This is a genomic window from Bradyrhizobium valentinum, from assembly GCF_001440405.1.
GTDB classification, from domain to species: Bacteria; Pseudomonadota; Alphaproteobacteria; order Rhizobiales; family Xanthobacteraceae; genus Bradyrhizobium; species Bradyrhizobium valentinum.
Window position 1 is genome coordinate 24,277 of sequence record NZ_LLXX01000126.1, and the last position, 45,275, is coordinate 69,551.

Genomic DNA, 45,275 nt, shown 5'->3' on the forward strand with positions numbered 1-45,275 from the left:
TCTTAGGGCCGCAGATTCGGCGGCATCCCGCGGATCGACGATCGCCTGTGCGCTATCCGGTGGCTCGACCAGCAACACACGCCTCCTATCCTGCCCCCAAATGAACCTTTCTGATCAAAGGGGGTTCCTCGAGGTTTTGAAGGAGGCATTAGGAGACGAAGCTATCGGCCTGATCCCAGAACTAGACAACGCCACTGTTTGGCAGTGGGCCCGAAGAGCGGGCGCTGCTGAAGCTATCGCCCCGTTTGGTCAACCGGCAGTGCGGTGGCGCCCGCCGCGCCTTCCCGTGGCCGGTTTCGCTGCGCCGCTCCGGCGGGTAGGCTTTGCCGGGCGCTCGGCGGCGACGCTTCGCCGGAGCGCGTCCATGAGATTGACGACGTTCTCACGTGACGGCTTGACTGCAGGGGCCTGGACGGGACGTTTTGCCTGTTTCCTGCGCAGGATGCGCACGAGCGCGCGGCGATAGTGATCCTCCAGCATAGCAGGATCGAACTCGGCCGACTTCGTCCGGATGATGTGCTGCGCGAGCTTCATCATTTCGGGCGGCAGCTTCATCTCCGGAATCTCGCCGAAATATTCCGATTCATTTCGGACCTCGTGCGCGAAGCGCAGCGTTACGCCGCGGAGGCCGCGGCACGTCGGCTCGAGCAGAAACGGCCGCTCGCGTGAGGACAGCACCACGCGCGCAAGGCCTACAACGGCCTCTCGGCTCATCGCATCTCGGATCACCGCAAACGGTTCCTGGCTGATCTTGTCGCGGGGCATGATGTAGTACGGCTTCTCGAAATATCGCGAGTCGATCTGTCCGGCGGGAAGGAAGCGCTCGATTTGGATTGTGCGCGTGTTCTGCGGCCGCGGGAAAGTGACGACTTCCTCCTGCTCCCCGTCTTCCTCATCAGAGTCGGCGGCGCCCTCTTTGGCGGCCTCGTCGTGAAGGCCGGCGGGAACGGTTGGGGGGCTTTCACGGAGGGGCGGGGCGGCAAGCTCCACCTCACCAGGCGCCGGGCGCTCGCGTCGCGCCCGCTCAAGGTCGCGGTCCTCGACCAGCAGAAATTCGTTCTCGCCGACCTCATAGCCGCGCGCCTTGTCGGCTGCGTCTATGGCTTGGCCGGTAACGGAGTCGATGAGTTTCTGTTTGAGGCGATGGCCTGTTCGCCGGTTGACCTGCCGGAAGGAGATCCGCTCGGCCGCCGAAATTGCGGGATAGAGCGCGACAGGACACGAGACAAAGGACAGCTTTAGATAGCCCTTCCAATAGGGTCGGGACGCCGGCACCGGAAACTCCAACGCAACAGTGGTACAAAAGCCAAGCCGGGGAGCTATGGTGCGGAGTCAACGGACATAAGGGACGGAAGTTTCAGGGCAACCTGTGTTCCACATCTCTTGCAGGATGTTCCGAACGGCCCTGCTGATGCAGCGACGACCAAGCTTCTTCCCGGCTAAGATGCCTCCCGTATTCGAGCTTATGCCGTTCGTTGAAGTCAGAATATGGGACAGCTGGTCGAGCGAGCGCGGGCCGGATCGTCGGCCCGCAGTCCGCTCAGGGTCAGTCGCGACAGTATGGCGATGTCCCGACTTCCGCGCTCGCCCTGAAAGCCGACATCCATACCAAGCTTCGGCATGTCTCAAAGGTGCCAGAACTGGAAGTCGTAAACCGTCTTCGAACACTCTCGACAGCAGGTGAGGACCTCCGTGGAGCCCGCGAGCGCGCTTGCCCCTCTTAAGGTTGGCGCCACCGTGGTTATGGTAAAAGAGCTTTCACACGCTATTCGGGGGCAGTCGCTAGACTCTTAAGGGGGGCCGTCAGGCGGCAAATGAGCCCGGTTGATCCATACGACACTTCGACGGAGCCGCTGAAATCGTCTTGTAGTACTCGAGAAATGAGGCGCGAGCCAAAGCCCACACTGGCGGGTTCCCACGCAGGTGGGCCACCAAACTCCCGCCAGACGAAAACAAACTTGGGCTCACCCTCCTGATCTTCGGATGTCCATGTAATCGCCACGTGGCCGCTCGCCACAGTCAGCGCGCCATACTTCAAAGCGTTGGTCGCAAGCTCGTGGATTGCCAAGGACAGAGCGAGGGCCTGTCGAGATTTGACGATAAGTGGAGGACCCGAGACCGTAAACCGGCCTTCATCTGTCCTATAAGGGATTAGGGCGGTGCTGATCACATCTTGGAGGGGCGCTGCAGCCCAATTTGCTGCGATAAGTAAGTCGTGCGCTCGTCCGAACGCTGCAAGCCGTCCTTGATACTTTTCGAGATCGGCTTTGCTCGATATGTCGCGAAATGTCTGAGTGGCCACGGCACTAAGTACTGTTAGAGTGTTCTTGACGCGATGCTTTAGCTCCTCATTGATGAGTTTCAGCGCTTCCCTTGCCATGTGCTCGGACGTGACATCTTTGCAGACGACAAGCACGCCGCCCACTTTGCCTTCGAAATCGATTGGACCGAAGCTATACGTCCACCAGACATCCTCGCGACGACCGTGACGCGTTACCGGTACCAGTTGGTCCTCATGCCAGGTCGCCCCTTTACCTGCCATGACGTACTCGATCTGGGGGCCAATGATGTCCCATATCTCATCCCAGCAATCGCGGCCCCGTGCTCCCAAAGCGCTTGGATGCCTTTCGGGCCCCATCGTCTCACGGTATGCATCGTTATAGAACTGGATGAGTTCCGGTCCCCACCAGATGAACATTGGGTGACGCGAGGTGAGAACGAGCCGCACGGTAACCCGAAGGCTTTGCGGCCATGTTTCTGGAGAACCGATCGACGTTTTTGACCAGTTAAATCCCCGCGTCAAAGCGCCCATCTCGCCGCCCCCCGCCAAGAAGTCGCTGACTATTTCCCCGTCCATACGCGCAACCTCACTCAGATGCTCGTGTAAAAGCTATTTCGCTGGCTTCAATCTGGGCGGCGATATCCAGTTATTGATTTGCGCCGCCGCTTCGCTTTCGCGCGCCGATCGAAGCAGCATTGCTCGTTCCTTTCCGGGGGGTAGTTTGCGCGCTGTGTCCCGCGCTTTCCGTGAAGCTTCGAGCAGACGCTCCTCAAGAGTGAGTGCGTGCTTAACGCGATTTCTTTTGATGGTCGGCTGCTCGTTCATTGATCTACCGTCCTTGTCGTAATCGCTCAGGTGCCTTCAAAGCGGCGCCGGGCTTCCGCAGTGTCCAGTCGGAGACTGGCCCAGCCTGAAACTCCCGTATCGCACGGGCCAGCTCGAGATCGCTCATGGGCTGGCTGGTAGCTTGAGCCGTCCGCTTTTGAATCCATCCTCAATGCTTTTGAAATGAGGCTCCGCCCCGGATCGGAGCTTTTGAATGCGGGTCAGCAACGGGCGGTAAGGCATAGAATGGCTTCCGTTTCGAAGACCTGCGGAGGGCTTACAGCCGCGCCGGGCCGGGATTGTCGAGGCTTGCCGCATTGCAAACGATAGAAACCCGGCAAGGGGTTCCCCGTTGTATTCCGTGGCGGTCATCCGCGCCGGATCATTTGATACGAAACAGTGAGTTTTATCGTGGAGCTTACGCACCGAATATTAGCTCGAAACCTGCGAGAACATTCCAAGCTGGTCCAAGAGGATGTCGAACAGATTGCGAAGCTGTCATATGTAGTGCGGCAATATGAACCGAACGGTGATTTGATCCGCCAAGGCGACAGACCAAACGCCGCAGCTCTCGTGCTCTCCGGAATGGTCGGGCGATACCACCTGCGGGGCAGCGGACGTCGTCAATATCTGTCCTTTCACATCATCGGCGACATGCCGGACGCACAGGGCTTATTTATCGATCAAATGGACCACACAGTATGCGCAATGGGTAGCGCCGTCGTTGCCTTCATTCCGCACGGTGACATGGTGAAGGCATTCAAGGCGCGACCTCAGCTCAGTTTCGCTGTGTGGCGAGAAACCTTGATAGATGCAGCCATTTTCCGTGAGGCCATCACAAACAACAGCTCACGACCAGTGCAGATGCGAATGGCGCATCTGTTCTGCGAACTGTTCTATCGGGCCCGTGCCTCTGGAGCGGCCGAGCAGAACCGACTCAATCTACCGCTTAACCTTATTCAACTAGGCGAGACGCTGGGAATGGCGATTGCCACGGTCAATCGCACCCTCCAACAACTGCGCACCACCGGAAGCGTGGACTTTCGCGATGGCGTGCTCACGATCAAGAACTGGGACGAGCTGGTCAAGATTGGAACGTTTGACCCTCGCTATCTTCATCTTAAAAAGGTATCGCCGCTGTAAGTGCGAGGCGCTGGTGTTCTCGCGCCATGAAGCTGTACTTGGCGGTTCCCGCAGCTTCTAAACAAACGTCACGATAATATTGAGCGGGCTCGATGGCTGCTTTGAAAGGATCAGGCAGGTTCATTTCCAACCTTGATATCCAAGCCTATCTGGCCAAACAACGTAACCTGCCGGGGCTCCAGTTCCACGAACTTATTTCCCCTTGAGCAGATGGGCCAAGTCCATCTCCAATATTCGCTGCGTCCGCTCGACGCATTCAAGAAGGTCGATTGAGGACGGCCACTTAGGACATTCGGGGGCAAATACGGATAGTACCTGGCGGCGCATGGGCACCGAACGGTATGAGCCTCCATGTCTGCTGAGGGGGTCACTTTCGGACTTCGGCGGGCGCTTTGCGAAGTCTGCTTTGCCGCGATGAACTGCCATAGTCAGGCCGCTTCGGAAGGTCCGTTAAGTGCCGATAGTGTTGCAAAAGTCCCAAAAGGCGCTGCGGCTAATTTTCCGCCAAAGAACGAAACAAGCGATAGTCGCCGATCAATGCGGCCTCGAACCCGCCACCGGAATCGCCTGTGAGTTTGGCGCATGGAGGCGTGGTCCCCCACATCATTTTTCATCGCCGCGCCTGCGGCTCGGAGAATTTGAGTCCCATCCCGCAAAAAGACTTTTGCAACAGTATCTGCCAACAGCGGACATGCTGCCATCCACTAGGAAGCGGCTGAAGCAAGGAACAAGGTTCTTCTTCACGCGGGCCCATCAGCGAAAGCTGCGCATTGTAGCCCCAGGGAAAAGCGGACGCGAACAGCTATCGCGCGCTCCGCGTTGACCCCCAAAAGTCGACGCATCACAGTTTGGGCTGACGAGTTCTTATTGAACGGGCCTCACCTCTTCAAAGCTCTGGCTGTCCTCCGCCATCCTCACGTGTCTTTGAAAGCAGCACCTGAGTTCTTTTTTAAAATCGGCTTTGACAGCGTTTCCGATCGGGCATCGAATGCTCGATGCCGCCCGCGTCTCGTGGACGGTCAACAAACCAAGTCGGGAGGAAACTATGGGTGAAATCAACCGGCGATCTGCTCTTATGCTCGGCGTCGCGACAGCGGGAACTGCTGTTGTTGCAGCCGATCCAACGGTGGCTCAGCCTTACCGGACCGATGAAGGCAAGGAGATCGCCCCGGGTGTCCGGGTAGTGGAGGTAAGCGAGCGCGAAGCGATGCACGGACGCGACTCGGTACTCCCAACCTATAAGCGAATTAAGGTCGTTGACGTGGTCTCACAACCGAAAGCAACGGAAAAGAGTGACGCCATGCAAAACGACATGATTTGCCTATGCCTCGACGGTGAAATGCGGATAGATCATCGGGATGGCCACGCGTTCACGGTCAAAAAAAACGACGTATGGACCTGTGTCAAAGGTGAGCCAGAAGACACTGAAAACATAGGCAATAGCGCCGCTATCATGCGAGTCATTAATCTGATACCTGCCTGAGGAGATTGCGAGACGGAATTTCTCCTCCACCTCGCACCCATAACGGCTCCGGCTCCAACAAACGCTCTGCTGTCCCAATCACCGGGAAGGGTCAGCTTTGGGGTCGAAAGCGACGGTTTGGCAGTCGCCAATCACTTCCGGTCTACCCCTATCAACAGACACTCTCGGATGCCGACGGCATGTTTCAAAGGTGCCACTAGCGGACTCATGCACCACAGCAATGACCGGCTTCGCGGTAAGGACGCCACACGCATCGCGTTGCGAACTTCAGCGCTTCATGGCCCCCCGATCTAGATCAGGCTGTTGACTTACGAGTGCGCAGATAAGCGAGCCGATCTCTCGGAGGACTGCTCTTCCTTTTTGCCGGTCCTGGTGTAGGCTCGGATGTGTCGGGAGGACCTGTCAGATGGATCGACGTGTCGCTGATATCCGCCGCAGTGCGTTTGAGTTCGTTCAAGACATCGAGCGTCTTTCCACCACGGGAGAGATTATGGATGCGATGGGCGCGCCTCTGAAAAAACACGGATTCGAATACCATTGCGTCAGCTTCCTTGCCACTGCGACAGAGTCTCTTGAAGATGTCCTGCTTTCCAACCGGCTACCGGAAGAGTGGCTTAAGCTCTACATCGAAAGAGACTATGTGCGCGATGATCCTGCTTTCCGCTACGCCAAGACGGTGGTTCGACCGTTCCGATGGTTCAAGGAATCTCCCTACGATCCCGAGCGAGAACCTCGCGCCGCTGAAGTGGTGCAGCGTGCGAGGGATTTTGGCATCTTGGATGGTTTCCTAATCCCGGTCGCTTCAACTGCAGGCAGGATGGGTCAAATATGGTTCGGAGGTCGGACGCTCGATCTGCCGGAGCACCAATTGTCAGCCCTGCACCTCATGGCGATCTATGCGTTTGACCGAATCCTCAAACTTCATGGCTCGCCTGCGCGGCACAAAGCAAGCCTGACGCCGCGTGAACGGGAAATCTTGACATTGGTCGCCAACGGCAAGTCAACGTGGGAGATTGGCGAGGCGCTTCACATCAGCAGCCGAACAGTCAAAGAACACATCAAGCATCTTTGTCGAAGGCTTGGTGCAGTGACCCGCACTCAAGCTGTGATGATCGCCGTTCGCGACAAGATCATTCAACCATGAAGCTGCCACGCGGAGCTGAGCATATGCGTCCGCCTTGGGTCATTTGCGTCGGTTTGGCCGGACCACGGCGACTTCCGGTCTACCCCGGTGAACGCACATTGTCAGAATAGACGGGCTTGTCTCAAAGGTGCCAAGCGCCGAACTTCACTGCTTGGGCGGTGGGCGCAATGACGAGTGATGATGGGCTATGACCCAATCATTGCCCTCTTTGACAAGAACCATTGTGAAGCGTGCGGGCTCTGGCACGAGTTTGCCCTCGCGGTTGCGCATGAAATCGTTGAAGCCGACTGCCAGTATGGTTGTGGGATTGATCACCCTCAGCTGCTTCTCCACGAACTCGACCTTGTTGCCGGTGCCGACTACCACGGTAAAGTATTGCGTGATTGCCTCGCGCCCCAACGTTAGATCTCTGCTCCTGGTGCCATGGAGGATCGCGTCATTCGCATACAGCTTAGCGACGGCAACATTATCGTTGGCGTCGTAAGCAGCTTTCCAGCGGGCAAACAAAGCATCCGTCTCCTCCTCGGGACCTGCGAACACCTGAGTTGGAGCCATCGCCAACAACGCCACCAACAAGACTCGTCCGAGTACGGTCATGGCCTCCTCCTGATACTATCAGAACGGGTTGGCTTCCGATTGAAAACTGCATTGTGTCAGTACGCAGCGTCGTAAGCAACATCGCCGGGCGACTTCCGAGGTGGGTCATTCGCGTCGGTTTGGCCGGACCACAGCGACTTCCGGTATACTCCGGTGAACGGACATTCTCAGGATAGGAGGGCATGTCTCAATGGTGCCATAACTCATCAATCTTCTCGTCGGTGCGCGGAGGGTCGTGGGAAGAGCGAGGCGATGGTGCGGCATTAGATTCGGAAGTGGCCACCCGAGCCGGCGCAAGAACCTTCTCGCCGATCACCCACACAAGTGGGATGATCCGGACTGAGCAAACAATAACGCCTGGTTGTTTTTGTGCCGCCCATTGCTCATACTGTCGACGAGCTCGCGCTCGCCATCAGCGACGATTTTGCTGGTTGCCTCCAGGTCTTCAACGTTGTGATTGCTCCCGAGTGCTTAGAAAAAATGAGCCGCTGGCCAACGAGGTTCAGCGGTTCACGCCTGAGGAGGAAACCCGGCCCGTGAGATAGGGCATCTCATACCCGCCAACGGGCAGAACCTCGCGAGGGCATGCTAGGCGAGATGATGCGAGGACGGCCCGCTGCGCGGGACGCGCCGTTTATCGTAAGACCGATATTTGATCTATGCGTTGGCTTGAATCAAAATCTCACCGCCCAGGACGGCAAGAGCGGCTGACAGCAGCCGCTCTTTTTCAAAGTCGAAACCTGTACGCCGGGTTAGGCGGTGCGCCGGATCTCTTCCATACCTTGCTTGATCTGCTTTCCGGCGTCGTCGGCCATTTTGAGCGACATGTCGGCTATCCGACGGCTGCTCTCCAGGGCGGTTTCCACGGTCTCTCGCATCATGTCACTTTGTACGGCTGCAAAGTCCTGCGGAGTTCGGCAGGTCCACAACTCGTTCATGTGGTCCATGTTCTTCTCGACTTGATGCCGAACCATCTGGAAGTACTCTCGAGACATTCCACCCATCACTTTGGCAGCAGCGGCGCCAGTGTAAAGCAGCGTTTGCGCATTGCGTGCCGACCGTTCCGTTGCCTCCGTTGCCTGTTGCACTCCTTCTCCTGACACGCCGAGCGTGCGACCAAATTGCTCAGTAGACCGTCCCATTGCCGAGGTCGCCGCTTCCAGGCCGAAGCGCCATGCGTTCTGCAACGTCTCGACGTTTTGCTTGAGCAGGTTCGCACTTGCTCGAGCCACTTCCTCCCCGGCTTCAGCCGCAGCTTGCCCGACAAGCGCCGTCTGATCGGCTGCAGCTTGTCCGATACGGGTGGTCTGCTCAGCAGCCCTCTCGGCGGCGCGGCGGGCTGCCTCTTCCATGCCTTGCGTAGCCTTGTCCTCCTGGCGTGGATTTGCCATCTTTGTTCTCCGCTGATTGCAGGTTGATGACTTGCCCCAGCTCCTTGCCGAGAACGCGATCTGGGTGAGACCGTTCCTAAGCCCGCCAGTCTTTTCCGCGATCCTCGATGTCGCTTAGGAACGACCGCTACATGTTCCGGTTATGCTGCAGAGTGGCTCTTCGGCTTGCGGAAAATCGGCTGGCTACTCACGTCGCGAGGCCCAGCAAATGCTCTCTGCTGAAATTGTCTTCGTCATCGTTGTTGGCATTTTTGTTCTAGTGATCGGGAACATCGTGTTCTCGTTCATGGCTGAACGGAACAACCCGCCCATTGGCAGTTTCATCGAGTGCGAAGGCGTGCGACTTCATTACCTCGAGCGTGGTGATCCGGTAGCGCCGAGCGTGGTCCTGCTCCATGGCAACGGCTCGATGATCCAGGATTTCGTCATCAGCGGACTCGTGGATCATCTAGCCCGCCGCAACCGGGTTCTATGCTTTGATCGGCCAGGCTTCGGATATAGCCAACGGCCACGCGCGCGCATCTGGACTGCGACATCCCAGGCGGCATTGGTCGTGAAGGCTCTTAATCAACTCGGGGTGCGCGATCCTATCGTGCTAGGCCACTCATGGGGTGCGCTGGTCGCTGTCGCCATCGGATATCAAAATGACTACCCGATCCGTGGCCTGGTGCTTGCTTCCGGTTATTACTTTCCGACTTGGCGGTGGGATTTCTGGATGATGTCAGGTCCCGCGGTACCGGTATTGGGCGATCTGGCTCGCTACACGGTAGCGCCAATTATCTCATGGGCAATTCTGCCGGCATTATTTCGCAAGCTTTTTGCGCCCCGCTCCGTTCCAGAGGACTTCAAGGATCACTTTCCAGCCTCCCTGACGCTCCGGCCGAAGCAATTGAGGGCGGCCGCGGAGGAAAGTGCGTTTCTCATTCCGGAAGCGGCGCGACTGCAGTCTCGCTATTCAAGCATTCGGTGCCCGGTCCATATTTTCCACGGAACAGGGGACCAGATTATCGAACCCGAACAGGCCAGACGTCTACACAATGTGCTCAGCCGCTCCGACCTCCACCTCGTGAATGATGCCGGGCACATGGTGACCTATGCCGATGGTGGCACCATAGCGCAGGCAGTCGACAACCTGAATGTTTGCCTCGAGCAGCCGTTCCGAATCATCTCGTCGCGGGAGGAGGACCGCAGCTAGGAGAGAGTGAAATCGTCCGCGTCTGCGAAATACTCAGGCTGTCGCGCGGTGTCCGACGAGCCGGCTGGCGCGGATCAATGGTGTGCTGTCGAACCCGATGCGTTCACCGATCAACCGAAGCTCGTCGGGCGTCTTGCGCGAGTGCTGGCCGCGGTCGCCGCAGACACGGAGGCCAAGTTCATTTTCCATCGGCTTCAGGCCGCGCTTCAGCGCACCGATGACGCTGGTCGTGATGGCCGACGAATGCCAGTCCATTCCCATCACGGCGCCGAACGACTGGAACCAGAACGGATGCGACAGCCGTCTCAAAAACTCGTCGCGGCCATAGTGATGCACGATGGCTTGCGTGATGATAGCGCCGAGCGAAGACATGCGCGTCACCAGCCATGGCGGGACGCGCCCGCCATGCAGGGGTAGGTCGGCGCTGCCGGTACGTCTTAGCATTCGATCCTAATGAGCCTGAACAGAGCGCCAGTCTATCAGAGCTGAAAGTCGGCGTTGCTAGGTCTTTCGATCAGCCATCGTGCGAAAGGTGATGGAGTGACGCGGCGCCTCCACGGCGGGAATGCTGTGTTCCCAAACGCGTCGGGATTCGCCCGATATCATGTAGAGCGAGCGCGGCGCGGCCTCAAGCGTATAGCGCTGCCATTTTTCGCCGACGGCGCGCCGAAAACGGAACTTGCACGGCGATCCAAGCGACAGGCCGAATATCCGGTCGAAATGCGGCTTGTCGCGGTGCCAGCCGATCCCGACGCCGGCGTCATATTCGGTGCAGAGCACCTGCGCGATCCGCGTCGAGGGTCCGCCATGGGCCTCAACCTTTTCGATCAGTGGGCCAAGCCAAAGGGGGATCGGCTCGGCCGGCTGCAACCGCTGCAGCGTATAATCATAGCGGAACCCGAACGACGCCACCCGGCGCTTGCCTTCAAAGGCGCCGAACTGAAACGGTTGCAGTGGCAGGGCCGAGACATGGCCGATGAGCTCGTGCTCAAGCGCCGGCGAAATAAATTCCGGCACATACTGAAGCCCGTCCGGCACGGCCGTAGCTTGCGGGAAAAGGGCGAGCTGCTCGGTCAAGCCAGCGTCCTCAAATGGGGGGTTGCGCATAGCCCGAATATGGGGACCGAAGCGACCAGATCAAACGACAACAGAGGCACGAGACGGCACTCGCAGCTCCGCCGGTTACCACTTTTCCCTGCCAACGGGAGGAACTTTGCTAGTTGCGGCCGATTGTCGATTGAGAAAAGGGGGCGGGACGTAAGGAGGAAGCCATGCACGGTCTTATCTATCTTGTTGGCTTGATTGTTGTGATTCTGGCGATTCTGTCCTTCTTCGGCCTTCGTTAACGTCAAGGAGATGTCGATGGAAAACGTCACGACGACGGCGCGAAGCGATATCGCGCCGCGCTTCCTGCAATGGTCGCCGATCGTGCTCGGCGCGTTTGCGGCAACTGCGCTCTCCTCGGTGTTGCTGACATTTGCGGTCACGATCGGCCTCGGCGTTACGTCGACGGCGCCAACATGGCGCGATGCGTCTGCGGCGCTTGCGATCCTGTCGGGTCTCTATTTGATCATCCAGGCCGTGGTTAGCTTTGGCCTTGGTGGCTACATCGCCGGACATACCCGTACCTCGACCGGCCCGGCTGCCGTGGAGGAAACAGAATACGTTGACGGCGCCCATGGCCTGGGCACTTGGGCGCTCGCCGTGGTCATGGGGGCCATCCTCGCCGCCCTGATCGGCGCGGCCACCACCAATCGCACGTCATCAATGCGCGGTCCGGCGCAGGCCAGCGCGGCCGAGCCGGTGCTGAGCTATGAACTCGACCGGCTGTTTCGGGCCGGCCGCCGTGCACCCAATGTCGACTTCAGCGCCGAGCGCGCCGAAGCTGGCCGTATCCTTCTCACCACCTCAAGTCATAGCGGCTTGAGCGCGGACGACCGCACCTATCTCATTCAGCAGGTCGGCGCGCTCACGGGACTTGCCGCGCCCGATGCCGAGCGAAGGGTCGACAGTGTCATTGCCAACGCCAAGACAGCCATTGCACGGTCGCGGCGCAGCACCGTCATCCTCGCTTTTTCGGTCGCGACCGCGATCCTGCTCGGCGCCGTAGCCGCCTGGGCCGCCGCGTGCGCCGGCGGACGGCATCGCGACGGCGCGCCCCTGCCGGAGTGGATGGAGCGGTCGAAGGCGCTCGATCGACGGCGGCAGACGGTGCTGCCGTAGCGCCGTCTCTTCTCCCTCTCCCCGCTCTTGCGAGGAGAGGGCGAGGTGAGGGGCGGCTTCTGCAGACTCAAATGGCAGTCGAAGTCACGCCCCAAGGCGCATGAAAGACAGCGATAGCATTGACGTTAGGTGGTCGCGGTGTTTGCTGGCGGCAAAGTTTCAGGGTGTTTTCATCTCGCCGAATACTGAATTTTCAACGAAGCGGGTGCGAGTCCGTTACGGGTCTTGGTTGCGTAAAAACGTCCTAGCGGAAGCATGGACGCGTCGCGAGTTTGGCGCCATGGCGGGCGCAATCATTTTGCCGAGTTTGGTGGCTTTTTCGATTAGGCCGCGCGCCTAATGCGGATATGAGCGTCTTGGGCGGTTCTTCGCGGGCAGACGAATGCATATCTGCGACGATTATGCCCTCATCGCCGCCATGAGCGGTTTGATACCGATGATATTCATGACGCGCGTGAGATTGTAAGCCAGCACATGAAGCGCCATCTCGGCTGCAACCCGTGGCAGCGTCTTCATCAAGAAGTGAGTTGCTCCCATCCGGGCCTTGATGGTGCCGAAGGGATGCTCGACCGTCTCGCGCCACTGACGCATCTTCTCCGGATGCTCGTCGAGTCGACGCTGAACGGTTTCGAGAAGGTGTTCATGCTCCCATCGGGTGATTCTCCGCTCCTTGCCGGTGGTGCAGCTCTGCTTGATGGCGCAGCGCTGGCAGGCGTTGGTCGAGTAGCGACGCAGGACCAATTCGTTTTCTTCGGTCGTGAAGGAGTAGGCGAGCCGCTCTCCCGCCGGACAAATGTAAACATCCTCCTCGAGGATGTAGCGGAAGTCCTGCTTGCCGAAGCGCAGTTCTGTCTTTGAGTTCGAAGTCATCGGCTTTGGCCGCGTGACCGTGATGCCAGCTTCCTCGCACGCCAAGATTTGTCCGCTGCTGTAGTAGCCGCGATCGGCGACGACATCGAGGCTCGTGGCTGCCAGCGTCGTTTTCGTCTCTTTGGCCACGTTGGCGAGTTGCGACCGGTCGGTGCCGACGTTGGTCACCTCATGCGTGACGATTAGATGATGCTTGGTGTCCACGGCGACCTGGACGTTGTAGCCTACGACGCCAGAGCCTCGGCCGCTCGTCGCCATCGAGCGGGAGTCAGGATCGGTCAGCGATATCTGCTGGTCGGGCGAGGTGAGTATCTGTTTCTCGATCGCTGCGAGGCGCTGCATTCACTTTCGAGTTTCGCGAGCTTCTCCTTGAGCCGCGCCGTCTTGAGCGCGAGCGTCTCGGATGGCTCCTGTCGATCGGCCGTATCGAGTTGATCGAGATACCGCGCAACGCTCTCTTCAAGCTGGGCCCGGCGCCGCTCCACCTTCGCGCGGGTGAAGTTCCGATCGCGGTTGTTCACGGCTTTAAATTTGCTGCCGTCGATGGCCACGCTGGCTCTCGTCAGCAGGCCCATCTCGCGGCAGAGCTCGACGAAGCGTGCACACACCTTGCGGATCGCACGGCCATTGTCCTTGCGGAAATCCGCAATCGTCTTGTGATCGGGGAACGAGCCGGCCCGTAAGCCACATCACCTCAACGTTGCGCTCGGCGTCACGCTCGAGCCGACGGCTTGACTGAACCCGGTTGAGATGGGCGTAGATATAGAGCTTTAACAGCGCCGAGGGATGATACGAAGGCCGACCGGTCCTCCCGGGATCGACCCCATTGAACCCTAGCTCGGCAAGGTCGAGTGGATCGACAAAGATGTCGATCACCCGAACGGGATTATCCTTGCCAATCCAGTCTTCCAAGCATTCGGGGAACAGCGTGCTCTGCCCGCGATCCAGCCCCTCAATGAAGCGCTTCATCCGATCCCCCCGCAAATCGCGTAGGAATCATACTCCGAAAATCACTTCAATCCGCGCGTTTTCACACAGCCAGGGTCATTTGCGTCAGTTTGGCCGGACCACGGCGACTTCCGGTCTAGCCCGTTGAACGGACATTCTCAGCACGGGCGGGCATGTCTCAAAGGTGCCAGGACCGGACATCGCGATTGTCTTTCCGCATCGCCGAGCCGCATCCTATGTAATTTCCAAGGTGCATATGAGGGTTCGATTCCCTTCGCCCGTCCCACTTTTTTTCCGCAATTATAGGGCATTCAGCGTCGCGCCGTTCTGATCCAGGACGACCGGAGGGCGTACCTGTTGCGCATAGATTAGGGGTGGCCGGCGAACGGTCTGGAAGCTTATTATGCGGCCCGATGGGTCGGCGGGCTAATCCGGGAGGTATTGTGTCTCAAGAGAGGCCAGAGCAGGCCAAGCAGCCGGCAGGGCAGCTCAAAGCGGCTTTAGGCAGAACGCTCGACACACCTGACTTACGGTCCATGCTCTCCACGGCTGAGTTGCGTCGGCGGCCGTCGCGTGCTCCCGACCATGAAGCCGAGAGCAACGCCTTAATCGCCTTGGCGCAGTCGATGGCCTCGTCGCCTCAAGGTATCTTGCAGAAGCTCGCGGATACCGCCCTTACCCTGTGCCGTGCGCACTCCGCCGGGCTCAGCCTGTTGGAGGACGGCGACCAGAAGAGCAATTTTCACTGGCGCGCTATCGCCGGACAGTGGGCTTCTCACATAGACGGAGGAACACCGCGCGATTTCGGCCCGTGCGGCACGGTCCTTGACCAAAACGTCGCGATGGTATGCTCACATCCCGAACTCGACTTCCCCTATTGGACATCCATCAAGCCTGTCCTTGAGGAAGGATTGCTGATTCCCTTCTACATCAAGGGTGAGGCAGTCGGCACAATCTGGGTCGTCGCACACGACACGAGTCGTCGCTTCGACTCAGAAGACCTACGCGTGATGACCAGCCTAGGCACCTTCGCAGCGGCCGCTTATCAGACGTTGCTGTCCCAAGACGCGACGCAGCGAATTGCCTCCATCGTCGAGTCCTCCGACGATGCCATCGTTAGCAAAGATCTCAACGGCGTAATTGTTACTTGGAACAAGGGCGCGGAACGCATCTTCGGCTACACAGCCGAGGAAGTAATAGGCAAACCGATCACGATTCTAATTCCGCCGGATCGGCATGAGGAGGAGCCCGCGATTCTCGAACGTATCCGACGTGGTGAGCGCGTCGAGCACTATGAAACAGTTCGTATGCGCAAGCATGGAAGCCCGGTCCATATTTCGCTGACCATTTCGCCTATCAAGAATGCGGAAGGCAAAATCGTTGGCGCGTCGAAAATCGCCCGCGATATTACCGAGCGCAAGCGCAGCGAGGCGCAAATCACCGTTCTCGCTCGCGAAGCCGAACACCGAGCCAAGAACGTGTTGGCGACTGTGCAGGCGATCGTGAATCTTTCCGACTCCGACACACCCGAAGGTCTCAAGCACATAATAACGGGTCGCATCCAGGCGCTAGCGAACGTCCACACGTTGTTCGTGGAATCTCGCTGGACCGGAGCCGAGCTTCACAGTCTGGTCAAGGAGGAGCTTGCCGCCTACCGTCGAGACGGGAAGGGTCGCGCGCGCGTTGATGGTCCTAACGTAGTTATGCGGCCGGACATCGCTCAGACAGTTGCGGTTGCCCTGCACGAGCTTGCGACCAACGCGGCCAAATACGGGGCTCTGTCAGTAGCCGAAGGAAATGTTCAGGTCGAGTGGTGGTGCGCGTCAGATGGACGCCTCGTTCTTCGCTGGACCGAGGCGGGTGGCCCGCCGGTCAAGCCACCGATGCGTCATGGCTTCGGCACGCGCGTGATGGACAGCATGATCCGAGGCCAACTGAAGGGTGAGATGCGCTTCGACTGGCGCGCCGAAGGACTCGTGTGCGAAATCGCTCTTCCGACGTGAGGCAGAGCACCCAGCTCCTCTGTCCTCGCCGACGGACGAGCGAGCGGAGCCACGCGATGCCGACTTATCCGGGATGATAGGCCATAAGTTTCGTTGATGAAGCTCCGGCAGCCTGATGACCGGTCATTTCCGGAACTAAGTGGGCGGGCACGCTATGTCCGCTTTACCCCCCATGAGCCGACATCTTCGGATCGGGCGCTTACGTCCGCACGGGATCAAACCCAGAGTTCTGGCGCACCGATCAAAGGGGCCGCTCTAGCGGCCCGCGACGAGTGCACGCGCGTGGTAATGTTGCTTGCGGTGGCCGCAGGGGGCCAGTGTCTTATCAACCAGCTCATCTAGGTGCCGCTGAGGTAGGGGCGGCTACATGATCATGCAGACCGACACGTGCGAGGTCATGCCTTTTAGGTACAAGCTTTCCGACGAAAGTGGCTGAGCAAGGTGGCGCTGGCACCAATCCCTCATTGATCTGCTGATCGACCTCTAGGTGGTGTGGGCTCTAGGGATTCTCTTTTAATACCACCAGAAGCGGCTCCCGTCCTTGCGGACGCGCCATCCTTCCTCGCCGCCGCCCGTGCCGTGGGCAATCGCATCTTCCATTTTCCGGCTCAAACGCGCTTGCCCGTCGCCATCGGCAAAGATGCGGCCCAGTGACTTGCCGAGCATCTCGGGTTCGCTCCAGCCCAAAATGCAGCCTGCCCCGCTGTTCCAGCTGGTGACGATGCCTCGTTGGTCTGTGCTGATGACCGCCGTGTCAGTCGCGCCGTTGACGATCTGACGTCACTGGGCGGCGGTGATTTCACCGGGCGCGCTCGCAAGTCGTCAACTTCGATCATCGATGCTCCTGACATCTGCGGATGCTCACCCCGAACGGCAAAGACGCCGACCACCGATGCTCTGGACGAACTCGACCCGATCAAGGCCGGCGTCGATTGCTCGACGTTATTTGACGGCCCCCGACGGCTATAGAATTAACCCTTTGCCAACGCAGCGCGCCCGCGCCGAGTTCCCCTCGCAGTGGGCGGGATCATCTCAACCATCTCCTGCCAGTGGCGCGGATGGTCAAGGGAACAAGCAACGCTCCGTGTTTCAGCCGGTGCTGTTTGGGGCATTTGGGATTATCTCGATCTCGCAACTCATCGCAGGGTCCTACACGGTCGAGACCTCAAATTGTACGGTCCCGCACTGCCGTTCATGATTGCCGGCATATGGATCGGCTTCAAACTCTACGGAACGATCAACGACGAAATGTTTCGCAAGGGTTGACGGCCGGCGGAAGGTCGAGCGGCTCTGTGACGCCCAGCAGCGACTCCGGGTGTGCCTTAGGACATTAGGCTGTGGAGATCCGCGGCCAAACTGCAGCAATCCGGGTGCGGCCTAGCGCGGGCCGAAGGGACGGCGCAGGAACGTCTTTGCATTCTACTCGTTGGCCTCGGGTCGGCACCGACGTAAGCAGGACGACGTCCGCCGAACAAATGGAGCTTGATTGTGTCCGCAGTGCGTGATGCTTTCACCTGTGGACGGGGCCATTTCGGTGGCCCCGCACGCCCCGGGATTGGACCCACTTCGGCATTTCAGAACGGCGCAGCCTGGGTCGCTCGGGTTCTTGTCCCAGCGATCGAACAAGGCAATGCGGAGCTTGAGCCGGAGCGCGTGGCCTTCCGGCTAGACCTCAACCTTGACCCGCATTCGACAAACCACGCGCACGCCGACTTTTGGCTTGCCGAGCTCGACGGGCGGCGCGCGCAAGGCCTCCGGTACTACATCAATGTCATCGGCGGGGATTCGGTGTGGCTATACAAGCCGGGCGAGCCTGGAAGGGCATTCGGGTCGGTTGCAGAGTGCGGCGCGGACCTGGTCTGGGACCTGCTCCGCGGCGCAGCGGGAGAATTTGGAGCGCAGATCGGTCGATAGAGGGACGCTAGGTCACTCTGGACACCCCAAACACGAAGGGTGCACGAGCACTTAAGGGCTATGGAGGTAAGATCCAAAAAACCAGGACGCCTCAAGGATGCGCTCGAGCGCAGCCAGCGTGACCTCGAGGATTTCTTTGAGAACGGCGCTGTTGGGCTACACTGGGTCGCCTCGGACGGTTCCATCCTCCGTGTCAATCAGGCAGAACTCGACCTTCTCGGGTACTCACGCGAGGAATACGTCGGCCGCCATATCGCGGAATTCCACGTCGATAAGTCCGTGATCGGCGACATTCTCGCTCGCCTAGCCCGGGGTGAAAAGCTCGACAAGTATGGAGCGAGGCTCAAGGCGAAGGACGGCTCGATCAAGCACGTGCTGATCAGCTCCAACGTGCATTTCCGCGATGGCCAGTTCATCAACACCCGCTGCTTTACCCTCGACGTCACCGACCTGAAGAAAGCGGAAACCGCGCTGCGCGAAAGCGAGCAGCGCCTGCGTGCAACGCATGAGCGCGCCTTTGCGGGGATTGCTGAAGTCGATCTCCAGGGTCGGTTTCTCAGGGCTAACTCCCGGTTTTGCGAAATCACGAATTATTCAGCCGACGAGTTGCTGAACTGCAGCTTTGGCTCGATTACCCATCCCGAGGATGTTGGCCCGGATATGGACCATTTCGCAGCCCTTGTCTCCGGCCGGGCCGACACGTACCAGACCGAGAAACGATTCCTCAGAAAAGAAGGGACAACAATCTGGGTGGCCGTCTCCGCCTCGATCGTGCGGGATGATCACGGCCAGCCGCTTTACGGCATCCGCGTCGTGCAAGACATCACCGAACTCAAACGCGCGCAGGCCCGTCAGAAACTGCTGCTCGACGAATTGAACCACCGCGTGAAGAACATGCTGGCGACGGTCCAATCCGTGGCTATGCAGACCCGGCGCAGGGCAACCGATCTCAATGGCTTTTCGCAGGCGTTCGAAGGGCGGCTCATGGCACTCAATCGCGCGCATGAACTGCTGACGCGGGAAATCGGGACTGGCGTATTGTTGCGTGACCTGATCCTCGAGACCGTGGCACCCTATGAAGATGCGGCAGGAGAGCGCTTCCGCCTGAGAGGCCCTGAGATCCGGCTCGGTTCTGAGGTGGCGGTAACGCTGGCCATGGCGTTGCAGGAGCTCACCACCAACGCCGCGAAATACGGCGCACTCTGCACCCCTCAAGGATGCATCAGCATAGAGTGGCGGAGCCCCTCACCCGACTCTATGACGATTGACTGGGCGGAAACGGGTGGGCCGCCCGTCGTAAAGCCCACGCGGCGAGGGTTCGGCTCGGACCTCATCGAAAGAGGACTGGCGCGGCAGTTTGGCGGCACGGCGATCCTCGATTTCAACACGGCAGGAGTGCGCTGCCACATCGCATGCATGCTGCCGCAACGCGGCGATGGCATCCCGTGACATCGCCCTGCAGGGCACCATGCCGACGGTTGCTTCCGACGCGAGCACGCCCGAGAGTTGCCCGGTCGCTCGCTGGCACCGAGGGCTCGAGCAGTCGCGACGGGCGCGCAAGAAGATGGTGATACGGTTCAGGCACTGGGAGTGCATCCTGAGGCTCGGTCGGCTTCGACTACGCGGCCCGCAAGGCGCCCAGGACGATTTTGTTCTAACCGACAACGATCAAAATCTGCGACGACTCGCATCGCTGTCGCCCGACCACGACCTACTCACGTTCTGTGCATCGCGTACGTTGTAGTTGCGTAAGGAGCGTCCGGCGGTTCAAAGCCGGCCGCTCTTTGTGAAATGGCTAACCCTCATCGACGGCAGTCGACTTTTGCAACAAATCAACATAACCGACTTCCCCATAGTCGGCTGCCGGTGCAGCTCTCAGTGCAAGACGTCAGCGATTGAAGATCAGATTCGGGGTCATCGTTGCGGAGTTGTCATCCTGAAAGCCAATTGCAGCGCATAGCTGCCGAACAGGATGACTGCCAACAAGCAGTAGACAAGATAAGAAGGCCGTCCGGGCTTGTGACCGCTCATTTCGCTGGATCCCTATCTTGGCGACCGACCGCTCAGCTCTTTGTCGCCGTCTTTGAGAGTTCAGCTTCTACGCCCGCTGCGCAGGCTCTGGCGAATGAATAGTCCATACTCGTGGAGGCAACAGTCTTCACGTACTCGCCGATGACATTGTCCTTTGAATATGAGCCCGCCGCCTTGAACTTGGCGACGGCGCCGTCAGCCGCCGTGAACTGCGCGACGCACAATGGGACCAGGACAGACATCCGACCGCTGCTCTCTGCCATTGCGCTCATGGTTCTGGCAGTGCTGCTGGTGATCCAGCCGCCCCACATAAATCCGATCGAGATCGCCGCAACAGCGCCGAAGGCGGTACCTTGGAGGAAGCGGGTCCGTGCCTCGCCCTGCAGAATTTCAGGTATTCTCATGATGGTCTCCTTTGTTTGCGCACACAAGCGCGTTCGCGGCCGCAGACGCCGCTTGCACAGCGCTTGGCAAAAGCATCTAACCTATGAGATTACGCCTTCCGATGGCGCTCTACCTGCCGCTACGACGACGAGCCGCGCCTTCGGACGTCGCCGGTTCATGGACAGCTTCAAGGTGGCCAACTAGTGAAACGGTAGACAGTTGTCCTGATGCTGTACAGCACGTTCTTGGTCGCCGGCCAGAAGGTCGCAGTGCCATCGTCTCTGGCGGGCGATCTCAGCCGTGCTCGCAGCTATCAGCGGCGTGGTCCCGATGATGTTTAACGTCGGCTTGGCCGGGCCACGGCGACTTCCGGTCTACCCCGGCGATCGGACATTCTCACAATAGGCGGGTGCCGATTGTGTTGCAAAAGTCGTTTGCCGAAGGTGTCAAAAATTCTGAGGGCCGCAGGCGCGATTTTCGTGTAGAGATCTGAGGGACCTCATCGCCTCACGCTAAACTCATAGGCGACTTCGCTAACGCGATTGAGGTTATCCGAATCGTCGATCGCCTCGCGTTTTAAGGTTTCACCAAAAATTCGGACTGATGCAACTTTCGAGTTTTGCAACAGTATCGGCCACAAGCAGATACCGTGTTCGATAGCGGCGGAAGGCGACATCACGGATTGCTCGGGTAACGGCGAGTCGCTAGTTGGAGGACCTAGCCAGAAGCGTCTGAGCCGCCCCGCTGCACCAACTCGAGGGTGATGCCCTCGGGACCCTCGAAGAGCCGTAGCTTTCGGCTGATGTAGTCCATTTCGTCGCTCAGCATGGTTACGCCGTTGGCCACGAGGTGCGCGGTGACGGCCTCAATGTCGTCGACGCGGAACGCGAGGTGATTGAAGCCCCGTTTTCTCAGATTTGTCGGGTGCGCACCCGGATCGGTCCCTGGGATCGGCTCAAACTCAAGCAGCTGGATCTCGAAAGGATAAGCCGCTCCTTCAAGTGCGAGGGTGATATGCTGCGCTTTCATGCCCGGCATGCCCATGTACCGGGCGGGAAGGCCACCGTCGATCGTCGCGACGTGATCTTTTCTGAAGCCAAGTAGCGCGAAGAACTCGATCGCCGCGTCGGCGTCTGCCACCGCGATAGTAACATGATCCGGATTGAGTATCATATTGTTACTCCCTGTAATCCACGCGTGCGCTCGGCCGCGCGGCCATACGTCTGCGGGTGAGCTGCCAGCAACCGGCCCTCCCGCTCTTGCAAGGCTACCAGCTCGCTCCGTCGCACGGTAGGCGGGTTGGCCTGCGGCGAAGTCTGCTTCGGGTCAATCGCTACAGGTCCTTTGCCGCCGAGCCCGATGCGAAGTCCGCTTTGACCCAAAAACTGACCTGATTCTAACACCTAATCCGGTGGCGACCTGCCTGCTGCGCAAGCTCCACTACCGGCGACCCCGCTCCCAATCGATTACCTCGTGCGACAGGATGAGGCTTCATTCACCCTGGCGCTCGTCCAGAGCAGCGGCGTACCAAAGGCTATCCAATCCTTCTTCGATCGCCCAGCCGACGTTCGTCCCGCGTGATCTAAGCTTGTCGAGACGCTCGAGGTAGATCATACGCTGGGCAGGAGCTAGGCTTGATACGATTTCGAGAGACCGTTTGTACATGCGGATCAAAGCAGCAAAATAGCCTTCATCTTCCATGCTGTAGGATTCTAGAAGCCGAATGCCTCCTCGCAATAAAATATCGACAATTCCGCTATTCCATCCGAGCGCCCGACGGCTTTCTTGTAATCCGCAATCGCCTTCTTGGCTTTCGAAACCGATACCGACTGGCCTTTCATTAGGTCCGGGGATATCCATCTCGAAATACTCGCCTTGAAGGGCTGGAGTTGATCATGGCCCAAGCTCAAGCGGGCGTGCAAGAATGCCTGGTTGTCTTTGCTCGCAGTGTAGAGGTCTTGCACTAGTCCCCGAAGGCCCGCGCGATCGAAATCTAGGAGCGCGGCCTTAACGTCGCTCCAAGTTGGTGACGCATTCTCGCTACGGACCACGGCCACGAACCCTTCAAAGATGGTGAACGAGCTTCTCGGCGGCTAAAGATACACGACTTACGCAAAAGGAGCAGATTGGCCGGGTCAAGGATGCCTAACCAGTGGCACATGCTCTCTTCCTGTAACCAAGGAGTATGACCATGCAGAATCAGTGAAAGCTGCCCTGACGCCTGATAAACGGCTGCCCTGGAACAAGGGAAAGCTGACAGGGGCAAAGCCACCGCTGCGACCCAAACACGTCTGGTCAATCCGGACGAAACTCCAGATCGAAGGCCGCACTCGCGACCTCGCCATGTTCAATCTGGCGATAGACAGTAAGCTTCGCGGCTGTGATGTCGTCGCCATCCGATTCGAGGATGTCGCTGCCGCCGGGTACACGGCGGATCGCGCAACGGTCTGACAAAAAGAAAACCGGGCGACCTGTCAGATCTGAATTGAGTGAGCAGACCCGCCAGGCCGTCGATGACTATCTAAAGGCCGCCAACAAAAAAACGGGGGACTTCTTGTTCACGGGCCGTCGTGGTCCAGATCGCAACATGACAACGCGCCAATATGCGCGGCTCGTCTCCGATTGGATTGGAAGCGTCGGGCTGGACCCGAGGCTGTTTGGGACGCATTCGTTGCGACGCACAAAGGCTACCCTGATCTATCGGCGGACGGGCAATCTCAGGGCCGTCCAACTCTTGCTCGGGCATACCAAGATCGAAAGCACGGTCCGATATCTCGGCATTGAGGTGGATGACGCCCTCGGAATAGCGGAACAAGTTGACGTCTGAAATACCCGGGCAGAGTGGACGTGCTCTGCCCGGCCCTTAACCGCCGCTTTGTGCCAATAACAGAAGTGGCGGTTACCCGGAAGTCGGCTAGCCTGTATTGAGCAGTTGGGACACCGCCGTAACCAATTGCGCTGGAGCAAACGGTTTTTTCAGCAAAATGCTGTTGGGCACTCCCTGCGACGCCCAATCGTCGGCGGCAGCGCCCGTCATGTAGACGATGGGAAATGCAGGATCGATTTGCCTGACAAGGCGCGCAATCTCCCAACCTTTCATCGGCCCTTTGAGGTTGACGTCAGTTACGAGCGCCGAATACTTGACCACGCCACTTTCGATCATCGCCACGGCTTCCTGGCCGGAAGCGACCGTCGTCAGGTCGAAGCCGCCCTCCTTCAAGGCGTCATGAACGATTTCCTGCAATGATTCTTCGTCCTCGACCACGAGCGCGCAGACACAAATAAAGGCGGTTCCACGACCTAACGCGATGGGGGCGAAATGTTCAAAAGTGAACATAATGGACCGTCAGCGGCCCCAACTTCCCAGCTTGTTAAGAGCCAGCTTGGAAATCTCCGCCGGGTCTTCAATCCCCAATCGGCCAACCGCAATGATCTTCTCGGCGACAAGCTGCGTGATGGGGTCGCTGCGATCCTTTAAACCCAGCGCCCGTAAAGTCTGTTCGTAAGCCGTCACTAGACGTTCAATTTCCTCCGGCCCGAACACAGTGTTTTCTAACAGCCTGTATATAGCCATGGCTTACGACAACGCGCGGCGGCGGCATGGCGCGGTAACTTTTCTGCTGCGCGTCGAAACAATTTCTGAAATTTGCGAGGAACTTAAGCTGGTGCGACGCAACGGAAAGACGTCGCTCATCCGGCATCGCGCACTACAAACCCCTCTGTCCGCAAAGTGCCAATATCGGAAATACCGGACGCGACGTTGCGGCGTAGGCAGAAGCAGCGGAACTATTCTGGCGTTCAATCCGACAGAACGAGGAACGTATGGATGCGAGCGCACGGGATGTGAGGCAAAGGCGTTGCAGCGTTCCATGCAGACGAGGCGCTAAGTATCGCGCGGGCTTTGGCAGAGAATTCGACGAGCCAATTGCTCTGCCGAACGGGCGCGATTGCCCCCATGACTTAGGCAACGCCGCAAATGCGTTTTTGAGTTGCGCCGGCCTTAGCCACCGGACCGATGCAAAAACGGATCCACGGCTTCAGCTAACAGGGTAGCCAATTGGGCGGCGGCAGGCGTGGACTGCTTTTCGGGCGGCAGCGAGCCGACAGAATGGACCGCCACTCCAGCACCAGCGGCAACGGCAACTATCGCAATTGCAGCAAGATATTCGATCCTCATGGCGATGGTCCTCCATCAGCCCCACGGACTAACCGGACACTCTCTGAAATGGTTCCAGAGCGCATCTGATCTTGTCTGCAATCGCGGCCGTTGCTCTCCTCACTGCAGCAAGCACAATGCCGCGGTTCTAACGGCGTCACGGTCTGAAATCAGGGAACGAAAGCTCCGGTCAAGACTTTAGTAGCTCGAGACCGTCGCTCGCCGTTAACTACATGGCGCATGTCGCGGATAGCCAAAGGCTCCTACTGCAGGGCCCGCTGTTCTTAAAAACAAGCACTCGCGCAGATAGCCAAAAGCGGCGGTCTCCGGTTCCGTTCAGAATTACCGGCCGTGCTCGCAAGCGGGAGAGCTGCGGGAGGGATGGACGCCAATGCTTGCGCTTTCTTACCCGAACGAGGCTTCGTTATGCGCAACCGCATTGACATAGACTCCAAACACAGTCGAGCAATCGTTCAAGAGATCGGCGAGAGGCTACGCGCGTTCCTGCAAGAAAAGCCAATCATACCAGCGGCTGAGCGTTGGGCCAAGCGTCGCCATTAAGCCGCTTTGGACAGCACAGACGGCTCGGCTGATATGGACGAGCAATGCCATCGGTGAAGCGCCTTGCGTCAAAAATTTTGGATGAGTACGGTGCGGCGCAATCCGAATTGATCGGCAAAGCCGTCGTGCTCACCGACGGAAAGGCAGGCACGGTCGAGAACGTTTGGCTGGATGAATTGCACGGGCTTCGGATTTCCATCGAAGGTCATGAGGGAAGATGGCCGGTCTCAACGATCAAGCTTCCGGAGTCCTAGACCTCGCTTCGGCTGCGGGTTACCCAGATCGCGCGCTTCTTTCAAAGCATTCCAATCAAAATGAAAAGCCCGACCTCGGTCAAGAAAGTGACGCTGTGTCGCGCGACCGTAAGGAACACGTCGCTCGCCGAGAGAGGGTTCACGAATGACTCGCATCTTGCGAAGCCCCGGGACTAGACCGTCTAATGTCCGCTCTTCCTTGGATTTTGTTGCAAAAGTCGAAAATCGAACGACCCCGAAAATCTCGCGAAAGGTGATTTTCAGAGAGCTGTAACGTTGCGAAGCGCCATCACGCCGCTACGCGGGTGGTCGTTTTTCCGAGGAGCGACGTGGTCCCTCACGTCGCCACGTGCAACACGCGTCAGCGTCCCTGAAAGCTTTCGTTCGCCACCCCAAAAAGACTTTTGCAACAAAATCCCCTGAACAGCAGACATTTGTCGGAACGGCGATCAAGGCCGCGTGGTGCCAAGAGGCGACATCGCATGGTTTAGTCTGAATATGAAAGAGGCCGCCAACTGAGGCGGCCTTACGGCTGCACCGCTACGTTGCAGGTGTCGCAATGGAAATCTGGGGCATGCTGGGTGCTCACGACCGTAAAGCCGCTGGGGACACCCTGAACGATTGGCGTGTCGGCATCTTCGTCCTGACTAAGGCTGGCCATGCCAGTCTTGCCGCAGGCCGGACACCGTAGACTTTCGTTCCACTCGTCCTTCATCCGAAGGAGTTTACCGGGCCCCAGCTTCGTTCCAATCCAAAACAGGGCAAATGCCTATTTCGGGGAATCGTTGCTTATTCCGGCGCTCGCAACCCGGACGACGATACCCATTCGTCAACGCGGGCAGCGGTCTCGGCCTGCCGCGCCTTTCTCAAAAGCCGTTCCCGCTCTTGACCCTGCGGCAGTTTCTCGGCCTCCGAGCGCAGGCGCTCGGCTTGCTGTCGAAATCGCTTGGCTTCATCTGCTAGCCGACTAGGAAAGGTCAGTATGTTTTTGAAACGGGCGTAGTGCGAGCTGCGTAGTGCGAGCTTTGTACGCACTTTAGGATGAATTAGGAGAGTTGCTTAGACGGCATGTGAGACGACGGAGTGCTTCTGGGCAATCGTCATCGAGATACAAATTCAACCGGTCTAACTTCAGAGCCCAGCTGGACTCTCTTCGTCCCAATTTCGGCAATCGCCTTCGATCGTATTCGGACCAATGGCCATCGGACCCAGACCCACTGTTTGAAAACGAGAAGCAGTTTCACGATGCGTAAGGACTCTCCAGCGTTCCGCTTCGCCAAGCCACTTCCAACTGTGTTGAGCATCAAGCGCGGCTCGGCGCCGGCACAATAATTCCATATCACGACAGCCTGCTAGGTCTTTCATGAGCAGCTCCTTAGACTTGCTTGTCCGCACTCTACGCCGCTCGCGCGACGTGCCACATTAAATCGGTGTGACCCATTCGAGTTGGCATTGCGTTTCCTGGATGAAGCGACAGTGCGCCTGACAGATGTTTCGCGCGGTTGGAGTTGATGGCCGTACCTTCAACAATTTCGGCGGCGTCGCCATCACCAACGTCCACAACAAGACCGTGATCAACAACACGACGATCACGCGGGTGAGCTTCAACGGCGGCACCGGCGGATGTTGTGCGACGTAACAGCGACCGTTCGTCAAAAGGCGCGACTTCCGGTATGGGTCATTCACGTCGGTTGGACCGGACCACGGCGACTTCCGGTCTACGCCGGTGAACGGACGTTCTCAGGATAGGCGGGCATGTCTCAAAGGTGCCACAACGGAGTTACTGGAGCGTAGAAAACGGACGATCCAATAAGGCCCGTGCCGCCAACGAGAAGGATATGCATTGAACTAATCCTTCGCTTGCCGGGCGCGATATCGCAGACCGCGAACCAGCTCCTCAAAGTACGGCAAGACCTCGAGCAGCGCGGTCAAGGCCAGCATCGTGACAATGTACGTCAGGGGTAGCGGCGATTGCTTCAGCCTGAAGGCAAAGTCAGGTGTTCCGTAGCCGAACAATGCCGCAAATGCTGGCCAGTGAAGCGCGATGACGAGCAGCAATCCCGTCAGCGGCAGCATTTCGAGAACGCTGTGCACGTGCTGCTCGGTCGGCGAAACCTCACGCCTCGACGACGCGTAGCGGACGTCCCAGATGGCTGTGGCTTCGTGGAAAACCAGAAACACCATCATCAACAAAATCACGCCCGAAGTGATTTCGAGGAACAGCGCGGCCAGGACCGGAACGGCCATCTCGGCAAACTGGGCAAGGTGCAGAACGGACTCTTTCCAGCCGCTGGTTTTTTCGATGTGACTGGCGCGATGGCAGAGGTAGTCGGCAAAGCCGGCGGCCAGCCACAGCGGCAGGACGAAATACATCAGCATCCCACGCAGGACCTCATCGGGCCCCATCTCAGATCTCCATGGCGAACGTGCTGCCCGATAAAGCGAGATCGACCCAATCGTTCCTAGCGGCGGAACCGACGGGCTTTGCTGCAACCCGCCGTTGTCGCAAGCGTCTGACACAAGCATTTCGGCGCGATCAAATGGCGTGGAACATCTGGAAGCGCGTTGTGGTTGTGGTGGAAATCGAATTGACGTTAGGTCACCAATGAAACCACGCAATTGCTGGCTTCCACTCTCATCACAGGCAGCGTAGCCAGCGTCGTTTCGACAGTCACGCTGGCCGCCCTGGCAAAAATGGAAGGGAAGCCTGCCGCGCAACCGTTGAACTCGACCAGCCATTGGCTTCACGGTGATAATGGAGCGCGTGTTGGCGGGGTCGACGCTGCACATACCGGGATAGGGCTCGCCACCCATCATGCATCAGCCCTGTTTTGGGCGCTCCCTTTTGAGACTTGTCTGGCGGTTCGTCCACCTCAATCATCAATCGAACTACTGCGAGACGCCGCCGTCATGTCGGCGATCGCAGCGGTCGTCGACTATGGAATCACCCCTAAGCGGCTTACGCCGGGATGGGAACTGACGTTATCCAGGCAATCGATGGCAGGAGCTTTTGCGGGCTTGGCACTGGGGCTCGCTGCGGGGGCCTATGTATCGCGATGGGTGCGTCAGAACTGACGCGCTGCGACGATGCATTAGGTGCTTAGGCATCTTTCGCAATGACTTGGATCATCGAGACAGCGCCGTCGACCGCGCCGCTAAGGTGCAAACAAACCGCTGGAGATCCTCCAGCGCGTCGCTTCTATTTGCGTTCTGCGATCTGTTTCTTCAGTTCGTCGATAAACTGCTGGGCGCTCTCCTGGGTTAGCAGCTCGCCGGATTTGTCCGGCACGTCCGCCTTCAGGCAGAGCGTCTTGAGCTCATCGCGTTGGGCTTCGGTCATCATCGGCTCTTCCGGCATTGTTCCACTCCTGCCTTTCGCTCATTTCATCGATTAGCTTTGATGCTTCGGCCTTCGCTGCATGTCCGGCTACCTTACTCCTGGACGCGGACAAGCGGGCCAATGGCCGGGGCGTTGATGGGTTGTCCTTTCACATCGAAGATTGAGCCGTGGCAAGGGCAGTCCCAGCAAGTCTCAAAACTGTTCCAGTGCAAATGGCAGCCGACATGGGTGCAACTCGCCGAATTCAAATGCAGCGCTCCCTCCTTGTCGCGATAGGCGGCAATCTTCTCAAGGCCGCGCCGGATGACGGCGCCGTCGCCGCGCGTCAGCTCTTCGAGTGAAGTGAGTTCGCCTGGGGCCACATACTCAGCAAAGCTTTTGAGCGCCGTCACATTCTCGGCCATGAAATTCTTCGCGGCCTTTAGCGGAACACGACCCGGCGCGTAGATTGTCTTCCATGGATGGTCTTCGCCCGAGATCAGGCCAGCATTCAGCATCGCGCCAGCAACGCCGTGCGTGAGGCCTTGTCCGGAATCGCCCATCGCGACATAGACATTTGTGCCCCCGGGGTCGCGGCCAATGAAGCCGGAGTAATCGATGGTGTCGAGCACTTGCCCTGACCAGCGATGCGTTTCTTTGCCAAGGCCGGAGATCAAGCCGCGCGCCCATGCTTCAAGCTTTCTGAACCGATCCTCCGCGTCGTCGGCTTCTCCGCTTTTGTGGTCCTCACCACCGACAAGAACGTAATCGGTATTTGCCTGGCCAGGCTGCAGGCGGACATAATGGTAGGGATCTTCAGTATCCCAGTAGAGGGCGTCGGGCAGAGCGCCGCGCTCGATCTCAAACGTGATCACATATGTCCGGTATGGCGCCGTCTTGGTGTGAATGGCGAACCGGTCAGAGATGGACGAGTTGGTCGCGACGACCGCATGCCGGGCGCGAATGACGCCGCGCGCTGTTTTCGCGGTCACAATGCCATTCTCTTCAGTCACTTCCTCAACCGGGCTGTCACGGTAGAAAGTCACGCCGTTTTCGCGGCAAGCCTTCGCGACGCCGGCAAGATACTTGAGCGGATGAAAGGTTGCCTGCTTGGGACAGCGTAGGACGTGACGATTCTCGCAGCCGTTGAAGGGCACGCCCATGAGCCTGTGGACCGGCGCGCCGACACCGCGGACTGCCTCCAGCTCTTCATCGATGATGCCTGCCGGCATACCTTGACCTTGAAAGAGGTAACCGTCGAGGCGGCGGAAGTCACAATCGATTTTCTCTTTCTTCTGGATTTCTTCAATGCGATCGACGGCAGCCGCCTGGCTGTCGCAAAAAAGCGTCGTCGCCTCCTTGCCCCTGATCTTCGTCATCTCGCTGACGAGATCATCGCACAAGGGAGCAAGATGAGCTGAGGTCCTCGAAGTCATGCCTCCGCAGATGCGTCCGCGATCGATGACAAAAACGGATTTACCTCGCTTGCAGAGCTCATACGCGGTCGAAATCCCGGCAATGCCAGAGCCGATGACGACGACGTCGCATTCCCGGACGCCGTCCAGAACTCCCGCGTCCGGGGCAATGTCAATATCCATCCAGAGTGATGTGCTAGCCATGAAACGTCCTCCCAAACACTTGAGAACGCTTACGTTACTGGCAAGGTTCCTACGTCTGGCCTTACGCGGCCAACGATTTACGGCCTAGCTAGCCTACGGATCGGACGCTTACTGAGGTGTCCGCAAGGCCCAAACCTGTCACCGTTATCCCAGGACACGTATGCTGCATTTACCAGCTGATGTGACCCGTCCGATGGCCCGAACGATGTAGTGCTGCTCTCCGAAGCCGTTGCCGCGCTTCGTGAGTTGGTCGCACGCGCGCGAGACGCCAACGATCGGTCGTTCGACGACGGCCATTCGGTTGATGCCTGGAAAAGCGATGAACTCGGTGCCGCGATAGAACGTGCCGAAGCGGTGATCGCGAAGGCGGAAGCCGCCATTGCTGAGCTACAGAGTAGGAGCTCCCCGAGTCGGCGCATTGCCACCCGAGACAGCTAGGGTCGTCAAGACCCGACGTCATGTGCAGCCTCCGGACGCATACTTTCCAATCAAGGCACTTCCCCTAACTCGATGAATTTGACGGCAACTCAATATCCCTTCCAACAAATCGAACGTTGTCGACGGCTCGACGCACGCTACGGTTAGGGGGCTCCCTACGGAATTTGAGATAGCACTGAAAGCGGATGGGGATTGCAACGGTGAGTTAGGGAGATCGTGAATTTCCAAGGGTTTGGAACAGCGTTTGTCGCCACCAATGGCTTTCGATCTGATCGAGCACGGCGAGATCGAGCATCGGCCGCAAGGTGCTGCCTTTCGGCAGCACAATCGCATAGCTCTCGCTGCTGAAGCTGGTGTCGACAACACGAACCGAGGCTGGGAAATCCTTCCGAACGATCCAGGTCAGAAGCGGCTTATCATGGACGAAGGCATCGATCGCGCCGCGGCTCAATGCAGATAGACCGCTTTGAAGGTCTGGAAATGCTCGAAAGGGAAGCTGCTCACGACTTAGGTAGTCGGTCGTCGCAGAGTTCCCGACGGCGCCGACGCGCACGGATCGCAGGTCGTTGAAGCCGTGAACCGCGCCTTCGAGCCCTCGGCGCGTGAGGGTGGAGGTGATACCTGCAGTGAATACTGCTATGGCGATGACGGAAGCGATCATCCACCCGGTTGCGACGATTCGCCCTGGAAGAGTTGCTGGCGCATTCTGAGCGGCTCCTGCCTGTGTCATGGCAATTGTCGACCACCAGAAGCTGGAGCCGAGCCCCTTGGCTCCTCCCCCGAAGTGTTCCGTTTTCCGGCGTTCCAGCAGCCAAATGAGGAAGCCGACCGCCATCGCAAAACAAAGCAATACTACGACAGCCTGGAAGAAGCCGAAGGAAAGAAGTGCCCGCCCTATCGATACCCACGCGCTTTCATTGATCGGCACCGCAATCCCGATTCCGGTGTTGTAGAAGGGTTGAGTAAAATCGACGCTGCGTGCGCGTCCAGCGGTTACAGTTACCGCTCCGACACCGGCGTCGAGGGTGCCCTTCGCGACGTCATCCAGCAGATCCTGCACGTTCTGGTTCTCGACCAAGCGAAAGCGCAGATGCGCTCCAGCAGCGATCTTTCTCCAGAGTTCGATGCTGATACCGCCCCAGCTCCCATCCGGCTGCTTCATCGCGAAGGGCGGGGCTTCCTTGGTCGCAACTACCAATTCTCTGTCAGGGACTGTGCCTTGGGCTCGACCTGCGCTGCAGCCGAGTGCAAGCACCGCCAGCGACACAAGGGATAGTAGGAGCGGTCGAAGTGCCGAAAAGGCTGTTTCACCTTGAGAGGCCCGATCTCGCTGCTCTAAACGGCTAAGGGCTTCCGGCGTGAAATCCTGCCCGTCAGATGCGCCGCGGTGGGGAACTGCCGGAGGTTGCTCGAACGAACTCATAGGGACCTTGATACGTATTGAAATCGGTCGACCGAAGCATTGCTATTTGGCGGCATTTCGTCATCAGGCGGGCGCCGACCAGCTCGGCCCGATGCGGAACCGACGTGCCGGAACGAGGTCAAGCTTTCGAGAAGCGGTGACGTAGTGAAGATCGGTTTCAACGTTCGCTCAACCCGCTCCTCCGCCGCAGGCGCCCTTCCTCGCGACCACCTGCAAGCACGCGACAATGCTGGAAGGACACGATAGTCATTGCGTAACCTCACTCCTGATCGAGGGCGCCAAGAGACATGGAAAGTGGCACCACAACGAAGAACGACCTCGGAACTCGACACTGAAACCGTTCAGCGGCTCGTCCAAAGCCTTGATCGTTCCCTGGTCGCCAGCGGTTTCAGCCCGCTTGAGGGCGGCAGTACAGAAGTTTACAGGATCGATCTCGTGGGCTCCGATCGCAACCCGCTGGTCCTCAAGATTTATCCGGACGAGCCCGAATGGAGACCGTCGAAGGAGATCCTCGTGGCAGGCTGGCTGAAGGGGCTGACGCCGCCCGTCCCTAAGTGGCTGCGGGTCGACGAGTCGCGCACTGTCCTGCCGCTGCGCTTCGCACTGTTGACGCTATTGCCTGGCCGCTCGCTCCGCCACTGGATGGCCGAGCCAGGTATCGACCAGGCCTATCGCCAAATGGGTGAGCTTCTCAGGCGCATTCACTCGGTGCCAATGCCCGCATATGGCTACGTGCTCGGCCACGGGATCGATAAGCCGAGATCCACGAACGCGGACTATATGACAGCGGCGTTCGAAGACGTGTTTCGGCGTTTCCGCGATCTTGGCGGCGACGCCGATCTCGGGCGCCACTGCAGCACTTGGCCGAAGGAAGCGTCGATCTCCTGGCCGAAAGCGACGGTCCCGTACTCTGCCACGACGACTTCCATTAGGGCAATGTGCTCGCGTCGCATGGCGGCGTCGGCGGCCTTCAGCTAAGTGGGGTCATCGATTTCGGAAACGCACGCGCAGCGGACAAACTCTTCGACTTGGCCAAGGCCCTGTTCTGTTCTTCGCACGAAGACCCGCGCAGCCATCGGCCCATCCTTGAAGGCTACTGCCAGGTCGATCACCCGGATACCGAGCGGGTGCTTTGGCTCTACACCCTTTTCCATCGGATCAGCATGTGGTGCTGGCTCACGAAGCTGGGCGCAGATGCGACGGCTGAGGATGGCCTTGGTGGACTTGTGCGAGATCTGCGCGAGATGGCCAGCTAGGGTTGGAGCGAGCCGATTGACCGCGCCCAGGTCGGTCGCAACGCGGCTGAGCTCGGAGCCGCGCCTGACAGCGGACCGTTCGAAGGTCGGCTTCGGGGCAAAAAGCGCCGTTTCGGGAGTCGGCCGGACACTTCCGGTCTGCCCCACTAACCGGACATATTCAGTTTCAGTTGGCATGTCTCAAACGTGCCAGAAGGCGACATTCGCCATAGAACATCGAGACTGGAGGCTTGTTGGAATCGATGTCGGCGACGACAGATTAGTGGGTAGCGGTGCGAAAATGTTCTCGGAAATTAGGAACGAGGCCGTAGCGGCCGAGTTAAGGCGACAAACTCACTATTGAGGGAGGAAGCCATGGCCCGTGCGACAGCCCATCCGGATCATCAATGCATCTCAAGCGAAGACATTCATGGAACCGAGGTTTATGGGGTCGGTGGAAAGAATATCGGTGAGATTGATCACCTCATTATCGACAAGGTGTCAGGTCGCGTGGCCTATGCCGTCATGAGCTTTGGCGGATTTGTTGGGTTAGGCCACAGCCATTATCCCATACCCTGGGGCGCTCTGACATTTGACACGTCGCTTGGTGGTTTTCGAACAAACATCACCGAGCAACAGTTGAGGGACGCGCCTGAGTTCAGTGATGACTCGTGGCAGGATCGAGACTGGGAAACGCGCACCCACCAGTACTACGGGACACCTACGTACTGGGAGTCGCGAGGTGGCCAAATACGCTAGGCAGCGCATCTGAACTGGCGGCTGGAGCCAGCCGGCCCATCAAAAGGCCCGCAGTGCTGAAAACACTGCGGGCCTTTTTTGTGGCCAACTGGATATCTGCTAAGGGTCGTTCGCGACAAATTGGCGATCTCCGCCTTGCGTCTGCTTTGCATCAATGAGCGGACGTTCCATCGTGAGGTTTCGGTAGAAGCTGGAGAGCGATTACCGTCGCCGCACTTTAGGCACTCAAGAACCATCGTTCGGCTCGTCAAAAAGCGTGGCGCGGCAGACCAGCGTCAGGCGGCCCAAGCCGGCTTGGCGTGCAGAGTACCCGGCACCCCGGACTCCTACGGAGCCGTCTTCAGGTGATCGTTTACGATCAGCGACTACATTTCCCTGTATGGAGAGCGAATATGATCCCGAGAGCGAAGCGGATGCGGCTATGAAGCTCGCCGTCGCAGCTCATGGCCTGGAGCGCTAGAAATGGCTCAATCTCGCCATCGCCTGGCGAGAACTCGCCCGCGGACGGCCGGCCCGACAACCCCATAAGACCAACGTGGAGGCAGCCTAGCCGCAATCGGGCGGGCACTCCGGGCAGGTGTCGCCGACCGAGTCCAGCACGTCCTTAACCGCTAGCCTCGTCCGGAGAGACACCGAACGGAGGATCCCCACGGGCAACGGTGAGGGCGCCATCCCGGGCATGCGGATCGGCGCGGTCCTGCATCCAGCCGTGCTCTTCGCACGCGGATCGCGCCCACCTTGCAGCAGGGAGATCGCCCATCCGTGCAGCGTCCGGATCACCGGCCGCTGTTCTTTCGTCATCAGCATCGGGAAATTCCTGCCCTGGAGCGCTTTAGCCCCTCAAGACTGGGAAGCTTCCGCGCTTTGTTGAAGTGCCACTGAAACGGCGACGTTCGATTGTCAGCGCCTTGTGCTGCCCAGCTACAGGAAAACGGCGAGGGCGAGGGAATATTGCCTTCCGCGATTGTTCAGCGGTTCACGCGGAATGCCGCCGGAGAGTTCGAGCCGATGACGGCAGGCTCTACCCGGGTTGTCGCCTTACCCATCGGCATGCCGGTGTTTTCCAAGGTCGAGCGGTATCTGGGGCTGTCGGCTGACGAATGCTTTCAGCAGCAGGCAGGGGCGGTCATCGTCAGTGGCTAACCCGGTCGCGGTTTTCCTCGGCGTAAGTGTTCTTCGTTGCTTGCTCGGTGATGTGCTTCTCGGCGCGGGTCCGACTCCTGTTACGCATGATACCGTAAGCTATCACCAGACCGAGAACGGCAGCGCCGATGAACCATAATGCGACCGGAAGATGGGAGCCAGTTTCCAACGGCAATCCCTGCGCAGCGAGATCGTCTGGAAACAAGGCCAGGACGAGTAGCGCCAGAAGGATCACGGCCGTTTTCAAGGTTCCGCCAAATGATCGCTCACACTGTGAAATTGGAAGCATCTCAGTGTCCTCCCTTGTAAGTTGAGAACCAATTGCGGTGGACCGCTAACGTTCCAGACCGGACACAACAGAACTACGATCGGCACCGCCTGTAGTCCCCCATCCTCGCATCCAGCCATGAAGGATCGGCAAGGATCAAAGGCGTGCATCACATGTCCTCACGCACGCCCTTGAAGAACGGATGCCTTACTTTGCCTTCCGCTGACTTCGCCCGGTATTCGATCTCGGCGAGCAGCTCCGGCTCGGCCCGGATGCCCTTGTGCGCGATCCGCTTGGTGTAGGGCTGCGTCTTCCGGATCAGGGGCGTGAGACGCTTCCGCAGCTCGGCGGCGGATTTTCTTATCAAAGCTGTGATCAACCTTGCCGGCGTAGATCAGGTCCTCGCCCTTGCGGCGGCCGACGTAGATGCCGTCCCAGTCGTTGCCGCCGAGGGCGAACCTAGCAATGGTAAGAGTCTCGCGCTGGGCGCAGATTTTCTTGACCCGGTCGCGGCTCCGTCCAGAACCATACCGTCTATCCGCACTTTCGAGACGACACCCTCCAGACTACCTTGCAGGCGTGCGCGTACATGTCCGGCCCATCGACCTCGAAGCTCTCGCTGAACTGGATGTCGGTCCCGTCGATGATCTTCTTCAGGTGAGCCTTGCGCTTGATGAGCGGCAATTTCCGGAGGTCGTAGCCGTTCAGGTTACAGCAGGTCGAAAGCGACCATGACGATCCGCGTTGACTTGCCGGGCAGCTCGTTCTGCAGCACCGAGAAATCCGTGGTGCCATCGGCGGCGGGCGCTACCACCTCGCCGTCGGTGATCGCGCTGCCTGCGTTGATCAGGTAGGCATCGGCCGCGACTTTGCTGAAGCGCTTGCTCCAATCATTGCCGCGCCGGGTGAAAACCCTGATCACATCATTGTGGATTTGGAGCTGGACGCGGTAGCCGTCGAACTTGATCTCATGGATCCAGCGGTCGCCGGACGGCACCTTCTCGATCGATGTCGCCAGCGCGGGCTCGACGAAACCGGGAAGGGCGCCTTCACGCCGATCACCGCCGGCTTCTTGCGCTGAAACGCCACGCCAAAAACTCCAACTCAACAAAAATAGATCGTTTCAAATGCGCCGGGGTTCGGATTCGTTCCTGAATTGCTATGCTGCTCCAGCGCCCGGGAACATTCGGACAGATAGTGAACCCAGCGGCGGTTTTTGCCGGGAACCTTTTCTATTCAATCCCATCCAACCGGACGGCTACCAAGCGCCGATCAGAAGGTAGGCGGACTCGCGCAGAGCCGACAGATCCGTTTGTCACCGGTCGTTGCCGAACTAGTCCTGCTCAAAGGGGACACCTTTCGAACCATCATAGGAGGTAACCATGGCACGATCTCGTTCGACTTCCATGACAAGACGAAACATTATCACCGGGCTGGCGCTGGCCGCCGCCCCGGCGGCTTTGGCTGGAGCTGGCAACGCGTACGCGCAGACGCAGCAGACCAAGCCCGAAAAAACTCTGTATGAGCGGCTGGGCGGTGTTTTCGCCATCGCGGCAGTAGTTGATCACTTTAGCGATGCCGTCGTGAAGAATCCCATCGTTGGCCAGAAATCCAAGAACCCGCAGCTGCGGCAATGGCACACCAAGAACCTCACGAGGCTGCCCGGTCTCAAGTTCATGCGCACGTTATGGGTCTGCGACGTTTCCGGTGGGCCTTTACAGTTCAAGGCCACCAAGCCCGGGACGACACCGCTTGGCCTTGAGGAGGCCCACCGCGAGCTCCGGATCTCCCCGGCAGAATTTGACGAGGTCGCAGCCGAACTCGCTCGGACTCTGGATTTTGCCAAGGTTCCGAAGCGCGAGAAAGCCGAAGTCCTGGCAGCCTTCGCCGCCCACAAAGACGAGGTCACTGCCGGTTACCTCGCGCGCAATAAGCGGGGCTGAGGCATCCAGGTTTTTTCCACAAGCGATCCCACTCAGCCGAGGACGAGCTGGACTGTAGTTGCTTCGTAAGGTCCGCTTCGTGCCAGCAGCGCATCTCAGGTTGAGGTGCACTGTGTATCGCTATGTCTATCGAGGAACCGGCAGACGGGAAGCAACGTTTTGTTCCTGTCAACATAGGGAGATCGTTATGCGCTTCATTGTCCTCGTTCTAGTACTTTTGCTGACTGAAACTTCGCTATCTTTTGCACAGGGTCACATGGGCACGCCACAAGAGCAGCAGGCCTGCAGACGAGATGCGCAGCGCTTTTGCCGACAGCAATTGGGCGATGATGGAGCGGTTCAACAATGCTTGCAGCAGAACAGGACCAGACTGAGCAAGAGCTGCCAAAAAGTATTTGCCAGCCATGGCATGTGAGGCTCTTTGTTCTGGGGTTTAATGCCGGCTCGTTGCACGCGTTGAAAATGGGCAAGACCGTTTCCAGAACAGTAAAGCCGGGCGTCTCTGCTGATCGGCTGAGGCAAAGTTGGACGAATGAGGCGGGAGTTCGCAGTCGATCGAGCTCGCCGTCAAACGTAAACGCTGGTTTACGTTTTAAGCGTCGACCGCCCATGCATGAGTGTGACTGACGCTTGGGCTTGAACAACTCAACCTCCGCAGGATCACGCTCCTGAGAAATTCGGCGTGGTCGGCGAGGTTTTTACGACGTGGTGGTAGTCCTTGGGGGAGCCACAGGGTATCGGCGACGGGTGACAGTCTACAACAATGCGTTCTCGTCTCGTCCAGATAGAGGGCATTTCTGCGAACGTTGGGGCGACCGCGCTTCAGTAATGTCCTCCGAGGAACCCCTGCGCAACCCTATCGTTGTCCCGGTATCGCACACAGCAAAGGAACACGATCATGGATCGCGAACATGTGAAGGGCGCTGCCGACAAGGCAAAAGGCGCCATCAAAGAAGGTGCCGGTAAGCTCAGTGGTGACAAGGACATGGAAATCGAAGGCAAGATCGATAAGGCCAAGGGATCCGCCCACAACGCCGCGGGAGATGTGAAGGATGCAGCGCGGGACGCCGCTGACGCCCTCAAAAAATAAGCAAGAGGGATGACCAAGAACTAGCCGTCTCCGGGCGGCCTTTTCTTTGCCTAAGCGATGGCTGAGCGGCCGCATCGCGAATTACGGGCCGCTGGGCCGAATGGTATAGACGAAGTCTGCTTTACCCCTAAGAAACGGACTTCAGCAGGACGTGCCGCTATGTCCGTTCGGTGCACAAATTCGGAAGTCCGGGCGTTCAACTCGGCAGTCCGCTTTACACATGCCGAATGACAGTTGGCGAATCCTCCGACCAATTATGCTCGCCGAATGCACCAACTATTTTCGAAACTCAACCTATGCCCAATCCCAAAAGCATCATGCCCTAGTCTTCGTCCGGCTCGCGCACGACTGGGATTTGTCGGCGCGGTTCTCTTCCTCTTCCTGTTCGTCCTCATCCTCTTCAGCATCATCAGGATCTCTGGGCGGCACCGTGTTGCCCATGATCACGAAGGGACTCCAGTCGATCAATCTGGTAGAAAATTCCTCGCGGACGGGTCATCCTGTTGCTCCTCGGGTGTGGATCCTAGTGGGTTTTACCCCTCCGGTCTCCGCATTAGCGCCGCACCGTTTATGCCATCGGTGGTCCGCCTGCGGCGGCCTATATTCGTGTTGCGAGCTAAGAGGCGGGCATCTCGGTCACGCCGCCAAAGCCGATGACCTTCAACTCTAGTCGGAAAGGTGGGACTTCGTCTATGCGGAGCGGACGATATTCCCATCCAACGGCGGGCCATCCCCGTGAATGATCCCAAAGGCAAAGCATTTGGTGGTAGTATGGAGATAGGGAACTGGGGAACAGACCCCAATGGCTCTAGATCAGACCAAACGCAAGCTCGCGGCTATTCTCGCCGCCGATATTGCCGGCTATAGCCGGCTGATGGGTGCGGACGAAGAGGGCACGCTCGCCCGCCTCAAGGTGCTTCGCCGCGAGTTGATCGATCCGAAGAACAAGCAACATCACGGCCGCATCGTGAAAACGACCGGTGATGGAATTCTAATTGAGTTTCCAAGCGTGGTGGATGCAGTTCGCTGCGCGATCGAGGTTCAGCAGGGCATGGTCGAACGCAATGCCGACGTACCGCAGGAGAAACGAATTGAGTTTCGCGTCGGAGTTAATCTTGGGGACGTGATGATCGAAGGCCGAGACCTCTATGGCGATGGCGTCAACATCGCGGCACGACTTGAGGCGCTGGCCGAACCTGGCGGCATATGTATCTCACGTACAGTCCTCAGTCACGCGCGCGATAAGGTGTCTTTCGATGTCGAGGACGCGGGCGAACAAACGCTGAAGAATATCGCCCGGCCTGTCCACGTTTACCGTATCATCATCGATCCCAGCCAGCGGTCCGCGACGCGCAAAGCTGAGATCCCGGCGCTCGCCTTGCCCGACAAACCGTCCGTCGCCGTGCTGCCATTCACCAACATGAGCGGCGACCCCGAGCAAGAGTTCGTCTCCGACGGGATCGCCGAGGATGTGATCACGGCACTGTCGCACTATCCCTCGCTGTTCGTCATCGCCCGGAACTCGTCCTTCACCTACAAGGGTCGAGCGGTCGATGTGAAACAGGTCGGACGCGAGCTCGGCGTGCGCTATGTGCTCGAAGGTAGCGTGCGCAAGGCCGGCAATCGGATCCGCGTCACTGCGCAATTGATAGAGGCGGGAACCAGCAACCATGTGTGGGCCGAGCGCTACGACCGCGATCTCGCCGATATTTTCGCGATGCAGGACGAGCTCACCGAAGCGCTGACGACCGCCCTGGCCCCCGCCATTGCAGACGCCGAGCTGCGACGCGCCATGCGCAAGCCACCGGAGAGCCTCGATGCCTGGGCCGCCTATCAGCGCGGTCTGTGGCATCTGAGCAAAGCGACCCCAGACGACGATGCGACGGCAGAGGGTTTTTTTAAGCAGGCAATCGAGCTCGACCCGACCTTCGCCGGCGGCTACAGCGCGCTCGCCTTGTATCAGTTGCAAGCGGCCGCGATTTACCAGAAGCTGGATCTGCCGAACGCGCAACGCTCGGCCGAAGCCCTGGCCCGTCGGGCGGTCGCGCTCGATGGCGCCGATGCAGAATCCCGTTCATGCCTCGGCTGGGCCTTGCAAGCGCGCGGCGACGCCGACGGTGCGTTGGCGGAGATTGAGCGAGCTCTCTCAATGAGTCCAAATCTGGCCATCGCGCATGGCCACAGAGGCGCGACGTTGATCTTCGCAGGACGGCCAGGGGAAGGGCTCGCGGCTCTCGAAACCTGTATCAGGCTCGACCCCCGCGATCCGTATCTGGCAGTACGTTTGTTGCACGTTGCGTGTGGTCTGTATTTCTGCGGCGAATACGAGGCTTCGATTGAAGCCGCGCAACGGCTGATCCGGTCGTTTCCCGATTTTCCGATGATCTACCGCTGGCCCGCGGCGGCGCTGGGCCAACTTGGGCGCACAACGGAAGCGAAGGATGCATTGGAGAAGGCCGTCTCGTGCGCACCGGGGGCATTCGACATGTATGTCCGCAAGAGAGCTCCGTGGTTTCGGCCGGAGGACCACGCTCATCTCGTCGAGGGTCTGCGCAAGGCCGGCTGGAATGGTTGAGGCCGCATTGATGTCCGTCGGCTTACCCGATCCGGACGACCTGTGATTTACAGGCGAATGTCCGATATGCGTCCAGGCTGTGTGAAAACGCGTGAGTCTAGGACATGCATAATTGTTTTCTCAATTGTCGTCTCCCGACAGAAGTTGCCAGTGCAATTGGTTTCCGCATTGACGAAATTGAGGACAGATGCCCTACACGCAGATTGAACGACGGACTTTTCACAAGCCGGACTCTGACGGAAGATCCGGTTTTGACGGATTTTGTTGCAAAAGTCGGTTGAGAGAGGCCTCGAGGCGTGATTCCGTTATGTTGACGCGAATCGCGACGAGGTCGATCCATGATGGGCCGTCTGAAGAGACGACCAAGGTCAACTGTTCTACGAGTTTCATCTTGGCGACGCGATTCCTGAAGATCATCTGGTGCGGAGGATCGATGCTGCTCTCGATCTGTCCTGGCTTCGCAGCGAGCTTGCATTTCATTATTCGTCCATAGGTTGCCCGTCGATTGATCCGGAATTGATGATCCGGATGCTGATCGTGGGGTTCGTATTTGCGGTAGCTCGTCTTGTCGGAGCTGGCCGGAATTGTGAAGACGAGACGAGCGCTGGTTGCGTGATCGTCGTCGCGGCTTTTGAATCGCCAGCTGTCATTGCCGGTCTCGACGATGTCACAGTGATGGGTCAGGCGTCGAGCAGCGCGTCCGCGTAGCGACCCAGTCCTCGCGCCTCAAGCCACTCGCGAAGTTCTGCCATGTTGGCCCTCGCGGAGTTTCATGTACATCTTGGCTTTGTCGTGCTTCACGATACTTGCAAGCACTGCCTCGGTCAGCAGTTATTGGTCACTTCTGTCTCCAACGCATGGAGACATTTGGTCGATACACGCTGGTCGTGGGATATGTCTTTGCGATCCGCTCGGAGCGATTGATCTGTCGTGAAGTGCAGGTGAACCTCGCCTATCGCTGGTTCTGCAAGCTCGGTATCGAGGATGCTATCCCAGATCATTCGGCGTTCTCGCGCGCCCGCAATGAGCGCTTCCGCGAGGGAGAGGTTTTCCGTCGCGTGTTCGAGCGAGTTGTCGAGGCGTGTATTGCTGCCGGCCTGGCGGGTGGGGAAGGCTTTGCCGTCCATGCCAGCCTGATTGCTGCCGATGCCAACAAGCAGCGCTCGATCGGGACCGTACTGGCACAGAGATCGCGATCCCAAGAAGTCGAACCGCGCGGTGAAGGAGTATATGGCGACCCCTCAACGATACGGCGTGGGGCGCTGCCAGCGAGGTTGTGCCGAAGTTCGTCTCGCCATCCGATCCTGCGGCCCAGTGGACCGGCACTCACAAGGGGCCGGCCTTCTTCGCTTAGTCCGACAACTATCTCATCGATGTGAAGTTCGGCGTTATCGTTGACGTCGAGGCCTCCCGCTGCATTCGGCAGGCGGAGGTCGGGGCGGCAAAGACCATGATCCAGCGAACAGAGGAGCGCTTCGGCCTCAAGGCGGAGCGGCTTGTCGGGGATACGGCTTACGGTGCGGCTCCGATGCTGAACTGGCTGGTCGAGGAGAAGGGCATCGCGCCACACATCCCCGTGTTCGACAAATCGAAGCGGGATGACGGCACCTTCTCGCGCAGCGACTTTCAATATGATCGGACCAACGACGTCTACCATTGCCCCGGCGGCAAGCAGCTTGGGACAAGCGGCACCGTACATGACGGCAAGACGCTTCTGTATCGCGCCAGCAAGCTCGACTGCGATGTATGCCAACTCAAACCAAAGTGCTGTCCGAAGACCCATCGCGCAAGATCCCGCGCGACATCCATGAGCGCGCCCGGGATGTTGCCCGTTCGCTCGCCAGTACCGAGGGCTTCGAGCAGTCGCGGAAGGAGCGCAAGAAAATCGAGATGCGGTTCGCGCATTTAAAGCGCATCTTGAAGCTCGGTCGGCTTCGACTGCGTGGACCGCGAGGTGCCCAGGACGAGTTTGTCCTTGCTGCCATCGCCCAGAACCTGCGGCGGCTCGCGTCGTTGGTTGCGCGACCGCCACCCGCTCATGCGCCGTGTGTTGCGTAGCGTAAGAGTTGCGTAGAGAGCGCCGGAGAGCCGGCGGACAAAGCCGATCGCCGCTAGTGAAACGGCCAACCAACATCCATCGGTCACAGCCGACTTTTGCAACAAAATCGGCCATCTCCGGACACGACCCGCTGAGATCGCCCCAAGGGCGGTGGTCTTGGTGAAAGACTAGTCTAGCCGCATTCCTCGTAGCTGGTGAAGCGGATCGTGTCGGGATGCCGGCTCAAGAACGGCGCGAGCACTTCGGTCTCCCAAATCTTCCAGTTCGGAGGATAGTCACCGAAAGGCAGCGGGGCGTCCAAACGACCCATAGGCTTTCCCAGGGTTGACGACTCTCGAAGACCCGGACGGCGGCGTAGGCACCTCGCCGTGCGCCCTTGAAGCCCTTGAGAAAGCGGTGCTCGACGAGGCCGGGCAGGGCGAACAGGCCGCGTCGCTCGGCGTCCCGAACCGCGCGCTCGAAATCAGTATCAGTTACATCGGGCCTCAGGTCGTACTCATGAATGCTGATCACGCACGCCATGCGACACCTCCAAATCGACACTCACGCTCATGTCCGATGCTCGGCATGGAAGACGAGCTTGGCACGCTCAAGTCAACGTTGTCATAGACGTCTCCGTGCTCGATGATGAACTCGGGGAGCCCGCTGGACGAGCTCCTTGGCAATGTCCGCAAGGCAATGAACCCGGCCGGTCGTCTGCTCCTCGTCGAAATGGTGCTGCCCTCGGCCGACACACCGCATCCAGGGAAAATGGCCCGACATGACGATGCTCGTCAGTATGGGAGGTCAGGAGCGAACCGAGGTCGAAACGTTTCTTGCTGCAGTGCGCCTAAGCATGCATCGAACTAAATGATAGTTGGGGCATCGGTATTTATTCACCTTTATCGCCTGGAGAATTTCTCCAAGTGCAGGAACAGAGCATCATGAGTTTGCATTGTTCATTTGGCTTTCCATTTGTTTGTGAGGCCGTTCATGCGTGTTTTTTTTGGAATAGTCGCGATTGCGATAGCCCCGGCCTGGTTGGGCGTACATGTAAATTCTGCTGCAGCGCAGACATTCAATGATAGATGGTCCATCATTCCAAAGGCGCAAGCAGAACCGGCTCCTGAGCCGCTAGACCAGACTAGGCAAGATCCGCTAGAGCAACCTCCGACTGGAGAACCGACACTTCGTCCGGAAGGTCGCTCGGCTCCTCGATCTTCCAACCGGGTGTTTTCCGGAAAAGCCTCTTACTATTCATATCCGACAGGAAAAACAGCGAGTGGTTCCTCGTTCAATCGGGATTCGCTGACCGCTGCCCATCGCAACCTGCCGTTCGGAACAAGAGTTCGTGTAACTGATCTTGTGAGCAGCAGGTCTGTAGTAGTTCGTGTCACCGACCGGGGACCCTGGGTTCGCGGCCGCGTCCTCGATCTTTCACTCGGCGCTGCGCGCAGTTTGGGGATTACGGACCGCGGCGTGGCGCAGGTTCGCGCTGAGGTGCTTTAGCTTGTGTCTGCTAGGGGAAGTCTCGCAGCAAGGATGGAGACACAAAGTCTCAGGAGATGAGCCGCGGGTGCGTCATCCTTCGATAGCAGCCTCCACCATCGAGCGCACAGGGTCGAGCATGTCTCGTAAGGGTCCAGAAGCGGACGTGGGCCAAACCCAATGCCGTGTCCGCTATGGGGCCGATCGTGTTGAAAAAGTCGAAAATCGAAGGGCTTCGAAAATCTCGCGAATGTCGAGTGTCGATGATCTCAGCCGCTGCAAGCCTCTGCAGACTCGATGCGAGCGTCGGTGGTCGCTTTTGCGTTAACCGATGCGGTCCCTCACATAGCAGCGCGCGAGACGCACGAGCGGTCCTGAGAATTTTAGTCATCAGCCCAAAAGGACTTTTTCAACACAATCGGGCCACGAGCGGACCAATACGGCAGGTCTGCCTGCAGATAGTGAGCATGCTTCTTCACCCCAATCACGATCGCCCGCGCAGCGGCGTTATCTCGCAATTGCCGCCTTGTGGGG

At 58.7% G+C, this 45,275-nt stretch carries 39 protein-coding genes, 1 tRNA gene and 9 pseudogenes; 24 read left to right on the forward strand and 25 right to left on the reverse strand.

Annotation, left to right across the window (positions count from 1 at the left end; genetic code table 11):
- Nucleotides 1–249: 249 nt before the first annotated feature.
- The 3 genes from ku to CP49_RS46715 form a co-directional block, all read right to left on the reverse strand.
- Entirely contained in the window at nt 250–1,275 is a 1,026-nt protein-coding gene (gene ku, locus CP49_RS21750; protein WP_197423177.1) for a non-homologous end joining protein Ku, read from the reverse strand.
- Nucleotides 1,276–1,765: 490 nt separating this feature from the next.
- Nucleotides 1,766–2,857 carry a sensor histidine kinase gene (locus tag CP49_RS21755; protein WP_057852244.1) on the reverse strand — a complete coding sequence of 364 codons (1,092 nt, stop codon included), beginning with the start codon at nt 2,855–2,857 and terminating at the stop codon, nt 1,766–1,768.
- A 33-nt stretch (nt 2,858–2,890) separates the two neighbouring features.
- Entirely contained in the window at nt 2,891–3,106 is a 216-nt protein-coding gene (locus tag CP49_RS46715; protein WP_082646152.1) for a hypothetical protein, read from the reverse strand.
- Nucleotides 3,107–3,517: 411 nt separating this feature from the next.
- Here CP49_RS46715 and CP49_RS21760 point away from each other — a divergent pair, with 411 nt between their 5' ends.
- From CP49_RS21760 to CP49_RS21770, 3 genes are all read left to right on the forward strand, one after another.
- Complete coding sequence (locus CP49_RS21760; RefSeq protein WP_057852277.1) at nt 3,518–4,249, forward strand: Crp/Fnr family transcriptional regulator; 732 nt, start codon at nt 3,518–3,520, stop codon at nt 4,247–4,249.
- Nucleotides 4,250–5,294: 1,045 nt separating this feature from the next.
- Nucleotides 5,295–5,732: a hypothetical protein gene (locus tag CP49_RS21765; protein ID WP_063791738.1), complete on the forward strand. Its 438-nt coding sequence runs from the start codon at nt 5,295–5,297 to the stop codon at nt 5,730–5,732.
- A 406-nt stretch (nt 5,733–6,138) separates the two neighbouring features.
- Entirely contained in the window at nt 6,139–6,876 is a 738-nt protein-coding gene (locus CP49_RS21770; protein ID WP_057852246.1) for a LuxR family transcriptional regulator, read from the forward strand.
- 144 nt (nt 6,877–7,020) lie between these two features.
- On the opposite strand, the gene CP49_RS21775 is transcribed toward CP49_RS21770, so the two are convergent.
- Together CP49_RS21775 and phaP are read right to left on the reverse strand one after the other, a co-directional pair.
- Nucleotides 7,021–7,473, reverse strand: coding sequence for an SgcJ/EcaC family oxidoreductase (locus CP49_RS21775; protein ID WP_057852247.1), 453 nt, complete (start codon nt 7,471–7,473; stop codon nt 7,021–7,023).
- A gap of 752 nt (nt 7,474–8,225) precedes the next feature.
- Nucleotides 8,226–8,864 carry a phasin family protein gene (gene phaP, locus CP49_RS21780; RefSeq protein WP_057852248.1) on the reverse strand — a complete coding sequence of 213 codons (639 nt, stop codon included), beginning with the start codon at nt 8,862–8,864 and terminating at the stop codon, nt 8,226–8,228.
- A 208-nt stretch (nt 8,865–9,072) separates the two neighbouring features.
- Between phaP and CP49_RS21785 the strand changes: the two genes are divergently transcribed.
- Nucleotides 9,073–10,059, forward strand: a complete 987-nt coding sequence (locus CP49_RS21785) for an alpha/beta fold hydrolase (RefSeq protein WP_057852249.1) — start codon at nt 9,073–9,075, stop codon at nt 10,057–10,059.
- Between the two features lie 54 nt (nt 10,060–10,113).
- Here the strand turns inward: CP49_RS21785 and CP49_RS21790 are convergent.
- Nucleotides 10,114–10,503: pseudogene (locus tag CP49_RS21790) on the reverse strand (DUF763 domain-containing protein); the annotation flags it as partial.
- Nucleotides 10,504–10,560: 57 nt separating this feature from the next.
- A complete protein-coding gene (locus tag CP49_RS21795) occupies nt 10,561–11,136 on the reverse strand; it encodes an alpha-ketoglutarate-dependent dioxygenase AlkB (protein ID WP_245310799.1) in 576 nt (191 codons plus the stop codon).
- 279 nt (nt 11,137–11,415) lie between these two features.
- Here CP49_RS21795 and CP49_RS21800 point away from each other — a divergent pair, with 279 nt between their 5' ends.
- Entirely contained in the window at nt 11,416–12,282 is an 867-nt protein-coding gene (locus CP49_RS21800) for a hypothetical protein (protein WP_057852252.1), read from the forward strand.
- 399 nt (nt 12,283–12,681) lie between these two features.
- Here the strand turns inward: CP49_RS21800 and CP49_RS21805 are convergent.
- Nucleotides 12,682–14,121: pseudogene (locus CP49_RS21805) on the reverse strand (IS1182 family transposase).
- A 146-nt stretch (nt 14,122–14,267) separates the two neighbouring features.
- On the opposite strand from CP49_RS21805, the gene CP49_RS44915 reads away from it, so the two are divergent.
- Nucleotides 14,268–14,386, forward strand: a tRNA-OTHER gene (locus CP49_RS44915).
- 157 nt (nt 14,387–14,543) lie between these two features.
- Entirely contained in the window at nt 14,544–16,103 is a 1,560-nt protein-coding gene (locus CP49_RS21810) for a PAS domain S-box protein (protein ID WP_197423178.1), read from the forward strand.
- A gap of 513 nt (nt 16,104–16,616) precedes the next feature.
- Here CP49_RS21810 and CP49_RS43070 read toward each other — a convergent pair.
- On the reverse strand, nt 16,617–16,877 hold the full coding sequence (locus CP49_RS43070) for a PAS domain-containing protein (protein WP_276326848.1): 261 nt from the start codon (nt 16,875–16,877) through the stop codon (nt 16,617–16,619).
- A 1,200-nt stretch (nt 16,878–18,077) separates the two neighbouring features.
- Between CP49_RS43070 and CP49_RS21820 the strand changes: the two genes are divergently transcribed.
- Nucleotides 18,078–19,466 (forward strand): PAS domain S-box protein, encoded by a 1,389-nt coding sequence (locus CP49_RS21820; RefSeq protein ID WP_057852255.1) that lies wholly within the window; start codon nt 18,078–18,080, stop codon nt 19,464–19,466.
- Nucleotides 19,467–20,080: 614 nt separating this feature from the next.
- On the opposite strand, the gene CP49_RS21830 is transcribed toward CP49_RS21820, so the two are convergent.
- The 3 genes from CP49_RS21830 to CP49_RS21840 form a co-directional block, all read right to left on the reverse strand.
- Nucleotides 20,081–20,452, reverse strand: a complete 372-nt coding sequence (locus tag CP49_RS21830) for a hypothetical protein (protein ID WP_057852257.1) — start codon at nt 20,450–20,452, stop codon at nt 20,081–20,083.
- 697 nt (nt 20,453–21,149) lie between these two features.
- Nucleotides 21,150–21,605, reverse strand: a complete 456-nt coding sequence (locus tag CP49_RS21835) for a VOC family protein (RefSeq protein WP_057852258.1) — start codon at nt 21,603–21,605, stop codon at nt 21,150–21,152.
- 318 nt (nt 21,606–21,923) lie between these two features.
- Nucleotides 21,924–22,292, reverse strand: coding sequence for a hypothetical protein (locus CP49_RS21840; protein ID WP_197423179.1), 369 nt, complete (start codon nt 22,290–22,292; stop codon nt 21,924–21,926).
- A gap of 483 nt (nt 22,293–22,775) precedes the next feature.
- Between CP49_RS21840 and CP49_RS21845 the strand changes: the two are divergent.
- Nucleotides 22,776–23,259, forward strand: a pseudogene (locus CP49_RS21845) (tyrosine-type recombinase/integrase).
- 87 nt (nt 23,260–23,346) lie between these two features.
- On the opposite strand, the gene CP49_RS21850 reads toward CP49_RS21845, so the two are convergent.
- The 3 genes from CP49_RS21850 to CP49_RS44920 form a co-directional block, all read right to left on the reverse strand.
- Complete coding sequence (locus CP49_RS21850; RefSeq protein ID WP_245310800.1) at nt 23,347–23,769, reverse strand: response regulator; 423 nt, start codon at nt 23,767–23,769, stop codon at nt 23,347–23,349.
- A gap of 9 nt (nt 23,770–23,778) precedes the next feature.
- On the reverse strand, nt 23,779–23,976 hold the full coding sequence (locus CP49_RS21855) for a hypothetical protein (protein ID WP_245310801.1): 198 nt from the start codon (nt 23,974–23,976) through the stop codon (nt 23,779–23,781).
- A gap of 456 nt (nt 23,977–24,432) precedes the next feature.
- Complete coding sequence (locus tag CP49_RS44920) at nt 24,433–24,609, reverse strand: hypothetical protein (RefSeq protein ID WP_156438573.1); 177 nt, start codon at nt 24,607–24,609, stop codon at nt 24,433–24,435.
- A 584-nt stretch (nt 24,610–25,193) separates the two neighbouring features.
- On the opposite strand from CP49_RS44920, the gene CP49_RS21860 reads away from it, so the two are divergent.
- Both CP49_RS21860 and CP49_RS44925 read left to right on the forward strand, forming a co-directional pair.
- The gene (locus CP49_RS21860) at nt 25,194–25,403 is read left to right on the forward strand and encodes a PRC-barrel domain-containing protein (RefSeq protein ID WP_057852260.1); all 210 of its coding nucleotides are present in this window, start codon (nt 25,194–25,196) and stop codon (nt 25,401–25,403) included.
- A gap of 1,489 nt (nt 25,404–26,892) precedes the next feature.
- Nucleotides 26,893–27,042 (forward strand): hypothetical protein, encoded by a 150-nt coding sequence (locus tag CP49_RS44925; protein WP_156438574.1) that lies wholly within the window; start codon nt 26,893–26,895, stop codon nt 27,040–27,042.
- A gap of 209 nt (nt 27,043–27,251) precedes the next feature.
- Here CP49_RS44925 and CP49_RS47580 read toward each other — a convergent pair whose 3' ends face one another.
- From CP49_RS47580 to CP49_RS21875, 3 genes are all read right to left on the reverse strand, one after another.
- On the reverse strand, nt 27,252–28,220 hold the full coding sequence (locus CP49_RS47580; protein ID WP_245310802.1) for a hypothetical protein: 969 nt from the start codon (nt 28,218–28,220) through the stop codon (nt 27,252–27,254).
- 382 nt (nt 28,221–28,602) lie between these two features.
- On the reverse strand, nt 28,603–28,761 hold the full coding sequence (locus CP49_RS43085; RefSeq protein WP_082646154.1) for a DUF3072 domain-containing protein: 159 nt from the start codon (nt 28,759–28,761) through the stop codon (nt 28,603–28,605).
- Nucleotides 28,762–28,835: 74 nt separating this feature from the next.
- Nucleotides 28,836–30,341, reverse strand: a complete 1,506-nt coding sequence (locus CP49_RS21875; RefSeq protein WP_057852263.1) for an FAD-dependent oxidoreductase — start codon at nt 30,339–30,341, stop codon at nt 28,836–28,838.
- 210 nt (nt 30,342–30,551) lie between these two features.
- On the opposite strand from CP49_RS21875, the gene CP49_RS21880 reads away from it, so the two are divergent.
- Complete coding sequence (locus tag CP49_RS21880) at nt 30,552–30,779, forward strand: hypothetical protein (protein WP_057852264.1); 228 nt, start codon at nt 30,552–30,554, stop codon at nt 30,777–30,779.
- Between the two features lie 205 nt (nt 30,780–30,984).
- Here CP49_RS21880 and CP49_RS21885 read toward each other — a convergent pair whose 3' ends face one another.
- Entirely contained in the window at nt 30,985–32,202 is a 1,218-nt protein-coding gene (locus tag CP49_RS21885; RefSeq protein ID WP_245310803.1) for a transporter substrate-binding domain-containing protein, read from the reverse strand.
- A 249-nt stretch (nt 32,203–32,451) separates the two neighbouring features.
- Between CP49_RS21885 and CP49_RS21890 the strand changes: the two genes are divergently transcribed.
- The 3 genes from CP49_RS21890 to CP49_RS21895 all read left to right on the forward strand — a co-directional run bounded on the left by CP49_RS21890 (nt 32,452) and on the right by CP49_RS21895 (nt 34,196).
- Complete coding sequence (locus CP49_RS21890; protein ID WP_245310804.1) at nt 32,452–33,180, forward strand: phosphotransferase family protein; 729 nt, start codon at nt 32,452–32,454, stop codon at nt 33,178–33,180.
- Nucleotides 33,141–33,458 carry a phosphotransferase gene (locus CP49_RS47585; RefSeq protein ID WP_245310805.1) on the forward strand — a complete coding sequence of 106 codons (318 nt, stop codon included), beginning with the start codon at nt 33,141–33,143 and terminating at the stop codon, nt 33,456–33,458. Before CP49_RS21890 ends, CP49_RS47585 begins: the two co-directional genes overlap by 40 nt.
- A gap of 354 nt (nt 33,459–33,812) precedes the next feature.
- Nucleotides 33,813–34,196 (forward strand): PRC-barrel domain-containing protein, encoded by a 384-nt coding sequence (locus CP49_RS21895; protein WP_057852280.1) that lies wholly within the window; start codon nt 33,813–33,815, stop codon nt 34,194–34,196.
- 546 nt (nt 34,197–34,742) lie between these two features.
- Here CP49_RS21895 and CP49_RS47590 read toward each other — a convergent pair.
- Nucleotides 34,743–35,003: pseudogene (locus CP49_RS47590) on the reverse strand (hypothetical protein).
- 201 nt (nt 35,004–35,204) lie between these two features.
- Between CP49_RS47590 and CP49_RS48700 the strand changes: the two are divergent.
- Entirely contained in the window at nt 35,205–35,339 is a 135-nt protein-coding gene (locus CP49_RS48700) for a hypothetical protein (RefSeq protein ID WP_276326847.1), read from the forward strand.
- On the opposite strand, the gene CP49_RS21910 is transcribed toward CP49_RS48700, so the two are convergent.
- Both CP49_RS21910 and ligD read right to left on the reverse strand, forming a co-directional pair.
- Nucleotides 35,329–35,586, reverse strand: a complete 258-nt coding sequence (locus CP49_RS21910) for a hypothetical protein (RefSeq protein ID WP_245310806.1) — start codon at nt 35,584–35,586, stop codon at nt 35,329–35,331. The genes CP49_RS48700 and CP49_RS21910 overlap by 11 nt on opposite strands.
- A gap of 190 nt (nt 35,587–35,776) precedes the next feature.
- Nucleotides 35,777–36,696 (reverse strand): annotated as a pseudogene (gene ligD, locus CP49_RS21915) (non-homologous end-joining DNA ligase).
- 293 nt (nt 36,697–36,989) lie between these two features.
- Between ligD and CP49_RS21920 the strand changes: the two are divergent.
- The 3 genes from CP49_RS21920 (at nt 36,990) to CP49_RS21930 (ending at nt 38,640) form a co-directional block, all read left to right on the forward strand.
- On the forward strand, nt 36,990–37,550 hold the full coding sequence (locus tag CP49_RS21920; RefSeq protein WP_057852266.1) for a group I truncated hemoglobin: 561 nt from the start codon (nt 36,990–36,992) through the stop codon (nt 37,548–37,550).
- A gap of 187 nt (nt 37,551–37,737) precedes the next feature.
- Nucleotides 37,738–37,965: a cysteine rich repeat-containing protein gene (locus CP49_RS21925; protein WP_057852267.1), complete on the forward strand. Its 228-nt coding sequence runs from the start codon at nt 37,738–37,740 to the stop codon at nt 37,963–37,965.
- Between the two features lie 483 nt (nt 37,966–38,448).
- Nucleotides 38,449–38,640: a CsbD family protein gene (locus tag CP49_RS21930; RefSeq protein ID WP_057852268.1), complete on the forward strand. Its 192-nt coding sequence runs from the start codon at nt 38,449–38,451 to the stop codon at nt 38,638–38,640.
- Nucleotides 38,641–38,955: 315 nt separating this feature from the next.
- On the opposite strand, the gene CP49_RS48705 is transcribed toward CP49_RS21930, so the two are convergent.
- Nucleotides 38,956–39,087, reverse strand: coding sequence for a hypothetical protein (locus tag CP49_RS48705; RefSeq protein ID WP_276326565.1), 132 nt, complete (start codon nt 39,085–39,087; stop codon nt 38,956–38,958).
- Between the two features lie 355 nt (nt 39,088–39,442).
- On the opposite strand from CP49_RS48705, the gene CP49_RS21935 reads away from it, so the two are divergent.
- Both CP49_RS21935 and CP49_RS47595 read left to right on the forward strand, forming a co-directional pair.
- On the forward strand, nt 39,443–41,215 hold the full coding sequence (locus tag CP49_RS21935) for an adenylate/guanylate cyclase domain-containing protein (protein ID WP_057852269.1): 1,773 nt from the start codon (nt 39,443–39,445) through the stop codon (nt 41,213–41,215).
- Nucleotides 41,216–41,587: 372 nt separating this feature from the next.
- Nucleotides 41,588–41,773, forward strand: a pseudogene (locus tag CP49_RS47595) (transposase); the annotation flags it as partial.
- A gap of 72 nt (nt 41,774–41,845) precedes the next feature.
- Here the strand turns inward: CP49_RS47595 and CP49_RS46190 are convergent.
- Nucleotides 41,846–41,916 (reverse strand): annotated as a pseudogene (locus CP49_RS46190) (ATP-binding protein); the annotation flags it as partial.
- A gap of 180 nt (nt 41,917–42,096) precedes the next feature.
- Between CP49_RS46190 and CP49_RS43095 the strand changes: the two are divergent.
- Nucleotides 42,097–43,273, forward strand: a pseudogene (locus CP49_RS43095) (transposase); the annotation flags it as partial.
- A gap of 173 nt (nt 43,274–43,446) precedes the next feature.
- Here the strand turns inward: CP49_RS43095 and CP49_RS46195 are convergent.
- The gene (locus CP49_RS46195) at nt 43,447–43,584 is read right to left on the reverse strand and encodes a hypothetical protein (RefSeq protein ID WP_197423180.1); all 138 of its coding nucleotides are present in this window, start codon (nt 43,582–43,584) and stop codon (nt 43,447–43,449) included.
- Between the two features lie 14 nt (nt 43,585–43,598).
- Between CP49_RS46195 and CP49_RS46200 the strand changes: the two genes are divergently transcribed.
- Nucleotides 43,599–43,883 (forward strand): hypothetical protein, encoded by a 285-nt coding sequence (locus tag CP49_RS46200; protein WP_057852275.1) that lies wholly within the window; start codon nt 43,599–43,601, stop codon nt 43,881–43,883.
- A 591-nt stretch (nt 43,884–44,474) separates the two neighbouring features.
- Nucleotides 44,475–44,762, forward strand: a pseudogene (locus CP49_RS47600) (septal ring lytic transglycosylase RlpA family protein); the annotation flags it as partial.
- Between the last annotated feature and the right edge of the window lie 513 nt (nt 44,763–45,275).

What these genes read in the sequence shown, in the direction of transcription:
- CP49_RS21755 (WP_057852244.1), bottom strand. Translation starts at nt 2,857, where the DNA reads ATGGACGGGGAAATAGTCAGCGACTTCTTGGCGGGGGGCGGCGAGATG.
- CP49_RS46715 (WP_082646152.1), bottom strand. Translation starts at nt 3,106, where the DNA reads ATGAACGAGCAGCCGACCATCAAAAGAAATCGCGTTAAGCACGCACTC.
- CP49_RS21765 (WP_063791738.1), top strand. Translation starts at nt 5,295, where the DNA reads ATGGGTGAAATCAACCGGCGATCTGCTCTTATGCTCGGCGTCGCGACA.
- CP49_RS21770 (WP_057852246.1), top strand. Translation starts at nt 6,139, where the DNA reads ATGGATCGACGTGTCGCTGATATCCGCCGCAGTGCGTTTGAGTTCGTT.
- CP49_RS21775 (WP_057852247.1), bottom strand. Translation starts at nt 7,473, where the DNA reads ATGACCGTACTCGGACGAGTCTTGTTGGTGGCGTTGTTGGCGATGGCT.
- phaP (WP_057852248.1), bottom strand. Translation starts at nt 8,864, where the DNA reads ATGGCAAATCCACGCCAGGAGGACAAGGCTACGCAAGGCATGGAAGAG.
- CP49_RS21785 (WP_057852249.1), top strand. Translation starts at nt 9,073, where the DNA reads ATGCTCTCTGCTGAAATTGTCTTCGTCATCGTTGTTGGCATTTTTGTT.
- CP49_RS21800 (WP_057852252.1), top strand. Translation starts at nt 11,416, where the DNA reads ATGTCGATGGAAAACGTCACGACGACGGCGCGAAGCGATATCGCGCCG.
- CP49_RS21820 (WP_057852255.1), top strand. Translation starts at nt 18,078, where the DNA reads ATGGAGGTAAGATCCAAAAAACCAGGACGCCTCAAGGATGCGCTCGAG.
- CP49_RS21830 (WP_057852257.1), bottom strand. Translation starts at nt 20,452, where the DNA reads ATGAGAATACCTGAAATTCTGCAGGGCGAGGCACGGACCCGCTTCCTC.
- CP49_RS21835 (WP_057852258.1), bottom strand. Translation starts at nt 21,605, where the DNA reads ATGATACTCAATCCGGATCATGTTACTATCGCGGTGGCAGACGCCGAC.
- CP49_RS21840 (WP_197423179.1), bottom strand. Translation starts at nt 22,292, where the DNA reads ATGGATATCCCCGGACCTAATGAAAGGCCAGTCGGTATCGGTTTCGAA.
- CP49_RS21850 (WP_245310800.1), bottom strand. Translation starts at nt 23,769, where the DNA reads ATGTTCACTTTTGAACATTTCGCCCCCATCGCGTTAGGTCGTGGAACC.
- CP49_RS44920 (WP_156438573.1), bottom strand. Translation starts at nt 24,609, where the DNA reads ATGAGGATCGAATATCTTGCTGCAATTGCGATAGTTGCCGTTGCCGCT.
- CP49_RS21860 (WP_057852260.1), top strand. Translation starts at nt 25,194, where the DNA reads ATGCCATCGGTGAAGCGCCTTGCGTCAAAAATTTTGGATGAGTACGGT.
- CP49_RS44925 (WP_156438574.1), top strand. Translation starts at nt 26,893, where the DNA reads ATGTTTCGCGCGGTTGGAGTTGATGGCCGTACCTTCAACAATTTCGGC.
- CP49_RS47580 (WP_245310802.1), bottom strand. Translation starts at nt 28,220, where the DNA reads ATGATGGGTGGCGAGCCCTATCCCGGTATGTGCAGCGTCGACCCCGCC.
- CP49_RS43085 (WP_082646154.1), bottom strand. Translation starts at nt 28,761, where the DNA reads ATGCCGGAAGAGCCGATGATGACCGAAGCCCAACGCGATGAGCTCAAG.
- CP49_RS21875 (WP_057852263.1), bottom strand. Translation starts at nt 30,341, where the DNA reads ATGGCTAGCACATCACTCTGGATGGATATTGACATTGCCCCGGACGCG.
- CP49_RS21885 (WP_245310803.1), bottom strand. Translation starts at nt 32,202, where the DNA reads ATGAGTTCGTTCGAGCAACCTCCGGCAGTTCCCCACCGCGGCGCATCT.
- CP49_RS21895 (WP_057852280.1), top strand. Translation starts at nt 33,813, where the DNA reads ATGGCCCGTGCGACAGCCCATCCGGATCATCAATGCATCTCAAGCGAA.
- CP49_RS48700 (WP_276326847.1), top strand. Translation starts at nt 35,205, where the DNA reads ATGACGGCAGGCTCTACCCGGGTTGTCGCCTTACCCATCGGCATGCCG.
- CP49_RS21920 (WP_057852266.1), top strand. Translation starts at nt 36,990, where the DNA reads ATGGCACGATCTCGTTCGACTTCCATGACAAGACGAAACATTATCACC.
- CP49_RS21925 (WP_057852267.1), top strand. Translation starts at nt 37,738, where the DNA reads ATGCGCTTCATTGTCCTCGTTCTAGTACTTTTGCTGACTGAAACTTCG.
- CP49_RS21930 (WP_057852268.1), top strand. Translation starts at nt 38,449, where the DNA reads ATGGATCGCGAACATGTGAAGGGCGCTGCCGACAAGGCAAAAGGCGCC.
- CP49_RS21935 (WP_057852269.1), top strand. Translation starts at nt 39,443, where the DNA reads ATGGCTCTAGATCAGACCAAACGCAAGCTCGCGGCTATTCTCGCCGCC.
- CP49_RS46195 (WP_197423180.1), bottom strand. Translation starts at nt 43,584, where the DNA reads ATGGGTCGTTTGGACGCCCCGCTGCCTTTCGGTGACTATCCTCCGAAC.